This window comes from Acinetobacter pittii ANC 4050, from assembly GCF_000399685.1.
Lineage (GTDB): Bacteria > Pseudomonadota > Gammaproteobacteria > Pseudomonadales > Moraxellaceae > Acinetobacter > Acinetobacter pittii_E.
In genome coordinates, this window is record NZ_KB976987.1 from 992,016 (window position 1) to 1,049,686 (window position 57,671).

At 36.9% G+C, this 57,671-nt stretch carries 47 protein-coding genes and 1 pseudogene (2 of these 48 cut by a window edge); 30 read left to right on the plus strand and 18 right to left on the minus strand.

The annotated features are described in order from the left end of the window. The 6 genes from F931_RS08535 to F931_RS08560 form a co-directional block, all read left to right on the plus strand. Window positions 1-672 carry the 3' portion of an HlyD family secretion protein gene (locus F931_RS08535; RefSeq protein ID WP_016140978.1) on the plus strand. Its footprint begins 390 nt before the window's first position, so 672 of the gene's 1,062 nt are visible here — the last part of the coding sequence; the start codon falls outside the window, past its left edge; the stop codon is at window positions 670-672. Window positions 673-696: 24 nt separating this feature from the next. Further along, entirely contained in the window at window positions 697-2,244 is a 1,548-nt protein-coding gene (gene emrY / locus F931_RS08540; RefSeq protein WP_016140979.1) for a DHA2 family efflux MFS transporter permease subunit, read from the plus strand. Between the two features lie 187 nt (window positions 2,245-2,431). Then, complete coding sequence (locus tag F931_RS08545) at window positions 2,432-3,220, plus strand: hypothetical protein (RefSeq protein WP_171067938.1); 789 nt, start codon at window positions 2,432-2,434, stop codon at window positions 3,218-3,220. After that, a complete protein-coding gene (locus tag F931_RS08550) occupies window positions 3,217-4,803 on the plus strand; it encodes a GH3 family acyl-acid amido synthetase (RefSeq protein ID WP_016140981.1) in 1,587 nt (528 codons plus the stop codon). Before F931_RS08545 ends, F931_RS08550 begins: the two co-directional genes overlap by 4 nt. Continuing rightward, window positions 4,800-6,128: a TolC family protein gene (locus F931_RS08555; protein ID WP_016140982.1), complete on the plus strand. Its 1,329-nt coding sequence runs from the start codon at window positions 4,800-4,802 to the stop codon at window positions 6,126-6,128. Before F931_RS08550 ends, F931_RS08555 begins: the two co-directional genes overlap by 4 nt. Next, on the plus strand, window positions 6,121-7,284 hold the full coding sequence (locus F931_RS08560; RefSeq protein WP_016140983.1) for a hypothetical protein: 1,164 nt from the start codon (window positions 6,121-6,123) through the stop codon (window positions 7,282-7,284). Before F931_RS08555 ends, F931_RS08560 begins: the two co-directional genes overlap by 8 nt. Before the next feature lie 80 nt (window positions 7,285-7,364). Here F931_RS08560 and F931_RS08565 read toward each other — a convergent pair whose 3' ends face one another. Continuing rightward, entirely contained in the window at window positions 7,365-7,799 is a 435-nt protein-coding gene (locus F931_RS08565) for an HD domain-containing protein (protein ID WP_016140984.1), read from the minus strand. 814 nt (window positions 7,800-8,613) lie between these two features. Here F931_RS08565 and F931_RS08570 point away from each other — a divergent pair. The 4 genes from F931_RS08570 to F931_RS22465 all read left to right on the plus strand — a co-directional run bounded on the left by F931_RS08570 (window position 8,614) and on the right by F931_RS22465 (window position 10,442). After that, entirely contained in the window at window positions 8,614-9,162 is a 549-nt protein-coding gene (locus F931_RS08570; RefSeq protein ID WP_016140985.1) for a TetR/AcrR family transcriptional regulator, read from the plus strand. Between the two features lie 141 nt (window positions 9,163-9,303). Continuing rightward, window positions 9,304-9,897 (plus strand): DUF6338 family protein, encoded by a 594-nt coding sequence (locus tag F931_RS08575; protein ID WP_016140986.1) that lies wholly within the window; start codon window positions 9,304-9,306, stop codon window positions 9,895-9,897. Window positions 9,898-10,100: 203 nt separating this feature from the next. Continuing rightward, window positions 10,101-10,259, plus strand: a complete 159-nt coding sequence (locus F931_RS22460) for a hypothetical protein (protein WP_016140987.1) — start codon at window positions 10,101-10,103, stop codon at window positions 10,257-10,259. A gap of 15 nt (window positions 10,260-10,274) precedes the next feature. Next, window positions 10,275-10,442, plus strand: coding sequence for a hypothetical protein (locus F931_RS22465; protein WP_016140988.1), 168 nt, complete (start codon window positions 10,275-10,277; stop codon window positions 10,440-10,442). A 73-nt stretch (window positions 10,443-10,515) separates the two neighbouring features. Here the strand turns inward: F931_RS22465 and F931_RS08580 are convergent, their stop codons facing one another. From F931_RS08580 to F931_RS08585, 3 genes and pseudogenes are all read right to left on the minus strand, one after another. After that, a complete protein-coding gene (locus tag F931_RS08580) occupies window positions 10,516-11,025 on the minus strand; it encodes a YfbU family protein (protein ID WP_016140989.1) in 510 nt (169 codons plus the stop codon). Between the two features lie 145 nt (window positions 11,026-11,170). Then, window positions 11,171-12,054: pseudogene (locus F931_RS22375) on the minus strand (alpha/beta hydrolase family protein). 155 nt (window positions 12,055-12,209) lie between these two features. Continuing rightward, window positions 12,210-13,133: an alpha/beta hydrolase gene (locus tag F931_RS08585; RefSeq protein WP_016140992.1), complete on the minus strand. Its 924-nt coding sequence runs from the start codon at window positions 13,131-13,133 to the stop codon at window positions 12,210-12,212. Window positions 13,134-13,243: 110 nt separating this feature from the next. Here F931_RS08585 and F931_RS08590 point away from each other — a divergent pair, with 110 nt between their 5' ends. Together F931_RS08590 and F931_RS08595 are read left to right on the plus strand one after the other, a co-directional pair. Continuing rightward, entirely contained in the window at window positions 13,244-14,143 is a 900-nt protein-coding gene (locus tag F931_RS08590; protein WP_016140993.1) for a LysR family transcriptional regulator, read from the plus strand. A gap of 332 nt (window positions 14,144-14,475) precedes the next feature. Further along, complete coding sequence (locus F931_RS08595; RefSeq protein ID WP_016140994.1) at window positions 14,476-15,780, plus strand: MFS transporter; 1,305 nt, start codon at window positions 14,476-14,478, stop codon at window positions 15,778-15,780. Between the two features lie 124 nt (window positions 15,781-15,904). On the opposite strand, the gene F931_RS08600 is transcribed toward F931_RS08595, so the two are convergent. The 3 genes from F931_RS08600 to F931_RS08610 form a co-directional block, all read right to left on the minus strand. Then, window positions 15,905-18,166 carry an ATP-binding cassette domain-containing protein gene (locus F931_RS08600; protein ID WP_016140995.1) on the minus strand — a complete coding sequence of 754 codons (2,262 nt, stop codon included), beginning with the start codon at window positions 18,164-18,166 and terminating at the stop codon, window positions 15,905-15,907. 258 nt (window positions 18,167-18,424) lie between these two features. Beyond that, window positions 18,425-19,792: an NAD(P)/FAD-dependent oxidoreductase gene (locus F931_RS08605; protein ID WP_016140996.1), complete on the minus strand. Its 1,368-nt coding sequence runs from the start codon at window positions 19,790-19,792 to the stop codon at window positions 18,425-18,427. A 76-nt stretch (window positions 19,793-19,868) separates the two neighbouring features. Then, a complete protein-coding gene (locus F931_RS08610; RefSeq protein WP_016140997.1) occupies window positions 19,869-20,624 on the minus strand; it encodes a hypothetical protein in 756 nt (251 codons plus the stop codon). 81 nt (window positions 20,625-20,705) lie between these two features. Here F931_RS08610 and F931_RS08615 point away from each other — a divergent pair, with 81 nt between their 5' ends. Together F931_RS08615 and F931_RS08620 are read left to right on the plus strand one after the other, a co-directional pair. Beyond that, window positions 20,706-21,302 (plus strand): TetR/AcrR family transcriptional regulator, encoded by a 597-nt coding sequence (locus F931_RS08615; protein ID WP_016140998.1) that lies wholly within the window; start codon window positions 20,706-20,708, stop codon window positions 21,300-21,302. A 146-nt stretch (window positions 21,303-21,448) separates the two neighbouring features. Next, window positions 21,449-21,856: a hypothetical protein gene (locus F931_RS08620; protein ID WP_016140999.1), complete on the plus strand. Its 408-nt coding sequence runs from the start codon at window positions 21,449-21,451 to the stop codon at window positions 21,854-21,856. Between the two features lie 40 nt (window positions 21,857-21,896). On the opposite strand, the gene F931_RS08625 is transcribed toward F931_RS08620, so the two are convergent. From F931_RS08625 to F931_RS08640, 4 genes are all read right to left on the minus strand, one after another. Beyond that, complete coding sequence (locus F931_RS08625) at window positions 21,897-23,897, minus strand: esterase/lipase family protein (protein WP_416376699.1); 2,001 nt, start codon at window positions 23,895-23,897, stop codon at window positions 21,897-21,899. A gap of 162 nt (window positions 23,898-24,059) precedes the next feature. Then, window positions 24,060-25,454 carry an AdeC/AdeK/OprM family multidrug efflux complex outer membrane factor gene (gene adeC / locus F931_RS08630; protein ID WP_016141001.1) on the minus strand — a complete coding sequence of 465 codons (1,395 nt, stop codon included), beginning with the start codon at window positions 25,452-25,454 and terminating at the stop codon, window positions 24,060-24,062. 79 nt (window positions 25,455-25,533) lie between these two features. Next, a complete protein-coding gene (locus F931_RS08635) occupies window positions 25,534-28,644 on the minus strand; it encodes an efflux RND transporter permease subunit (protein ID WP_016141002.1) in 3,111 nt (1,036 codons plus the stop codon). Then, window positions 28,644-29,789: an efflux RND transporter periplasmic adaptor subunit gene (locus F931_RS08640; protein ID WP_016141003.1), complete on the minus strand. Its 1,146-nt coding sequence runs from the start codon at window positions 29,787-29,789 to the stop codon at window positions 28,644-28,646. Before F931_RS08640 ends, F931_RS08635 begins: the two co-directional genes overlap by 1 nt. Before the next feature lie 146 nt (window positions 29,790-29,935). Between F931_RS08640 and adeR the strand changes: the two genes are divergently transcribed. Together adeR and adeS are read left to right on the plus strand one after the other, a co-directional pair. Then, entirely contained in the window at window positions 29,936-30,664 is a 729-nt protein-coding gene (gene adeR, locus F931_RS08645) for an efflux system response regulator transcription factor AdeR (protein WP_016141004.1), read from the plus strand. Window positions 30,665-30,712: 48 nt separating this feature from the next. Further along, a complete protein-coding gene (gene adeS, locus F931_RS08650) occupies window positions 30,713-31,783 on the plus strand; it encodes a two-component sensor histidine kinase AdeS (RefSeq protein WP_016141005.1) in 1,071 nt (356 codons plus the stop codon). 84 nt (window positions 31,784-31,867) lie between these two features. On the opposite strand, the gene F931_RS08655 is transcribed toward adeS, so the two are convergent. From F931_RS08655 to F931_RS08665, 3 genes are all read right to left on the minus strand, one after another. Beyond that, entirely contained in the window at window positions 31,868-32,743 is an 876-nt protein-coding gene (locus tag F931_RS08655) for a phytanoyl-CoA dioxygenase family protein (RefSeq protein WP_016141006.1), read from the minus strand. A gap of 46 nt (window positions 32,744-32,789) precedes the next feature. After that, the gene (locus tag F931_RS08660; RefSeq protein WP_025470299.1) at window positions 32,790-33,713 is read right to left on the minus strand and encodes an alpha/beta hydrolase; all 924 of its coding nucleotides are present in this window, start codon (window positions 33,711-33,713) and stop codon (window positions 32,790-32,792) included. 71 nt (window positions 33,714-33,784) lie between these two features. After that, complete coding sequence (locus tag F931_RS08665) at window positions 33,785-35,320, minus strand: flavin-containing monooxygenase (protein WP_025470300.1); 1,536 nt, start codon at window positions 35,318-35,320, stop codon at window positions 33,785-33,787. 418 nt (window positions 35,321-35,738) lie between these two features. Here F931_RS08665 and F931_RS08670 point away from each other — a divergent pair, with 418 nt between their 5' ends. The 11 genes from F931_RS08670 (at window position 35,739) to actP (ending at window position 47,781) form a co-directional block, all read left to right on the plus strand. Further along, complete coding sequence (locus F931_RS08670) at window positions 35,739-36,344, plus strand: TetR/AcrR family transcriptional regulator (protein WP_016141009.1); 606 nt, start codon at window positions 35,739-35,741, stop codon at window positions 36,342-36,344. Between the two features lie 243 nt (window positions 36,345-36,587). Beyond that, complete coding sequence (locus F931_RS08675) at window positions 36,588-37,937, plus strand: OmpP1/FadL family transporter (protein ID WP_016141010.1); 1,350 nt, start codon at window positions 36,588-36,590, stop codon at window positions 37,935-37,937. A 179-nt stretch (window positions 37,938-38,116) separates the two neighbouring features. Then, window positions 38,117-39,106 (plus strand): phosphotransferase family protein, encoded by a 990-nt coding sequence (locus F931_RS08680; protein ID WP_016141011.1) that lies wholly within the window; start codon window positions 38,117-38,119, stop codon window positions 39,104-39,106. Continuing rightward, on the plus strand, window positions 39,103-39,447 hold the full coding sequence (locus F931_RS08685; protein ID WP_016141012.1) for a hypothetical protein: 345 nt from the start codon (window positions 39,103-39,105) through the stop codon (window positions 39,445-39,447). The genes F931_RS08680 and F931_RS08685 overlap by 4 nt, the downstream gene beginning before the upstream one ends. Further along, entirely contained in the window at window positions 39,440-40,168 is a 729-nt protein-coding gene (locus F931_RS08690; protein ID WP_016141013.1) for a histidine phosphatase family protein, read from the plus strand. The genes F931_RS08685 and F931_RS08690 overlap by 8 nt, the downstream gene beginning before the upstream one ends. Further along, window positions 40,165-41,325, plus strand: coding sequence for an acyl-CoA dehydrogenase family protein (locus tag F931_RS08695; protein WP_016141014.1), 1,161 nt, complete (start codon window positions 40,165-40,167; stop codon window positions 41,323-41,325). Before F931_RS08690 ends, F931_RS08695 begins: the two co-directional genes overlap by 4 nt. A gap of 18 nt (window positions 41,326-41,343) precedes the next feature. Continuing rightward, a complete protein-coding gene (locus tag F931_RS08700) occupies window positions 41,344-42,111 on the plus strand; it encodes an SDR family NAD(P)-dependent oxidoreductase (protein ID WP_016141015.1) in 768 nt (255 codons plus the stop codon). A 23-nt stretch (window positions 42,112-42,134) separates the two neighbouring features. Next, window positions 42,135-44,018: a sigma 54-interacting transcriptional regulator gene (locus F931_RS08705; protein WP_016141016.1), complete on the plus strand. Its 1,884-nt coding sequence runs from the start codon at window positions 42,135-42,137 to the stop codon at window positions 44,016-44,018. Between the two features lie 144 nt (window positions 44,019-44,162). Continuing rightward, window positions 44,163-45,797 (plus strand): long-chain-fatty-acid--CoA ligase, encoded by a 1,635-nt coding sequence (locus tag F931_RS08710; protein ID WP_016141017.1) that lies wholly within the window; start codon window positions 44,163-44,165, stop codon window positions 45,795-45,797. Between the two features lie 27 nt (window positions 45,798-45,824). Next, window positions 45,825-46,136, plus strand: coding sequence for a DUF485 domain-containing protein (locus F931_RS08715; protein ID WP_016141018.1), 312 nt, complete (start codon window positions 45,825-45,827; stop codon window positions 46,134-46,136). Further along, window positions 46,129-47,781, plus strand: coding sequence for a cation/acetate symporter ActP (gene actP, locus F931_RS08720; RefSeq protein WP_016141019.1), 1,653 nt, complete (start codon window positions 46,129-46,131; stop codon window positions 47,779-47,781). Before F931_RS08715 ends, actP begins: the two co-directional genes overlap by 8 nt. Window positions 47,782-48,316: 535 nt before the next feature. Here actP and F931_RS08725 read toward each other — a convergent pair. After that, the gene (locus tag F931_RS08725) at window positions 48,317-48,553 is read right to left on the minus strand and encodes a VF530 family protein (protein WP_016141020.1); all 237 of its coding nucleotides are present in this window, start codon (window positions 48,551-48,553) and stop codon (window positions 48,317-48,319) included. 302 nt (window positions 48,554-48,855) lie between these two features. Between F931_RS08725 and F931_RS08730 the strand changes: the two genes are divergently transcribed. The 3 genes from F931_RS08730 (at window position 48,856) to F931_RS08740 (ending at window position 54,767) form a co-directional block, all read left to right on the plus strand. Then, on the plus strand, window positions 48,856-49,665 hold the full coding sequence (locus F931_RS08730) for a deaminase (protein ID WP_016141021.1): 810 nt from the start codon (window positions 48,856-48,858) through the stop codon (window positions 49,663-49,665). A 310-nt stretch (window positions 49,666-49,975) separates the two neighbouring features. Then, entirely contained in the window at window positions 49,976-53,053 is a 3,078-nt protein-coding gene (locus F931_RS08735; RefSeq protein ID WP_016141022.1) for a DEAD/DEAH box helicase, read from the plus strand. A 70-nt stretch (window positions 53,054-53,123) separates the two neighbouring features. Then, window positions 53,124-54,767, plus strand: coding sequence for a hypothetical protein (locus F931_RS08740; protein ID WP_155237653.1), 1,644 nt, complete (start codon window positions 53,124-53,126; stop codon window positions 54,765-54,767). 25 nt (window positions 54,768-54,792) lie between these two features. On the opposite strand, the gene F931_RS08745 is transcribed toward F931_RS08740, so the two are convergent. The 3 genes in view from F931_RS08745 to F931_RS08755 are tightly spaced (at most 1 nt apart) and all read right to left on the minus strand, a layout consistent with a single transcriptional unit that may run on beyond the window. Beyond that, a complete protein-coding gene (locus tag F931_RS08745) occupies window positions 54,793-55,230 on the minus strand; it encodes a hypothetical protein (RefSeq protein WP_016141024.1) in 438 nt (145 codons plus the stop codon). A 1-nt stretch (window position 55,231) separates the two neighbouring features. Then, window positions 55,232-57,556 (minus strand): hypothetical protein, encoded by a 2,325-nt coding sequence (locus F931_RS08750; RefSeq protein ID WP_016141025.1) that lies wholly within the window; start codon window positions 57,554-57,556, stop codon window positions 55,232-55,234. Then, on the minus strand, window positions 57,546-57,671 hold the final stretch of the coding sequence (locus F931_RS08755) for a site-specific integrase (protein WP_016141026.1). The gene runs 1,470 nt beyond the window's last position; the window shows 126 of its 1,596 coding nt (coding positions 1,471-1,596); the start codon falls outside the window, past its right edge — the gene reads right to left on this strand; the stop codon is at window positions 57,546-57,548. The genes F931_RS08750 and F931_RS08755 overlap by 11 nt, the downstream gene beginning before the upstream one ends.

Genomic DNA, 57,671 nt, shown 5'->3' on the forward strand with positions numbered 1-57,671 from the left:
GGTGTAGTGGCAGCGCAAGCAGATTTATCCCGCCTAAAAAAAGATTTTGAACGTTATCAAGATTTATTAAAAGATGGGGTGATTACTCGCCAAAATTTTGAAGGCATTCAATCTCAATATTTAACAGCTCAAGCGCAACTCAGCAAGGCACAAGCCGCCGTCAATGCAGCAGAAGCTCAGTTGGGGAGCTTACAGGCTAGTCGAGCGCAGCTTTTAGCAGATATTCAAAGTGCCAATGCAAACTTAAATCTTTATCAGGTCGATCTGGCTTCGTCAAAAGTGGTCAGTCCAGTAGACGGCAAAATCGGTAGTCTTGCAATCCAGAAAGGTTCGCGTGTTTCTCCGCAAACGCGCTTAATGGCGATCATTCCTGAAAATAGTTTGTATGTACAAGCGAACTTCAAAGAAACCCAAATTGAAAAAATGCATATTGGTCAGAAAGTTGAATTAAAACTTGATGCTTACCCAAGCCTGACCTATAGCGGAAAAATTGAGAGTTTTTCACCAGCTTCTGGCGCAACTTTTTCACTCATGCCACCTGACAATGCCACTGGTAACTTTAACAAAGTTGTACAACGCATTCCTGTGCGTATTGCCATAGATTCAAGCCCGCATATTGATTTGATAAAACCTGGAATGTCGGTGAGCGCTACCGTTGACCTAAGAACTTAATAATAAAATTTTAGGTAATAACAAATGAATAAGCACCTTGAAGCCGAGTGGATGTTTCCCGCAAAGACGGCATGGGCAATTTTTGCGGCCATGATTTTGGGCAACTTCATGGCGATTCTCGATATTCAGATTGTGGCGAGTTCTTTAAACGAAGTTCAAGCGGGGATGAGTGCAAGTCGTTACGAAGTGACTTGGGTGCAAACGGTTTATTTAATTGCCGAGATTATTGCAATTCCAATGTCGAGTATTGTCTCTCGGGTGCTGTCGACACGGGTCTATTACACCATCTGTGCAATTGGTTTTACGGTGAGTTCTTTACTGTGTGCGTTGGCATGGAACTTAGAAAGTCTATTGGTATTCCGTGGCATTCAAGGTTTTATGGGCGGCGGTATGATTCCGACTTCCATGACCGCGTTGTACTTACTTTTCCCTGAAGCAAAACGTTCATTGCCTTTGGTGATGTTTGGAATGATCAGTACTTTGGGTCCGGCCATCGGCCCAACCATTGGCGGCTGGCTCACCAATAACTTCTCATGGCACTGGATGTTTCTGATCAATATTATTCCGGGCATTATCATTGCGACCGTCATTTACTCAGGTCCAAATATCGACCGTGCAAACTATTCACTCATCAAAAGTATGGACTGGTTTAGCCTCGTTGGTATGGTGATGTTTTTGGGTGGACTTGAATACTTTCTTGATGAAGGTGCACGACATGACTGGCTTGCAGACACAGGCGTTCGTATTGCTTTCATGATCTGCATTGTGGGCGGCATGATTTTCTTCTCTAGAAGCTTCACCCAGCCTAAGCCTTTGCTCGATTTATCCGTATTTAAAAATAAAAACTTTACCTTAAGTGCCATCACCACTTTTGTGATTGGTATGGCGCTCTATGGCTTGGGTTACATGATTCCCGTGTTTCTTGGGCAAGTCCGTGAAATGAACAGTAGCCAAATTGGTCATGTCATGATGGTGACAGGCATTGTTATGTTCTGCTTTGCGCCGTTTCTTGCATGGCTGATTCCCAACTTTGATACCCGTAAAACCGTATTTGTCGGAATGATTCTGGCGGGTTTTGGTGTATGGCTCAATTCGCACCTCAGCATTCACAGCGATTACGACTTTATGTTTTGGCCGCAAATTTACCGTGGTATTGGCCTCATGATCTGCCTGATTGTAGTTTCACATTTAGCCATGAGCACTTTACCGCTCAGCAAAGTAGCCGATGCCAGCGGTATTTATAACCTGATGCGCAATATCGGCGGCGCGGTTGGGCTGGCACTGATTAACTCATCATTAGATTGGCTCACTGCACTACATGTCACGCAGATTAATCAGTCGATGACACCGCAGAACTGGATCTTTATGGAAAGGCTGGATCAGCTCACGGCGCAATATCAGGAAGTTGGCTCAAATGCACAGCAAATCGCGCTTAGTGTGATTTATCGAGACATTCATTTTCAGGCTCTGACATCGAGTTTTAATGACTTATTACGCATGCTCGCAATCATCATGTTTGTGACCGCCTTTTTAACCATCTTTATGGATCGGGGGAAGAAAATGAATATGTAGCGATTTAGAAATAAAGAGCAGCTTTCAAAGAATGAAAAACAACAGGGCATATCAAAACATATCCCTTCATAGAAAAAGAACATTGAGATGAGTTTTCTAAAATCGGTGATGAGGTCGGGGAACTCGCAAATTAGAGGTGGAAGGTTAAAGGATTATGATTAATACAACGTATAAACTGATTTCAAAATTGAACCTGAAAAATAGTACCTATGGGCAATATTTTGAAAAGGAACAAATCGATACAGAGCGATTAAAAGTGATGTATTCCATTTACGAGCAGTATTATGAAAATACGAGATTTTCTATTTTCGTAGATGATTTCCAAAATAAAAGTGGCGCGATCTTAATTTTTGACTCAGAAACAGATGAAATTGTCGGTTTCTCTACTGTTGTTGTGCAGCATTTCTACTTAAACGGTAAGGACTACACCGTGTTATTTAGCGGTGATACGGTCATTTTGAAAAAGTTTTGGGGCACGCGTAGTCTGCAAAGTACCATGCTCAAACTGATGATTAAGCTTCGAATCAAATATCCATTTAACGAACTCTATTGGCTCTTGATCTCTAAAGGCTATAAGACTTACCTATTACTCGCCAATAACTACTATGTCTATTACCCAAATATTAAAGATGAAAACCAGCATCTCTCGGAAGTTGTCGAGCACTACTGCGAGAAATTTTTTGGGGAATATTATGACCGTGAAGCGGGCCTTTTAAATTTTGGTGATGACTATCAGCCATTAAAAGGCGAAGTTGCACCAATTACTGCCGAAATGAGAGAGAAAAACCCAAATATTCATTTCTTTGAGCAGATGAATCCAACCTGGAAAGCAGGTACAGAACTACCGTGTATTGGTCGATTAGGCTGGAAAGACATTGCTCGTTTTCCAGTGAAGCTAATGACCAAACCTACAAGTAAGGGAAGATTTGAAGCTTGCGTAACACATAAAACAAAACGTAGAGAGGCCATCCAATGAAATCTAATGAATGGCTCACTTTAGGTTCACATCTGATTTTAAAAAAATGGTGTGATGCAACTGACCGTAATTTTCAAAAACAGTTTAATGCTTTAGAAACAACGCAACGTCAAATTCTGCATTCAATTTTACAAACCTCGACCTTTGCTAAAGATAAAAAAGTTCAAAACTATGAGCAGTTTGTAAAATCATTTCCTGCAACACGTTACGGCGCATGGCGAGAAGAAATTCAACGTTACCGTGAACAAAAGCTTTCACTGTCTAGCAGTAAACTGGTGCGTTTCCAGCCGACCAGTGGTTCGAGTGAACAAATTAAGTTTATTCCATACACCAAGCTATTTTTAGATGAACTTGACCATGCGATTGCGCCGTGGATGGCAAGTTTATACCGTAAGTGTCCAGAGCTGAGGTCGGGCACGCATTACTGGTCGGTGTCATGGTTGCCTGAAAGCCAGCGTGAAGTTTTAAAAGATAAAAACTTAAATGATGATAGTGCTCTACTCGGTGTAGGTAAGCGAATTTTATCTAAGTTTACTCAAGCGGTTCCAAGTAATGTTGCCTTTGCAGCCAATGCCGATGATGCACTGTTTGCCACCATTTGTTATTTGGTCGCAAACCGTAACCTAGCCATGATTTCGGTGTGGAGTCCAACATTTGCGCTGCAATTGCTGGAACGTTTGGAGCTACTGCAAAAAGACGTGATTGAGGTTTTACAAAGTGGTTCATGGGGCAGCCGTCAGGCTTCATTAAAAGAAGTCACCGCACCGCACAGCTCTAAAAGTGCTCAAGCATTAATAGCGAGTTCAAACGGCGAGCAGATCGACTTTAAAAAGCTCTGGCCAAAGTTAAGTCTGGTGTCGAGCTGGGATACCGCAGGTTCAAAAGCTTGGGCTGAAAAATTAAAAGAGAAATTGCCCAGTGTTCAGTTTGAAGGCAAAGGGTTATGGGCGACCGAAGGGGTAGTGACCATTCCCTATAACGACCAATACCCGCTGGCATATCAAAGTCACTTCTACGAATTTGAATATCTAGAAGGTGACAAACAAGGGCAAATCATCCCCTCATGGCAGCTCAAACAAGGCGATGTGGTCAGCCCACTCATTACTTCGGGTAATGGTTTGCTGCGTTACTGTCTGGATGATTGCTTACGGGTAACAGGCTTTATAAAGCAAATTCCGTGTTTTGAGTTCCAAGGCCGCCGTTTTGGTGTAGATCTGGTCGGTGAGAAACTCGCCCCTGAAACCGCTCAGCAGTTGTTATCTCAGTTAAATGAAACCGAATCAAAAGCGATTTCTTTACTTGCGATTGATACCCAGCAACAGGTCAAACCATTTTATTGTGTGCTTTTTGAAGGTGAAATTCATCACAGCATTAGCAACGAATATATCGACAGTATTTTGCGTCAAAACTTCCACTATGAACTTGCGCGAAACTTAGGACAGCTCGACCAACCTCAAATTCGCCAAGCCAATAATGGCTGGAATGCCTACAAAAAACTGGTCATGTTTGATGGCATTATCGAAGGCAATATCAAACCTGAGCCACTCAAAAAAGTCACCCTCAATAGTTTGGAACAACTATGAAAGGGATGAAGCCATTTAACAATCGGTTTTTAACACTTCGACATGCCTTATATGTTGGCGTGTTGGTGGTGTCGAATACACATGCCATGACTTTAGACGAGGCTTTATCTGCCAGTTTAAGGCACGAAACTCAGCTTGAGGTCAGCCGTTTAAGCGTGAACCAGTCTACCGCTATGCTTGAACAGGCCAAGCAGCGTGACGGCCTCAAAGTCAATTTAGTCGGCCAACTGGACTATGAAAGAATAGATACGCCTTCACACGTCTTGTTTCCAACCGAAGGAAATCGTAAAGGCCGAAGTTTGCAATTACAGGCAGATTATCCAATCTATACCTCTGGACGACACCGTTTAGGAATTGATGTTGCCGAAAATCAGCTTTCTGCACAAAACCAAGGTTTGTCAGACCAGAGATCGGAAACCATCTTAAATACCGTGATGGTCTATACCGACGTATTAAAAAAGAAAGCGATTTTAGAACTCAGACAAAAGACTATGGCAAACCTGCAACGGTCTTTATATGAGTCAAAGCGCCGTTTTGACGTGGGCATGATTACCCGTGCGGATTTGGCTCAGGTTTTGGCGCAAGTCGCACAAGGCCAAGCCGATATTACACAGGCTCAATCTAACCTGACTGTAAGTGAAGCACAGTTTTACCAAGTAACGGGCGTAACGCCTGACAACCTTGTTGCGATTAAACAACTACCCGCTATTCCGGCTAACTTAGATGAAATTTTGGCTCAAACCAAAAACCATCCGGCTTTAATGCGTAGCAAATATGAAAAGCAGGCTGCCGAGAAACAATACGCTTTAACCAAACGCGAACTTTGGCCAACAGTGATGCTCACCAGCCGTGCTGGAAAGCAAGATGAAGCGAGTTATATAGGCTCTGAAAGTAATAACTATATGGTTGGGGTGCAGCTTAATGTACCTCTCTATGATGATGGCTTAAATCGGGCCAATGTCAAAAAAGCGCAGGCCGATATCGATTTGGCTAACCAAAAAACGCGAAGTCTTGAACTAGATTTGAATAAGCGAACACGTACCACCTATGCGCAGCTTCAAACCATTCGACAAAATAAAGAAGCACTGGCAAATGCCATAGAGGCTGCGTCTATTGCCTTTGTCTACACACGTAAAGAGTTTGATGTGGGCACCAAAACCACGTTTGACTTACTTAATACCGAGCAGAAATTACTCGATGTCCAAACCCAAAAAACAGTCAATGACCAAGACGAAGTGGTGTTTGTCTATCAGTTACTCGACCAAATGGGGCGTTTAAATAACTTGGTTCCCGTACAAACCGCACAACAGGTGAATAATGAATAAAACAAATACACCGCTTACTGATAATACGCTTATTACCCGTGAAGCGACTTTGGCAGATGATCAGGCTTTACGAGAGTTAATTGCCGTACCGATGACCACCAAAGGCATACAAATTAGCTTTCAGCGTGAACCGAGTTATTTTAGGGCATCCGACATTGTCTATCGGCATAAACTGCACGTCGTGATTGAAGACACCGAGAGTCAAAAGAAGGTGGCTTGTTATAGCAACGGTTACCGTCCGTGTTATATCGATCGAACCGTTCAAAATTTAAGATATGCGGGAGATTTACGGGTAGACCATAGCTATCGTGGTAAATCACTGGTAAAGGTTTTAGGCAAGCATGTAAAAGATACGATGCACGCACCTAACTTTAGCCAAATGATTATTTTTGATGATAACCATGCCGCGCGCGCTGCCATCCAAACGGGCAAAACGGGAATGCCTGATTATTATGACGAAGGACTCATTGAGACACTCAGTCTAACTGACTTAGGTACAAAACGAAAAATCACGGCTTTTTTAAAGCAGACTTCTCAGCAGAGTGACATTCAAGAAGTCCGTAACTGTGTTGCCGAAGCCAAACATGTACCCGCAATGAATCAGTTTATTAGCGACATGGCAGAGTTTTATAACTTTATTCCAGCTTATAACTTTGAAGAACTGGCGCAAGGACATCAGTATTTTTCAGGCATAAAACTCTCAGACTTTTCACTTTATTTTAAAGGTGAAAAACTGGTGGGCATGTTTGGTTTGTGGGATCAGCATAGTATTAAGCAAACCAAAATTTTGCATTACAGCTCAGCCATTGGCGTGCTTAGACCCATTTACAACTTGTTGACTCCAATCACCAAAGGTATGCGTTTGCCTAAACTCGGCGACTCTATCCAGTACCATGTGCTACATACCCTCATGTGCCATCCCGAAGATTTAGCTTTGCATCACAAAATGCTTGAAGATGCCTATAGCAAGTCAAAACAGCAGGGCGTTGGTGTGGTGAGTTTTACGCTTTCCCATAAAGACCCGCGTTATCAGTTAAACCAGTTTTATAAAGGTGAGCGCCTAACAGGGATGCATGGTTTTATTAGCTATGAGGGCGACCCAAGGCCAAATTTTGATAAAAACTTGATTCCATACTTAGAGGTTGGGCGTATTTAATCTTAAGAGAGGTTCGCCGTAGGTTATTAATGCGCAAAAATTTACGGATGTTATCCATAACCTTGCTCTTGCATAGATCTTTATTTCTTTTGGGCCGTTGAAACAATTAACATGGTTTGAAGGTAATAATCTACACGTGAGTGATTATTGTCCTTATGTGAGTTATGCGCATTAAAGGCGGCGTCATGAAGTTTTACGACTCGAGCGATCGGATTCGAACTACAACGAATTAAATATTCCTCGCGTGTTTCACTTTCCCGTTTTGTTAATGCATCAACGGCATCGCGGACTTCTTTTCCAAATAAGCTTTCGATTTTGTCTAGCGTAAGAGGCGTGTCTTCAACGCTATCGTGTAGAAGGGCTGTAATAATATAAACTTCTGAAAATTGATGCTCAATTAATGAATTGACCACGCCTTTAATATGGTACTCAAAGTAATCATGAGGACCATACTTTTGACCTTGATGAGATTCTTTTGACAATTTCTCTGCGAGTTCAACTTTATTTTGAGTCATTTTTTGCTCTTGTTACTTTAAGTATATGGCACGGTCTAATTTGTGAGATGGGTCGTTTAAATCACAAGTTTATACTGAATAGTGACTCATAAAAACACCGCTTAATAACAGTAATCACTCATTTTTATTTATTCACTCTTTGTTGATGTGAGCCAAATCAGACCTTAAGTTTTCAAAATTTTAAACTTTAACTTAATGATATAAAAGATGATTGTAAATATTACTTAAGAGTTTCCTTAATTATCTAATTAAATGAAAAATAATAACTATTTAAATAATTTCTAGCCAATTTCACATTGACACCTCAAATATTGGAGATTACCATTTGCGGGCTGGCCTACATTGCCAGTCGGTTGTCGCAGACCGTTTTAAGACCGCATCAGGATTATTTCTTCTGAGGAATAGTTTTGTGTGAGCATCTCCTCGTTCCCTCCCGTTGCGGTAGGACGGGAGAGGGACACCCTCGGGTGTGCTGGAGTCTTAACCAGTCTGCGAACCCTCTTTCGTTCTGCCACCATAATTCTAATGTTTTGGCAGAACTCCATATATAAGGAGTTGGCTTTGCATATTCATCATTTCTTGGCAGCTATTGCCAAAAGCTATAACAACACAGCTTAAAAATTTAAAGCAGCTTGATTGCCGTAAGGCTTTTTAGGCTTTAGCTCGTTATTACTTAAAACTTTCATCAACAACTAAAACTTGAGATGTGCTGGGCACAGTCTTTACGGCTTTGCTATGCCTTTTTTTCTCCCTAAAGGCGGCAGTTTTTATATCTCATTTATATACAACAATAATTTTTTATAACGGTAAAAATATGCAGCATTTAGTTCTCCCAACACGTGCATTAAAAGTCGTAAATAAATCAATTGAGCTATTTCATCACAACGGATTTCATCTGGTCGGCATCGACAGAATTGTTAAAGAGTCTGAAATTCCAAAAGCGACTTTTTATAACTACTTTCACTCTAAAGAACGCTTTATTGAAATCTGTCTGATTGTGCAAAAAGAACGATTAAAAGAAAAAGTGGTTTCAGTGGTTGAATACGCCCATGACACAAGCGCAATCGATAAACTCAAAAAGCTCTATCTTTTACACGCAGACTTAGATGGGCTGTATTACTTATTATTTAAAGCCATTTTTGAAATAAAACTCACTCATCCAAAAGCCTATCAAACCGCCGTGAGATATAGAACATGGCTCATCAACGAAATATATAGCCAGCTTAGAGCACTTAATGCCGATGTTTCCTTCAACGATGCCAAGCTATTTTTATATCTAATCGAAGGCGCGATTATTCAGGGCTTAAGTTTGGGTGAGCTTGATGAGAGAGTGGTTGAGGTGTTTTTGAGGGGGATGGGATGAGATACTTTCAATTGTAAGATTAATAGGTAAGTCGAATATAAATTTGATTTTTTAAAAAAGCTCATATTACTAAAATAATTAATAATATGTATTATAATTCCACATATTTAAAATGAACTATTAAAGAAGTGATAAGAATTTATGGAAATTTTTGAAGCTAATAAACTATTTCTTTTTATTGTTTTTGCTATACCGGGGTTTATTGCAATAAAAACTTACTCTTTACTTTGCCCTAATCAAGAAAAAGAAAGTACAAAGTTAATAATCGATGCAATTACCTATAGTTGTTTAAATTATGCAATTTTAGGGCCTTTTATTTACATGATGTTATTTAGTAAAAAGTGGGAATTTATTTGCTCATTCTTTACTATCTCATTTTATTCTTTCGTAATGCTTGTTTTTCCAGCATTACTTGCTTGGTTCTGGTTAAAACTTCGAAATATGAAGTTTTTTCAAAAAAATGCACCTCATCCAACTCCACGAGCATGGGATTATGTTTTTGCTCAAAAAAAACCATATTTTATATTGGTAACTTTGGCAGATGGTAAACAATTAGCTGGAGAATATTCTGATGCATCTTTTACATCTAGTTATCCAGAAGAGGCTCAAATATTTTTAGAGAAAGCATGGGTCATCAATTCTGATGGGGGGTTTGATAGAGAAAGGAATCAATCAGCAGGAATTTTAATATTGGCTAAAGATATACAAAGTATTGAGTTTTTTAATCATTCGTAATAAGTTGAAGCTAACAGAATTTTTTTATATTTGGGTAGAAATATGTCAAAGAACTTACCTGCAATGGATGGGTATCAACCCATGATAAAAATTCCACAAGATTTACAAACTAGGGGATATCAACCTCAACAACAAGTATCAAATAGCACTAGTACGCCAAAGAAAAACCCTCCGAAGAAACCATAATTTAGTAGAGAAAATTAATGAGTGATAAAAATAATCGTTTCCCAATTGGTGACGGATACAGCCCTTCATCAGGTAAACCTAATAATCCCCAACCAGGTGCTGGATACCAACCAGAGAAATCAAAAGGAACTAATCCGAGCAATCCTCAACCAGCTTCACCACCCAAAAAGCCTTAATTAAGAGTGATAAAAATGCCAGATAAAAATAAGTTGGTTGATTTAAATGAGGGGTATCAACCTAATATTGTACCCAGACCATCTGAAGGTAATGTTAATTTAGGATATCAACCTGCTAAATCAACAGGAACTAATCCTACAAATCTTCCACCGAAAACATCTTCACCTCCAAAGAAACCTTAGTAAAAAGAGTCCATTTCCTCTAAAAGGTGGACTCTAGTTTTAATTATTTGGATTTATATTTTATAGAGTAATTTTAATCTCTGATAATTTGTAAAATTTGTTCTTCTGATAATTCATACTTTTGCTCTAATTGTTCCCATTTAGTTAACATTTTTTGATATGTTGACGTCATAGGAAAATGTGAGTTTAATTCTCCATTTTCAATAACCTCACTAAATCGTCCAGCATCGCCAAGAGCTTCAGCGAAATACATGAGTTCACCTTCATTATTTCCATCAAAGCCTTTAAATGTAATCTCTGATTTTTTTAATTGTTTTTTTGTCTTTAATTGTTCATAACTGTTGAGTAAAGCTCTATATAATGAAAGGACATTTATAACAAAATTAGCACTCTCATCATCTAAATTTTCTCCAATAGAATCAAAAATTTGTTCATACAACCATTTGTGACCATCTTTAAGTTGTTTTGAAATTCTAAGAAAATATTCTGTTTCATATTCATTTTCAGCTAATTTGCTAAGAAGTTCATATTGATTAGCAAGAATTAAGCGTTCTGTATCAGTTAAATTTTTTAAATTAGACATTATTTTACCATTTTAAGTTGTAAGTAATGGTTATATTGGTATGTAATTCAGTGAATACAAGTTTTTAATTAAAAATGCTCAAAATAATCGTAAACAGATTTTGGTATACTATTTAATATTACCCCCCCAAAATAAAGTTCATCTATCAATTAATTTTTAAACTCAAAGTCTTTTCCAAAAACTTGTCGCTTTTAGATTTCCAGATATTAGTAGGTACTGGATGTTTAGCATCTTGTATAAGTTCTAAGGTGTTTGGAATACCTTTATTGTCGAGTAATTGATGTAGTTGAATACTTCGCTTTGGGTCAACAATTGGGTCTTTGGTGCTAACCAATATAAGAGTAGGTGGATACTGAGGCGAAATCGGTAATGATGATCTAGTTGCGGACGCAGTTTCTATATTTTTTTCAGCAGTGATTGATTCATTTATTTCTTTCATTACATTTGCTGGTAATGTTCTAGTGTTAGAACTCCACTGAGCATACATACCTTTAAAATCATAAAACCCCGATACCAGAACCAATGCGTTTATCTTTCCAGTGTTAGCCGCAACATTTACTATAGATGCACCACAACTAATTCCCATCACTACAACTTTGTTTTGGTCAACATGGGGCTGTGATCGAGCAAAATTAATAGCTTCCACAAGATTTTTTTGTGAGGCTTTACCACAAAAATCTGATTTTCCAGATGACTTACCATATCCACTCATAGATACAGCAAAACTGAAAAAGTTCTTTTAGCATATTCATTTAGCAAGCCAGAGCGTACAAAGGCTTTAGCACCTTGTTTGTCTTTTTGAATGCCATGTAAAAAGACAATTGCTGGATACTTTTTATCGGCAAAGAGATCTGGTTCTTTCCAGTAAATTTCAGTTGTTTGATTGTTTGCTGTTAAAAGTTGATGCTGTGCTTGCTTGATATAAATATAAGGAAGAATAGATACACGAAAAAAGGCATAGAAGCCCATAACTAAAATTAAAGGAAAGATGTAGTAAAGGGCTATATTCTTTTTCTGCTTAGAAAGCATATAGAACTCTATTGTAGTTATTTATGATGGGGAGTGATTCTCTAACTATTGAAATTGGAAATCAATATATAAATTTATTAATTGTTTTGCAAACTTGAATACTCAATACAAGGTTTGGAAGGTTTCTCCGATTGAGAAACTTTCCAATATAAAAATTAAAGATGCTTTTGAAAGAATGGAATAATTTTTTCTAAAGCTTGAGCAACAGGCTCAGGTTGATCATATAAGTCATAATGGCTTGCATCTTTCACCACAAAAAGATTTTTATCTTTAGAAGCAGCTTTGCTAAATAGCTCATAACCATCACGATAAGAACCGAACCCGCCCGGAATTTCACCAATCACAATTTGTAAGGGTTGGGTGAGTAGGTGTTCTGCCAAATGAAATGCATCGAACCCAACAGCAGCAGCTAAACTTGAAAAGCGAAGTTTATTTGGTGAACCTTCTGCCTGACCACGCGGGGTTTTGTAGTAATCAATCGCTTCTTTAATATCAATATCATTGATTCCAGCTTGTTCACGCGCTTGTTGTGAGTTTGGTATGTACTGGGTAATAAAGGGTTCAGCACCACGCGCTTCGGCAGTTCGCTGTGCAGCAATGGCTTCTAAAGTTTTAATGGCTGCATCAGGTGTTTGATCGCCTTCACGCATGAGACGACCATAATTTGCGCCTACAACAGTCGCCACCGCTTTAAAACGGCGTTCAGTCATAGCCGCATTAACCGCATAACCACCGCCACCACATACACCTAATACACCAATGCGGTTTTCATCGACATAGCTTAAGGTTGTGAGGTAGTCGGCCGCGCAGCGGAAATCTTCAACACGTGTTGCAGGGTCTTCAAGAAAGCGCGGTTCACCACCGCTAGCACCTTGATACGATGCATCAAACGCTAAAGTTATAAAACCAGCTTCAGTCAGTTTTTCACCATAGATGCTGCCGGCAGTCTGTTCTTTACAACTACTAATGGGGTGAGCACATACAATGGCTGCGTATTTTTTGTTTTTATCAAAATATTTTGGAAAACAAATAGTTGCAGAAACATCAATGTTTTTATTTTTGAAGGTTACAGTTTTCATCATCTTATCTCCGAAAGAGAAACTAGGTCGATGAAATCAATATACCCGTAGTGATTTATTATGATAATCCACTATAATTAGATAGCACTTATATTGAATACTTATAAATAATGAAAGAAAATTTAAACGATTTGCATACTTTTATGGTCGTTGCTCAAGAACGGAGCTTTACCCGTGCAGCCGCAAAACTGAGAACGTCACAGTCAGCCATTAGCCAAACCCTCCGCAATTTAGAAGACCGAATTGGCATAAAACTCTTATCACGAAACACAAGAAGCGTAGCGCCTACAGAAGCGGGGGAATATCTACTCAATTTGCTTCAACCTGCAATACAAGAAATAGAACATGGCATAAATCAAATTAGTGCTTTAAAAAATGATCCAACAGGAACATTGCGTATCAGTGCAGATGAATATGGAATCCAAAGTGTTATATGGCCAGCAGTTGAAAAAGTCATCCAACAATTTCCTAAAGTTTCAGTAGAAATCATCTCTGACTATGGTCTAGTCGATATTGTAGAAGGGCGTTTTGATGCAGGACTTCGAAGAGGCGGTTTGGTTTCTAAAGATATGATCGCTTTACAAGTGAGTGAGCCAATACAAATGCTAACGGTTGCCACCAAAGAATATTTGGATCGTTATGGTCACCCTAAGCAACCAAAAGATTTAGTTGAACATCAGTGTATTAATTTAAGATTACCCACGCATGGTGAACTCTATCGTTGGCAATTTACTAAACAAGGTAAAACTCAGACAGTTACCGTTAACGCTAAAGTTATTTTTACAACCTTATCTCCAGTGCTTCAAGCAGCAAGAAGTGGTGTAGGAATCGCTTATTTACCTATTGATATGGTTCAACCTTATATTGAAAGTGGTGAGTTAGAAGAAACACTAAAGGACTGGCGACATAGCTATGAACCTTATCACCTGTATTATCCTCATAGACGTGAGCAAGCACCTTTATTAAATATCTTAATCAATGCGTTAAAGGAAAATTTTAATAAGAGATAATTCTAAGTAAAGGTACTGTTAAAAATAATAATTCTGATATTGATATTTCTAAGTCAGGAGTTGAGAGATGCAATTTCTAAGTTCCAATAACTCGGAAGAAAGAGATGTCATGCTAGAGCAGATTTTCAAACCAAGTAGCTGAATTAAAATAATAATTTAAAAATATAGTGTGATAAGTAAACCATAAGCGCTGTGTGATCAACCGAAAAAGTTAATGTTTTGACTTTTGGGGGAGAATATTGTTATTTTATTTTACGTTATTCATAAATTGATTATGAATAACGTAATTAGAATGAAAATAATTGAAAGCGCAACATGGAGAAAGGATGACCATGAGAGAAGTTGCATTAAGTGATTTGATCAATCAGCAGAAAGTTGGACGTTATCAGAAATTTATTTTATTCACCTGTTTATTACTGATGATTATGGATGGGTATGACATTCAGTCCATGGCTTACGCAGCCCCAATGATTATAGAAGAATGGGGCGTACATAAAACCATGTTAGGCGTTGTGTTTAGCGCCAGCTTATTTGGTTTGTTTGTCGGATCATTTTTATTAAGTTCTCTTTCTGACCGTTTTGGCCGCCGTCCAATACTACTGATCTCAACCTTTATGTTCTCCATATTGATGCTGGTAACACCACATGTCGGCAGTATTGAGCAATTGACTGCAATCCGCTTTGTTACAGGAATTTTTTTAGGAGGTATCATGCCAAATATCATGGCTTATAGCTCCGAAATTGTTCCATATAAATCTCGTATTTTCACCATGATGGTCATTTCTTGTGGCTATACGGTCGGGGCAATGTTGGGAGGAGGCATATCGGCCTTACTAGTTCCTTGGGGAGGATGGCAGGCGATTTTCTATTTTGGCGGTATTGTTCCTTTAATTATTTTCTTTATCACGTTCTTTAAGTTGCCAGAGTCTTTATATTTTTTAAGTGAAAATAGCAAAAATACTCCCAAAATTTTGTTTTGGTTAAAGAAATTTTATCCTGCGTTAACATTCAACTCAGAGATGAAAATCATTAATACTACTGAAGTTCAGGTTAAAAAATCACCGCTTGAGTTATTTAAAAATAAGCGCGCGTTTTTTACCTATTCCATCTGGATCATTAGTATTTTAAATATGATCAGTCTCTATTTTCTGGCGAACTGGCTACCGACTTTAGCCAAAGAGTCTGGACTCTCATTAAATCAGGCATTGATGATCGGCTCCACTCTACAATTAGGCGGTACGATTGGTAGTGTGGTGATGGGTCTTAAAATCGATAAAACTGGATTTTATAAAGTATTAATTCCTGTTTTTTTGGTTGCAGTGATGAGTGTTGCTTTAATTGGCTATGCTGTTAGCCATATCGTTTTATTATTTATCATTATTTTCATTGCTGGCTTTGCCATTGTTGGTGGGCAACCTGCCATTAATGCGCTGTCTGCGAGTTATTATCCAGTTTCGCTTCGTACCACTGGGGTGGGCTGGAGTATTGGAATTGCCCGTTTAGGTTCGGTCATCGGTCCGTTGTTTGGTGGCTATCTTTCTCAATTTCTGGTCATTACTCATTTATTTGTGATTGCTGCAATACCTTCGTTGTTCGTTATTATCATGCTGATGATTCAGGCCAAGTACCGATCATAATGTTACCTACAAGTGAATGAGCGTGAATAGTTGGTTGAGTATTTTTTACTATAATTAGGGATATGAGAGTCTAAAAGACTCTCACATTTAAAACTTGATTGTGCCAAGCTGGTCAATCAAATTACTACAGCTCTAGATATTTTTTCAAATAGTGGCCAGTTAAAGATTTTTCTGCTGAAAGCAAACCCTTAACAGTTCCTGAGAACACCAGTTCACCACCTTTGTCACCCGCCAATGGACCAATATCAATAATCCAGTCGGCTTGACTCATGATGTCTAAGTTATGTTCAATCACAATGACTGTGTTGCCTTTATCAACTAGGTTATTTAATAAACTAATCAATTTTTCAGTATCAGAAGGATGTAGGCCCGTACTCGGTTCATCTAATACAAAAATATTATCTGTTTCATTGATTTGTTTGGTGAGTTTTAATCTTTGACGCTCACCACCCGAAAATGTATTTAAGCGTTGGCCGATTGCAATATAATCTAGCCCCAAGCTGACCAGAGCATTAAATTGCTGCTGTAAAGTTTGATCTTCAAAAAATTGACTTGCTTCTGCAACCGTCATTTTCAAAATTTCAGCAATATTTTTACCTTTATAAAGATACTTTAATACTTCAGGCGCATATCCTGAGCCATGACAAACATCACATGTCATTTCAACATCATCTAAAAATGCCAGTTCAATTCTTTCGATACCTGCGCCTTTACATTGAGGGCACGCACCTTCGCTATTAAAACTAAACAGCTTGGCACTTACTTTATTGGCTTTTGCAAATAGCTGACGAATCGGATCAAGAAGGTCGAGATAGGTCAGTAAATTGGACCGAATGCTGGCAGTAATTGCAGATTGATTAATGACTTTTGTTTCAGGATATTGTTGGGGTAATACTTTACTGATCAATGTGCTTTTTCCTGAACCAGCCACTCCTGTAATCACGGTTAAACAGTTCTTAGGAATATCGACATCAATATTTTTTAAATTGAATAAATGAGCATTTTTAATTGAAATCCATTCTTTGCCTATACGTGGTGTTTTCTTATAGGTATTTGGTCGTCTAAAAAACTTACCTGTTAAACCTGATGAATTTTTTAATTCTTCGAAAGTTCCTTGGTAAATAATTTCACCGCCGTTGGTGCCAGAAAGAGGCCCCATATCAATGACATGATCCGCTGTTCTAATCAGATCAGGGTCATGTTCAACCAGTAAAACGCTATTTCCTTTATCTCTAATCTTTTGAATAATTTTAATAATATTATCTAAATCTTTGGGGTGAAGGCCGATGCTTGGTTCATCAAAAATATAGAGTAAGTCAACCAGACTATTGCCCAAATGTTTAACCATTTTGATTCGTTGTGATTCACCTCCCGACAACGTATTGCTCACACGGTTAAGGTTTAGATAGCTAAGTCCAACGAGATTTAAGTTAGTCAGTTTATTGATGATTTCATGCAAAACGGTTTCAAATTTTTCACTTTTTATCGATTCGATAAACTCTAAAAGCATTGAAACAGATAGGGCCGTACATTCCGCAATATTTTTACCGTTAATCTTACAGGATAAAGATTTTTGATTAAGCCGTTGTCCCTTACATAGGGAGCATTCTTTGGTGGTAATAATTTGCTCAAGTTTATTTCGATAGCGATTTCTTTCCTGCGCTTCGCCTTTTAAAAAGTTACGTTCAAAGCGGGTCACTAATCCTTCATATAGTGCCGTTTTTCTCCATTTACTTGTTGGGTTTAAAGGCTTGTGCTGAGGAGCATATAAAAATAATTCCCATTCTTTTTCACTATAATCTTTTAATTTTTTATCTAAATCGAAATAACCTGAATCTGCATATCGTGTCCAACGCCATGCGGTAGGTTGATAAGTCGGGAAGTTTATAGCACCTTCTTCATTCAAGGATTTATCTAAATCTAATATTTTATAGATATCAATTGTTTGCTCTAGCCCAATACCTTCGCATTGCGGGCACATGCCATTGGGATGATTAAAAGAAAAAACGTTTGAATATCCAACAAAAGGTTCACCCATACGTGAAAATAATAAGCGAAGATTGGCGTAGATATCTGTAATTGTTGCCACTGTTGAGCGGATGTTACCCGTTAAAGGCTTTTGATTAATAATGACAGGTACATTTAAATTCTCAATTTTATCGACATCAGCGACCCCAAAATGCTGTAAACGATTACGCACAAAACTGTCTTGAGTTTCGTTGATTTGTCTTTGTGCCTCCGCGCCAATGGTTTCAAAAACTAAAGAAGACTTCCCTGAACCTGAAACTCCGGTAAAGGCGACAATTTGGTGTTTAGGAATTTTTAATGAAATATTTTTAAGATTATTTTGTCTTGCTCCATAAATATTTATTGTTCTTTTTGTCATGTGTAATCACTTGAAGTTAAAGATTTAGGCTAAAGGTAAAACAAAATTTGTGAAAAGGATGTATATGTTTATTAAGTAAATAGTTTAAATATTAAACTTATATGTCTTTTCTTTGCCTAGCCTAAATCTCTGGTGGTGACATGTTGGTATGTACCATATGGGCTAATGCAGCAAAGAGATATAGAAATGGTCCGAGTTTAAAATGGACTACAACCATGTAGTCCATTGATTATTTACAGCACTAAAACATGCTTAGCTCTATGAATCCTTTTTAGCTGCAAGCGCTTTGCGGTCAGTTAAACGATCATAGAATGCCGCTGCCTTGAAACCTGTTTTAAATACGCACCACTGGAGTGGTTCAGGTAGCGTAGAAGGGGTCTTGTGGTATAAGTTTTTCAGAATAGGATTTTCTACTCCTTTAATTTTCTCTGCAAGAAGCTGCCCCATGAGCGACTGAGTCGCAAGCCCATGTCCTGTACAGCCAGCTGCATAGATAATATTTTGATGTGGCCCAGTTGATCCAACCACAGGCAAAAAGTCATAAGCCACGCTAACGTAACCACTCCAGCAGTGCTTAATACCAAGACCTTTCAATGTAGGGTGACGCTCACGTAAGATCTGTGCGAGTGCTGCATAGGCTTCGTGATCTGGTACGTTCGGAGTTTTTGAACCGTAAACATAATTCAACTTCTTAACTGTCAACACCATTGTGTTGTGTGCAGTCAGTCGATGGCTTTCCATCATGAGATGCGGTGTAATAATACCTTCTCGGCCCGGCCAACCCAGAGACTCCAACTGCTTTTGAGTTAATTGTTGAGTTTCAATTGCCGACACCCGTATCGGAGCAACTTTATCACGCAGCAATCCCAACTGAGGTGTGAAAGCATTTGTGGTTAACACCATGATGGGTGCGCTGGCACTACCGCGAGCGGTTTTGCAGGTAATGATTGATCCTTCGCTATAAGAGAGCAATGGTGTTTTTTCATAAATTTTAACGCCTGCCTGAATGGCTGCACGGCGTAAACCACTCACGTATTTACCGGGGTTTAGCGTACCGCCTCGCTGTTCGCTACCAAACAGAAAAGCTGGTGGAATTCCACGAGCACGCATTTCGGCTTGATCTACAAAGCGAGTATGGGATCCTAATTCTTCACCAACTCTCATACTGCGGCGTAGCCATTTTTCCTGCGAAGGATCTATAACAGCACGTATAATGCCGGAAGGGTTGTAATCACAATCGATGCCTAACTCGGCCAGACGTTTTTCAACATAGGTCACGCCCTCATCGTAGAAATTGACAAACTGCTTTGCACGTTCAACGCCGAGGCGCTTGGCGAACACTTCGAATTCAATTCCCATACTACCAAGCAGATAACCCGCATTACGGCCGCTGGCACCGAAACCACCGAACTCTTGCTCAAGTACGATGACCTTTGCACCTCGTGCAGTGAGTTCAAGAGCTGTAGACAACCCGGCAAAACCAGCACCAACCACAATGACATCTGTGTTGACCGAACCCACCAACTCAGGTTGAAGGTCGCTAGGCTGTTCTATCCAACCACCTAAAAGACGAAATGGCATAGATTCAGGGTGGCCACTCATCACTTGTTCATTTGAATAATTCATTCGCTATCCTTCTGTATTATTTTACAGTTCTAGACATCGTCTTTAATCTTTTTAAAAACAATGCTCTTAGTACACTTTACTGGCGGGCTGGAATAAAAGATTGATTGGAAACGTTCTGTGCGCGTTCTAGGGCTTCATAGGCGTAATACAACTGAATGATGGCATAGCCCCACGTCACGAAAGCCCAAGTCATGAAAATCATATGAGTATCGTCGCCTGGGATCGGGAAAAAGTCATATACGATGGCTACTGCCAAACTCACTACAGCGGTTATTGTGGTGGCCAATGCATGAAAAGCCTCTCCAGCGCGTACCAAGCAAATAATGAAATAGAACAGATACATCACAAGAATGCTCCACGTGGTGACGTAAAAATACGGACGTATTTCTTGAAAAAAATCTGCTAGAAAAACCACGAAAGTGCCGGCGAATGCCAATACGAACAGCATGACTTCCTTAAAAGCGGACGGTTTGTAATTATGAGTCAATGCCATCAAACCAATTACAGCAATAACTGGCATACCAAAACTACGCGAGAATGAATCGAGAAACATGGTAATTGAAAAATTAACGTTCGAAGCTGTCAGCATGTAAGAGACAAAATTCGTCGCCGAAAATGCAACAATCCACCACTCTAAACCAAGTAGATAATTCTTTTTCTTAAGAAATTTTGCACCGTAGATCCAGCCGGAAAGCGCTAGAACAATACAAGCGACCAACCCAAAGATATTTATAAGTTCCAAAATGGCAGCATGTGTCATTTCACTGTGCGTTAAGATTTTTGAGGTAGTAGCTTCCGTTTGGCTACCCGCATCAAGGCCAAGAATTTTCATAATATGACTTCCTTGTAATTAATTGACTGTCATGTCAGTAAAATAATATGCTATGATGAATTAGTAAACAATTTTTTATTTATGACGATGATGGAAAACAAAATAGGGCGCCCAAGTAAAGCTCAAGAAAGGTCTTATGAAATTCTTCAAGCTGCTGTTTCAGTTGTGGCGAAAGAAGGGTTAGAAGGAATTACTTTTGCCAAAGTAGCGGAAGCTTCAGGCATGCAACGTACTTTGGTACATCATTATTTTTCGTCACGTTCAGATTTAATGAACGCTTTCATTGAACATTACATTTCAAAAATGGGCACTGAGATTATTCATCGTTTTAGTGGAAAACCATTGAGCGAGCGAATCATCATGATGTTCACACCTGAAGTGTATCGGACTCAAGATGATTTAATAGTTTGGTTCGAGTTGGTAGCTCAAAGTGCGAGAAATCCATTTATTCAGCAAATGCTCCATACACTTTGGACAAAGCACTGGCTTCCGGATTTTGAAAATCAATTGGCACAAGAATATCCAAAAGCGACCCCAGAGGCGATTAGCTCAGCGACCTATGTCATTGTTTGTTTATTTGAAGCTTATTGGGCGTTTAGTATTCAAGGCGTCACTGATCAACAGAGACAAAAGCAAATGGAGCAAACGGTATTAATGATTTTAAATGGGTTAAGCTAAATTTAAATAATTTAATACTTAATAAAAATGTGTAGATAGGGGGTGTTAAAGTTCTCTAGAAATGACTACATCTTCTAAGGAGTGGTTGCGTAGTGAACAACAATAGGTAAGATGAAAGAATAGAAATTTTATAAAGTACGGTATCTATGAAGAAAAATTCAAAACTTGATCAAGATACACTTTTTATTAAATTACTATTTAAGTCATCTGCCAAAGTGACAGAAGATGAAATCGAGTATTACCGAAAATATCCTGACCAAATTGACCAAGTCACAGCACCTATTAATATCCATAAAATATTCTTATGGACTGGAGCATTATTAGGAATCGTAATTGTAGCAATTGCTAAACTCCTTAAGTTTTCAGGAAGCTTAGATTTTCTGTCAGAAGGCATTTTAGAATTTGTTATTGATATTATTTATGAAAGTGGAATTGCTTTAATTGGTGCAGCAGTGACCGCTTATATGCTCGGTGTTCTGCTGAATAAACAACAAGAAAACGCCGTAAAATGGCGAGAAGAAATTCGTAAACGTATAGAAGAAAATGAACAATAGAGAAAAAAGCTAAAGTGATTTCACTTTAGCTTTCTTATTTTTAGTTCTTTAAATTATATAAACCATGATCGATTAAATGTTGACTTAAGATCCGACGAAGTTCTAAAACTGATTCGGGCTTTAATTGAATTGAATGTCCACCTTTAATGACTTTTTCTGAAATGGCACCATCCAAATGAGCACTTTTATAGGGAACAATACCGTCTGTAATGGTGTTTGGATCATCGCTTTTTGTGATATTGCCCATAATAGAGTGGAAAACTAATCCTTCTTTAGGCGTTATGCTTGAGGTGAGCTCCATAAACTCAGATTTATTACTCAGATCACTCGGTCCATTTTGGAGTTGATTATTAATTGTTCTTACAAAGTCTTTAAGGTCGTCATCATAACTCGTCAATGTATCGGTTAATGTTTTTAAAAAAGTCGAAGGTAATCGAATAATTTTTCGTGCTGTTACAGTAAACCAGCGATCTGCATAACTTGTTCCACGATGAGGAGCAGCAAGGAAAATGACGCGATCAAAGTTTGGAATGGCCTGCATTCTTAAACGTTCACCAATGACTGGATGTTTTCTCATACGTGCTTGTGCATGTTGACTCATCATAGGCAAAGCTTCTTTTGAAATGTCGGCATTACTCACTAATAGTCGGCTAATAATTCCTCCCATGCTGTGACCAATTAAAACGGCATTAGTGGCAGCGGGGTCTTCTGGATTAAGAGATCCAAATGCTTGCTTGAGTAATGCGTAAATTTGAAAACGACTTTCTAAAATAGGCATATTGGTTGAGTAAAATATTTGCCAAACTTGATAATGCTCACGTAAGGTTTTATCTCCCATAATTTCGTTGGTTACCGCAATCCATGCCTCAGGACTACTGGCAAGTCCGTGAACTAATACAATTACTTTTTTATTGGGATTATAGGGTTCAAGCATATATAAATGCGGCATGTTTAAACGTTGATTACGGTCAATCAAGGTTAAATATGCGGCTGCACCTAGATTATTTTCGGCTAACCATAAACCATACGGTGCAGAGAAATTTGCTGCCAGTGAGTATTCTTTGCCCGCAACATTAATTTTTTCAACATTGTAAGGATCATAGATTTTTATTTTGAAATCTGGACTATTTAATATGTCGCTCTGGGATGCTACCTCATTTTGTGGTTGGGCCACCAGTGTAGAAGCAAGGTAATGGGCTTTATGAATATTCGGATTGATGCCATTTGGATAATTGTAAGCTAGAGGATCAAGAATATATGGATTTTCTTTTTGGTTTGGGTCTTCATTAGAGTGTAAAACCGCAACAAAATCTGAGCCAAAACCATCACGACGGTTAATGCTTCTTAAACCGGAAAAATTCATGTTGTAACTTGAGGTGAATTTCTCAAGTTTTTTGTCTTGTAATTTTTGATAGGCTTCAATATCAATCGTATATGTACTTTTACCAATTTTTATTTCGGAGGGAATTGTTGCAGAAGCTTTTTTTTCACTATAGGCATTCACTAATTGGTTAAGTGCTTGATTATAAAAATCTCGAATTTGTACCTGTCGGTTATCAAAAATACGATCTTGAGGTTCGCGAGAAGACTTAAATAAATAAGCATAGCTATAGCGAATACTTTTATCTAAAGCTTGAAGTTCTTGTTCCAAACAATTGCCCTTGTTTGCTTCTTCAGTTTTAGTATTTACATTATTGTTGGTTTTGCAATCATAAGACTCCGAAAGAGCCAAAGCTTTTGAGAGGTAGAGTTCACTGGCGGTAGATAATAATTGCTCTCCCTGTATTTGAGGAATCTTCTCTAAATCAGAAATACATGTTTCTGGAGTTTGCATGCAAATTTTTGCATCCATACCAGACATATATAAGACATTTAGACTGGCTTCACTTAATTTTTTTTGGGTAAGAATACTATTACGTTCGTTAGAAATAGTGGTGTGAAGTGTTTGTTTCTTCAAACTCACTAACTGACAGCCACTTGTAATTAAAATGCTAAATAGGCTGAGGATACACAGGGGTTGGCGTGGTGGAAATACTAGCATGTTCATAAATAGACCTCGTAAGCAAGGCAGCGCAAAATTCAAATCAACTGAATTAAAGATGCGAAATAACGAATTTCTAATCGTCCTTTTTTAGAAAAAACATGAAATTTAAAGGCTAATGATGGGTGCAAATTAGCCTTTAAAAGATTTATGAAAAATGGGTTATTTATTTAACCCGCCACCCAAGGCTTTATAGAGTTCAATTTGATTATTTAATTTGGTTTGTTCGAGAACCAATAAACCTTGTTGAGCCGCATATGCAGAACGCTGGGCATCCAAAACAGTCAAATAACTATCAATTCCGGCTCTAAAGCGGGCTGTAGAGAGTTTATAAGTGGTATCGGTTGCAGACACTAAACGGCGCTGGGCATTTAAACGTTCTTCAATATGAGCATGGGCCGCCAAGGCATCGTTGACTTCACGGAAAGAAGCCTGAATCGCTTTTTCATATTCAGAAAGCGCAATTTTTTGGTCAATTTCTGAAACCTTAATATTGGCTTTACGCGTTCCCCAATCAAAAATAGGCAGGTCTATGCTAGGGCCAACTGACCATGCAAAACCGCCAGATTTAAATAAATCTTTGAGTTCCGTCGATGCATATCCAGCTGAACCCGTAAGTGTGATGGTCGGAAACATGCGGGCTTTTGCCGCACCAATGTTGGCACCCGCTGCACGAAGTTGATATTCAGCGACTTTCAGGTCTGGACGGTTTTGTAGTAAATCGCTACTTAAACCCGTTGAAAAATTCTTCTCTTGAGTAATTGTTTTAACCGACTGAGTTGGAAGCAGGTTTGATGGAACCGCTTGTCCAGCCAAAAGATTTAACAAGTTCTGTGCTTGTGAAACTTGAGTTTTGTAGTTTGCGACATCATTACGTGCTGTTTCGACCGAAATTTGGGCTTGGCGTAAAGGTATTTCGCTATCAATCCCGACATTAAAACGCTTTTGATTCAGATTGTACGAATCAAGTTGAGCTTTTAAAGTTTGCTGCGCAAGATTTAAGTTTGCTGTAGCAAAAGAATAATTTAACCACGCTTGTGCAACTTGGCTCACCAAACTAATTTGGGTGGAGTCTTTAGCACTCTGAGTTGCTAGGTAATTATTTAATGCTGCATCTTTAAGACTTTTAACACGTCCCCAAAAATCCAGTTCATACGCCGTTACACCTAACCCTACCTGAAATGTAGAGTAAGGATTATTAGGATCTACAGAAGGGTTAACTTGCCTAATGGCATTTGCTGTTGCCCCAATGGTCGGGAGTTGGTCGTATTTACTAATTTGGTATTGCTGCTGGGCACGTTCAATATTTAACGCTGCTGTACGTAAGTCGCGATTATTATTCAAGCTTATTTCAATAACTTCCAATAAACGAGGATCGGCAAAGAAAGTTTTATATCCTTGGTTAGCAATTGAAGGACCAGCATAGGTTTCAGCAAAATTTTGCGGAATATTAGACTTAACAGCGGGTTGAGGCGATTGCATGCTTATACATGCAGTTAAAGTAAGTGAGAGTGTGGAAATCATAAATCCACGAGATAAAACAGCCGACTTAGACATGCTTTTCTCCAAATAATAGAATAAATTTAGGCATAAGAGGAGCAAGGGAAATAGGTTAATTTCCCTTGCTTTATTTCATTTAAGATTTAATTTTCTGTTTGGAAGAAAACAGTTTTTCGGCTGCACCTAGTACAAAGATGAAGAATACCGGTACAAAGAAAATTGCTAGAATGGTTGCTGAAATCATACCGCCAAACACACCAGTTCCAAGCGCATGTTGTGTTTCAGAACTAGCGCCTGTCGCAATCACTAAAGGCACCACCCCACAAGTAAAGGCAAGAGAAGTCATTAGAATAGGGCGTAAGCGGAGTTTGGCTGCGGCAACAGTAGCTTCAACTAAACTCATTCCTTCTTCTTTAAGCATCTTGGCGAATTCAACAATCAAAATCGCATTCTTGGCGGAAAGACCAATGATGGTAATCAGACCAATTTTGAAAAACACATCGTTCATCAGCCCTTTGGTCATAATGGCAATGATTGCTCCAAAAATACCTAATGGCACAACCAGCATAACCGATAGCGGAATTGACCAGCTTTCATAAAGAGCTGCGAGTACGAGGAATACCACTAACATCGACAAACCAAGTAAGAAAGCCATTTGTGATTCTGATTGTTTCTCTTGAAGAGAAATACCAGTCCATTCATAACCAATCCCTTTTGGTAATTTTGCGATGAGTTGTTCCATTTCACGCATTGCATCACCAGATGAAGTATCGAAGTTAGGAATACCCGCAATACTCAAAGATGGACGTCCGTTGTAGCGGTTGTATTGTTGTGGCGCTTTGTTCCATTGAGGTGTCACAACTTCCGATAAAGAAACTAACTGACCACTTGCACCCATCACTTTAAGATTCAAAATATCTTGCAATTTCATACGTGATTTTGCTTCAACTTGCACAATCACTTGCTGCATACGACCTTGGTTTGGAAAGTCATTGATATACATTGAACCCATTGACGTTGAGATGATGTCTGACACGTCGGCAAATTTAACGCCGAGTGCATTTAATTTATCTCGGTCAATTTTTAAAGAAATATTGTCTCCTTGAGGTAAACCCTCATTCCAAACCATATAAAACTTCTTATTTTTGGCTGCCATTGCCATTAATTGATCTTGGGCAGCAAGTAATGCAGGCATACCTAAGTTCGCCCGATCTTGTAATCGAAGACTAAAGCCAGAGAACGTGCCTAACTCATCAATGGCTGGAGGTAGAACGGCCATAGATGAACCTTCTTTACTATGTGCCATTGTTTCATTAATTGAGTTGGTCATCTCAGATGCTGACGATTTTCTTTCTTTGAAATCTTTTAGTGTTGTAAAGGCAACGGCAACATTCTGACCTGAACCACCGAAACCCCAACCTAAAATTGATGTATTACTTTTAACATCTGGATTGTCTTGTATGCTTGCTTCAAACTCTTTCACCACACTTTTAGTTCGTTCAGTAGAAGCATCAGATGGAAGTTGGAAGGTTGTTAAAAACCAACCTTGATCTTCTTCGGGCATGAATGCGGTTGGCCAAAATTTCATTCCGGCAAAAGTCGCAACTGTAATAATGATAAATAGCACCATCATTGGAATGGTATGTTTGATGACCTTAAAAAGAATGATTTCATACTTTTTAGTAAGGTTATCAAAGGTACGGTCAAACCATGCAAAGAACCCTTTTTTCTGATGGTGTTCATCAATTGGTTTAAGAATTGTCGCGCAGAGTGCAGGGGTTAAAATCAATGCCAATAATGCCGAGAACAAGATTGACACCGACATGGTGAGCGTAAATTGCTTGTAAATGATTCCGACTGAGCCACTTGCAAACGCCATTGGTAAAAATACGGCTGCAAGTACCAAGGTAATCCCAATAATTGGACTGGTGATTTCCTTCATTGCTTTAGATGTCGCTTCTTTAGGTGGTAAGCCTTCAGTCGCCATAATCCTTTCGACATTCTCTACGACCACAATGGCATCATCGACGATAATACCGATGGCGAGCACCATACCAAACATGGTGAGCACGTTAATCGAGAACCCTGCAAGCAACATCACAGAGAATGTTCCTAGCAATGCAATAGGGGCAACGATTGCTGGAATAAGCGTATAACGGACATTATGAAGAAACAGATACATTACAATGAAAACCAAAACCATGGCTTCAATTAACGTGTGAATTACTTTTTCAATAGAAATTTTAACAAATGGAGCAGTATCATAAGGAATACTAAATTGCATACCTTCCGGTAAATTGACTTTTAACTCTTCAATTTTGGCTCTGACACCTTCAGCCGTTTTTACAGCATTTGCGCCAGGGCTAAGCTGGATTGCTGCCGCCGTTGCCGGTTTACCATTTTCTAAAATAGCGAAGTTATATGCTTGTGAACCAATTTCAACATTAGCTACATCAGAAAGTCTAATGACACTACCGTTGATCTTACTTTTTAAGCTGATATTTCTGAATTGTTCAACGTCATTTAATTGTCCTTGCGCAGACAAAGGAACTGTAATGAGCTGTCCTTTCTCAGCAGGTAAGTCACCTAAACGGCCGGGAGCGATTTCGACATTATTTTCACGAATTGCCGCATTTACGTCACTGATTGAAAGACCATATGAAACTAACTTATTTGGATCTACCCAAATACGCATGGCCTTTTCGGCGCCAAATGATTGGACTTTACCTACGCCTTCAACACGTTTTAGTTCTTCGACGACGTTACGGACTAAATAATCGCTCAGATCAACTTCAGAATATTGATTGTTAGGTGAATTAATACCCACCAACATCAAGAAACCTGAAGACGAAGCCTCAACTTGTAAACCTTGCTGACGAACAATTTGAGGAAGACGAGCTTCAACGGCTTTAATTTTATTTTGCACATCAACTTGAGCCATATCGACATCTGTACCCGGTTTAAAGGTCGCCGATATTTGAGCCATACCCGAGGTGTCTGTCGTTGCGCTGTAATAAAGTAAATTTTTAACGCCGGATAGTTCTCTTTCAATCAGAGTAACGACACTATCGTTAATCGTTTTGGGTGTCGCACCTGGGTAGACAGCACTAATGGTGACTTGTGGAGGCGCAACACTAGGGAAGCGTGCTATAGGAAGTTTGGGAATACTGAGTAATCCAAACAAAATAATGAAAATCGCAATCACCCATGCAAATACGGGGCGACGAATGAAAAATTGTGACATCATCATTGAGCTCCTTGAGTAATGGGTGCTTCCCACTTACTTATTTCAAGCTTTTGATTCGGTTGAATACGATCAATTCCTTCAACGATGACTTTGTCACCTACTTTGAGTCCTTTATTCACTAAGTAGAACTGTTCATATTGTTGTCCAAGCTCGATCGGACGAACCTCTGCTAAACCTTTAGCATTAATGACATAAACCTGTGGGTCACCATTGTTATTACGCTGGATTGCTTGGGCAGGTACAAGGAGGGCTTGAGGTACGGATGCTCGGTCAATATTGACACGTACATACATTCCAGGAAGCAATTTACGTTCAGGGTTGTTCACTACGATACGAATGGTGACATCACCTGTTTCTGGATCTACATTAATATCTTCAAACAGCATTTTTGCGCTGACGTTGTAGAACTGACCATAGCTATTAGAAATACGAACAGTTTTATCGCTATTAGCAGATAATTCGCCGTTTTGTAATGCCGTTTGTAAGCGCTCGTATTCACCAATAGATTGCTTTACATCAACATACACTTTGTCAATCTGTTGTATGGTCGCCAAAGTATTGGTATCACCTTGGCTGACTAAAGCACCTTCGGTCACAAATGATTGCCCAATGCGACCAGAGATTGGTGCGCGTACTGTTGCATATTGCAAATTAAGGTTTTGGCGTGCCAATAAAGCTTTCATTTGTGCAACATCAGCTAAAGCTTGGCGATATTCAGCCTGAGCATTGCTGACTTCCTGTTTACTAATCGCATTACTTGGTAAAAGTTGTTCATAGCGTTCCAACTGGACCTTTAAACGTGCGACTTCAGCTTCGGCTTTATTGAGTGAAGCTTTGTTGCTGTTTACATCAGCCTGAAAAGTTTCAGCGTTAATTTTGTATAAGGCTTGTCCAGCTTTAACTTCACTACCTTGAGTAAATAATACCTTTTCGATAATACCGCCGACTTGCGGACGAATTTCAGCAGTACGGAAGGCTTGAACGCGAGCTGGAAGGTTCTCGCTAAAATTAACGGATTGTGGCTGGAGACTTAATACACTGACTTTTGCGGGTGGGACTTCTGGTTGTTTAGCCTCTTCGGAACTACAACCTTGGATGATTAGCCCAATAGATAAAAATAATGGAAGTAAGAGCTGCTTTTGCATGCTGTCTAAACCTTGGGAGTTTTTGATGCTGCTATTATTTTTGTGCTCTGTGTAACGACCATCACTGAAGTGTGGAAAAAGTGTGGAGATCTGCAGATAAATTAGCGTATCATTTAAAATGATTGTAATTATTCGATGATTAATTCATGTTCGAAGCTTCATTTTCTTTTGATTGCCGTGATAAACAAATTCTTGTTGTAGAAGATGAATACGATATTGGGGACATTATTGAACAATATTTAAAACGTGAAGGCATGCGAGTTATTCGGGCAATGAATGGTAAGCAGGCAATCGAAATTCATGCATCACAACCCATTGATTTGATTTTACTTGATATTAAATTACCTGAACTCAATGGTTGGGAAGTGCTTAGTAAAATTCGTCAAAAAGCACAAACGCCTGTCATTATGCTGACTGCATTAGATCAGGATATTGATAAGGTGATGGCCTTACGAATCGGTGCAGATGATTTTGTAGTCAAGCCTTTTAACCCGAATGAAGTGGTTGCGCGTGTTCAGGCTGTTTTAAGAAGAACCCATCAAAACAAACAGACGGCGAACAAAAATCTGCATTATAAAAATATTGAAATCAATACCGAGATTCATAGTGTCTATATCAATCAGATAGACAGGAAAATCTTACTCAACCTGACGTTAACTGAATATAAAATACTACTCTTAATGATTAATCAGCCGCACAGAGTATTTACTCGAGGTGAGTTAATGAATCAATGCTTGCCCGATAGTGATGCTTTAGAAAGAACGGTTGATAGCCATGTCAGTAAGTTAAGAAAAAAACTAGAAGAGTACGGGCTTGAACACATGCTTATTAATGTCCGCGGTGTCGGATATAGATTAGATCATCCCCAACAATAATAGGATTAGATAGAAGAAATCCAACATGCTACAAGTTGAGAAAAGACAATGAAAAATAAATTAGGGATTAATAAGCAATTTTTTATTGCTTTTAGTATGGTGAATTTAAGTATCACTTTATTGTCTGTATTTGTAGGCTATGTTGTTTATAACTATGCAATTGATCATGGATGGCTTTCATTAAGTTCCTTGCAAGGAGACTTTACAGATTTTCATCTTGTTGACTGGATTTGGCTAGGTATAGTCATTTTATGTGGTTCAATTATTTCTTTAATTATTGGAATGCAGTTAGCAAAAAGATTTATTGTGCCCATCAATTCATTGGCAGATGCCGCGAATAAAATTAGTGAGGGTGATTTATCTGCTCGAGCAAATGATCAAAAAGTTCACTCCACAGAGATTTATACATTAATTTTAAATTTTAATGATATGGCTCAAAAGCTTGAAAGTTCTGTACACAATGCACAAGTATGGAATGCAGCTATTGCTCATGAATTAAGAACACCCATCACAATTTTACAAGGTAGATTACAAGGCATCGTAGATGGAGTTTTTAAAGCTGAGCCTGAACTCATCCGAAGTTTGTTGAACCAAGTAGAGGGGCTGTCCTACCTAGTAGAAGACCTGAGAACATTGAGTTTATTTGAAAATAAACAGCTTAAGTTAAATATTGAGTCAGTTGACTTTTTGAGATGTGTTGAAAAAGTAATACGGATGTTTGATGAAAAACTTAGACAATCAAATTTCACTATAAATTACGACATTTCTAATGATCTTGTATCTTGCGATGCAAGGCGTATGGAGCAAGTTTTAATCGCATTGATTGATAATGCAATTAGATACTCTAATCCTGGAAATTTAAACATTAAGTCTTCAGTTGAACAAGGACAATGGATTTTAGAAATAGTCGATGAAGGACCGGGAATCCCCGTTGAATATCAAAAAGAATTATTTAATCCTTTTTATAGAGTGGAGCAGTCCAGAAATAAAGCTTTAGGAGGAACAGGGTTAGGTTTGGCAGTTGTGCAAGCCATTGTTTTAGCTCACTCGGGCACCATTCGATATGAAAATCGCAGTCCAAATAGTGCTTTTATTATTCAAATAAAAACAATTATTTAATCTAAAATATTTATCACTTTTAATAAAAAAGAGAAATCTCAATTCATGCAGATTTCTCTTTTTTGATATTTAGCGTGGTAAGAATTAAATTATTCCAGACGTTTTAAAGTTTTGAACATTTAACATATCTATTGGATTCATCATTTTACCGTCGTGTTCAACAAATCCAACAAATGTCGTGCTCATATTCCAGCCTAGCAAGCCTTTTAGCTCATCTGGAAAGTTTTTAACTGTGTCAGACGATAGAGATAAATAATGGTTTTCTTCCTGTCGTAGAAAGCCAAGATCATAAGACATGGTCAATCCTATACGAGGCGCATGGCTTACATTAGCTCCGCCGCCATGATAGGTAGAGCCAATCCATATTAAAGCATCTCCAGCTTTCATTTCAGCCGCGATCGTTTCGTCTTCTTTAGGTACTCTTTGATCATCCCACAAATGGCTGGAAGGGATGACGCGTGTAGCACCATTTTCTTCAGTAAAATCAGTGACGGCAAACATGATTTGTACCCTAGCTTCACGTCCATAAACTGGATGTCGCCACATCCATACAGTATCGTCACGATGTAAAGGTTGAGCTTTTTGACCGGGCCAAATTTGAATTGCTTGTGTCACACCCACTTGGATGTCTGGACACAATTCAATTTTATTTTCACCACTCCAAGCATGTAGAGGAGTTTGAAGAATAGCTTTTGCAGTGTCTAAAAATACTGGGTTCATAGCAACTAACGGCATTTGCGGCAAGCGGGCAAATAAACGACTCATTCGGCGGGTCTTAGTACCTGCAAAATAATCATCTTCTCCGTCAGGAATTAATTCTAATTGCTTTGAGAGTGCCTCATAAATATCTTTGGTAATTTCATCATTTAAAAAACTTTCAATGATGACCCCACCATCTCTTTTAATAATCGAAACGATCTCATCGATTTGTGTATCTTTGCTTAATTTAACGAGTGACATAAGATTTCCTTATCCTTTATGATTAAGAATATTTCAAATAAATTTATTAGCTTTTAGGCCTATTTGTTTTAGGGGCAAATAACTGCTTTAAAAATTCAATTTGGTCATTTAGTATCTTGCCGTGCCAAGATTCTGTATAGAAATCAAAATGATCAATAGGGTATTCCAATAGTTTAGAAGGCCCTTGAATTAGGCCTGCCGTTTTTCGAGCTGGGTTAGGTGGTGCAATTTGGTCATTAGAGCCGACTTGTATCAAAGTAGGACACTTAACATTTTTTGCAAAAGTAACTGGTCGGTTGTATGAGACTTCCAGAGCTGCACGAGCACAGACTTCATTACGCCAAGTTGGACCTGCCATTGCGGTATAACTTTCTTCAGCACCCGGTGTACTAATCATGGCAGCAGTACCAGGTTGTCCAACAATTGGTATGAGATGTGGAGGACGTTGAGCTATGGCATGAATCAAATCTTTGATGCCATGGCCTATAGCCGTCGAGATCTGTTTTATTCCACCATATTGGAAAACTTGTTTTAACGCTGCTAAACCATCTGTAGCAGGGTTCATGGAGATGACGGCTGATATTTTTGGATCTTGTGCAGCAACCACTACCACATGACCACCAGAATACGAAGTACCCCATAGCACAATGCGATTTCGATCAACGAGTGGCAAACTTCGTGCAGCTGCAATCGCTGCATGGTAATCCTCACGTTGGTTAATATAGGATACATGTTGTCTAGGTAATCCTGCTGACTCGCCAAATCCACGGTAGTCAAATATAAAAGTATCAAAGCCTGCTTGGCTGAACGGCTCGGCAAAATCTAATAATCCTGTATCTTTTGTACCACCAAAGCCTGTTGCCATAACAATGCAAGGTCGTCCTCGAGATGTCATAAACTCTTCTGACGTTGCAGGGATATACCATGCAGAACAGGTAATTCCTTTACTTGTAAATTTAATATTTTCCATCATATTTTCCCTAATTGATTTTTGTCTTTGCTTTTCAGTTTAGAAACAAAGATGCATATTTAATCGTGATATTAAGCTTGGATTTTGATCTGTTCGGGCATCGTTTCTGCAGTAACGACGCTGGGTTTTTTCTTAGGCTTAATATTTGTAAAACATAGTTCTTTATCAAACACTGGACCTTTACGAAGTCGTTCAACATCGAATTTATAATCTTGTTTTACAATCCATGGACCTTCTGTACCTGCCATTGGAAATTGTGCAATGCTTCGTTGAATGTAGCCTGAGTTCAAATCCACAAATGGAACACGTTTCATGTTTTTATTACTAATTACAGGTGTGAATGTTCCATACTTATTTTCATCCATGTAATCTAGTAATCTACAAAAGTGTTTCCATACCAAATCAACTTTTAAGGTCCATGCAAGATTGGTGTATCCGAATGCGAAAGCAAAATTGGGAATATTGGATAACATCATCGATTTGAAAATCGTGGTATCTGGATAATCTATTTTTTTACCATCAACAGCTAATAAGGTTTTGCTAAATACAACTGCATTTAGACCTGTTGCGGTCACAATAATATCGGCTTCTAATGTTTTACCCGATTTAAGTAAAATGCCATCTTTGGTAAAACGCTCAATATGATCGGTTACTACAGAAGCTTTCCCTGCAGAAATGGCTTTGAACATATCTCCATCAGGTACAACACATAAACGTTCATCCCATGGATTGTATTTCGGTGAAAAGTGAGTGGCGACATCAAAGTCTTTTGGTAGGTTTCGTTGTACATCTGAGATTAAAAAGCGACGCATGAGCTTCGGAAAGCGACGACTTAAATTGTAGACTCCTCGAGTCAAAGCAATATTTTTACGGCGGATAAGATCGAAAGCACGTTGTGGTGAGAGGACGCGATTGAGTGTATTTGCGATTGCATCTGTACTTGGCGCTGCCATGACATAACTTGGTGATCTCTGAAGCATGGTAATATGCGCCACCTTTTGAGCCATCGCCGGAATTAAGGTAACGGCTGTAGCGCCACTACCTATGACCACGACTTTTTTGCCAGAATAATCTAGGTTCTCTGGCCAATGTTGAGGATGAAGGAGGAGCCCTTGAAATTCCTCGGTTCCCTTAAACTCAGGTGTATATCCGTTATCATAGTCATAATAACCTGTACTCATCAGTAAGAAGCGGGAGCGGAAAGTGGATAAAGTTTTTTGATCTTTACGCTTCACCTTAACTGTCCAAAGACCTTCAGTAGATGAGAACTCCGCACTTGTCATATAATGGCCAAATCGAATATGAGATTCAATTTCGTTCTCAGTGATCGTTTCTTTTAAATAATTACAGATCATTTGAGCACTGCCAAAAACCCTTTTATTGGTCCAAGGTTTAAAGCCAAATGCAAAAGATTGCATGTCTGAATCTGAGCGAATGCCTGGATAACGGAACAGGCTCCAAGTGCCTCCGATTTCGTCACGGCCTTCTAGCATAGTGAATGTTGTATTCGGTCTATATTTTTTTAAATGGTATGCTGCACTAATACCTGAGATCCCTGCACCGATAATTAAAACATCAGTAATAGCAATTTGATCTGATGTACTCATATCTTTTTCCTCTTCACACAATTTTAATAAATTGAGCATCAGTTAGATTCTCTAAGATGATGATTTTTATAATCTTCATCTTCCCTGATGAACAAAGTCCTTGAGCCAATCCACTTTCACTTCGATTTAAATCTAAGTGAGGTTTAGGTATGTGTGAATATTATTAAGCCAATAATTACACACTGTCAATGACTATGTGTAATTATTGCTTGCAACATAGATAGCTTAATTATTACAGTCATGTGGAGGATGATATTTTTAATTTAAGATTATGATTTTTATAAATTATATTTTATTTTTAATTAAGTGGTTTCTTCTTGTATTACGTCATTAGCATATGTGATAAGAGGGGATAAAGACTTGTCGAAAGATTTTTTAATACCTACAATGACGCCATGCTAAAAGGAAATAGGACAATATGACAACCTCTCGCCGTAGACCTAAACATGATCCAAAAGAATCTGAGCGAGAAATATTAGAAGCTGCTGAACAGTTTTTAAATGAACATCATTTTCGTGACCTCAATATTGATGAGGTCATGCGACGTACAGGTTTAAAACGTCCGGCTTTTTATGTCCATTTCCGTGATAAACACGATCTTACGCTTCGTCTTGTTGAGAATATCGCTAGAGAATTGTTCAATATCACAGAACGGTGGTTGGCAGGAAATAATCTTCAAGACGATCTAGAGCGTGCCTTAGTCGACTCTATAAATGTCTATATAAAACATGGTCGTTTATTAAGGGCCTTTGTTGAAGCAGCAAGTGGAGATGAACGTGTTGATAGCGTCTATCGAACTATAATTCAAGACTTTATCAAGGCCGCTGCTCAACATATAAGAGCAGAACAGCAAGCAGGAAATATTAAACAAAATTTAGATGTCGACGAAACAGCGAAAGCACTGATCTGGTTGGAAGAGCGTTATCTTTCAGAAGCATTCGGGCGCTCATCTCCTGTAGAACCTGAAGTCGTTATCCGCGTACTTCGAAATATTTGGACTTCGACACTTTACGTGAACAAATAAGAATTCCACCTATACGTTTAATCGATTTTAGATTTAAAAATATTTTACTTATTAGCTGATTATATTGAACATTATAAACAAAGATAACAGATTTTCCTATTAATTACACAGAGTCATTGACATTGTGTCATTAATTTTATAGCTTGTATTTTGTTCACTATGATTACTGCACATAACTTTAGTGAACAAATAAATTGCTAGGTACTTAGCGATTTAACAAAAATTATAATTTAAGGATGAATAATGGAAAAATCTCTAAGCAAGGATTGTGCTGACTTAAGATCACACTTAAAAAGAGTGAAAGATACTTTTGTAACTAATCCAAAGAAATATTTCTTAAGCAGCAGACTTCAGTTGAAATCTGGCCCAATTATATTGAGCGTAATTGGTGTTGTTTTTAGTAGTTATAGTCAGGCTTCTGCACTTGAACAGTCGGGCCAATCGATCTTACCTTTTTTAGAAGCTGGTAATTATGCAGAAGCAAATGCCTTCGCTGTTGATCCTTCTGTTTCTGGCGTAGTTCATGATCGTCCAGATCTTGGTAAACCTAATCAAAGCCGAGATACAGGAAATATTGGGCAAGATAATCAATTTTATACTGCCGCCTTAAAGCTACAACTCACAGACCAATTCAGCTTTGGGTTACTTTACGATCAGCCTTTTGCTGCAAAAACAGCTTATCCACTTCTTCCTAATAATAGTTATTCTGATGATGCCAGCCATGAAGGTACATCTGTAAATGTAAAAAGCCAAAATTTAAGTTTTATTTTAGGTTATTCACCTATTAAAAACTTTCAAGTGTATGGTGGACCTGTCTATCAAACGGTAGAAGGTGATGTCTCTTTCAGGGGAATGGCATATACCGAAGCTTTTAATGGATACAATGCTAAATTTAAAGAGAAGGGAGAGCTAGGTTGGCTATTAGGAGGAAGTTATCAAATTCCGGAAATTGCGCTTAAAGCCGCTATAACTTACCGTTCAAAAATTAAATATGATTTTCAGGTAGATGAAAATATATTTGGTGAGCCACTACAATACACTGCGCCTGCAAAGACAAAAGTCGAAACACCTCAATCAGTAAATATAGATTTTCAAACAGGTATTGCTGAAAAGACGCTTGCTTATATGAGCCTTAGATGGGTGAATTGGAAAAAATTTAATATTCGTCCGGCGCAATACGATGCTCTTACAGCAATGTATATGGATGCATTAACGGAAGGGGCATATAAACAAGGTATTGATTTGGATTCTTACCAAAAAGATCAATATAGTGTAACGCTTGGGTTGGGACATCAGTTAACTGACCGTTGGAGTATTGCATCTGATATTGGCTGGGATTCTGGCTCGGGTAGTCCAGCTTCAACGCTTGGACCAGTGAAAGGATACTGGTCTTTTGGACTTGGTGCTCAATTTAATCCATCGCCTAATTATTTTATTGCTGCTGGCGTAAAATATTTCTGGTTAGGAGATACTAAAGCTGAAGGTGGTGGCTACTATTTACCAATCGAAGGTATTAAAGAATTTTCAGAGCAAGCTGAGTTTAAAAATAATCGTGCAATTGCATATGCGTTAAAGTTTGGATATCGCTTTTAGAAGAGTTATGAATAACTATTTAGTGGGATAGAGTTTTATAAATTTCTTTTTATTTATCATTTCAAATATGAAATTAATTTCATATTTGAAATGATTTTTGTTTTTTAAATGTTTGAATTTTAATACAAAAATAGTGGCATGCAATTTGCTCCAATGCATATAGTTACAAGGAGTGAATAATGAATGCTAACCATATACTGCAATTGAGCGGCCTGTTGCAGGAAAATTTGGGGTTAATTCCTCATGAGATTCAGTTAAAAAAGATGAGTGGTGGGGCTATTCAAGAAAATTGGCTCGTTCAAACTCAAGATTTTGCTTTAGTTCTGCGAAAAAATGCTGAGTCGAGCGTAGAAGCCAGTTCAGATCGGGAACAAGAGTATTTACTTTTAGATCGCCTATATCATTTTGGAATTAAAGTGCCACAGCCGCTTTATTTTGAAAAATCACCTAACTTTTTAAATAGTGATTTCTTCATTATGAAAAAAATTGATGGTGTAACAGAAGGCCATAAATTAGTTCGAATTGCTGAAGAAGAAAAACGAAAAAAAATTACTCAAGAAATTGGTAAACAACTGGCTTTAATACATGCCATTCAATCAGATGAAATATTAGAAAAATTACTTCCTAAACCGAATAAAGATCAATATCTAGAGAAAAAACTTAAAAGTTTTATAGAGCAGCTAGATAGCTTGAAAAGACATCGTCCAATTCTTGAGTATGCCATTCAATGGATGTTCAACAATATTCCAAAAGTAGATGATCTGGTGTTAGTCCATGGTGATTACCGCATAGGCAACATCATGATTAATGATGATCAGATTTCTGGAATTTTAGATTGGGAGTTTACTCAGTGGGGCGACCGTAGAGAAGACATAGGTTGGTTTACCTCTAAATGCTGGCGTTTTGGTCAAGATGAAAATATAGCAGGGGGAATAGGTTCATATAAGGACTTTGCCAAAGCCTATGCGGAAATTTCCGATATTTATATTCCTGAATTTGAAATGAAGTTCTGGCATTTGCTGTCTCATGTTCGATGGGCAATTATTGCCTTGCAACAGTCTGACCGAAACAATGAAATGACTACTCCATCACTTGAACTAGCCCTAACGGAATTTTTAGTTCCCCGCCTTGAAAAGAATATCTTGGAAATATTGGGAGAAAAAGAATGAAAGAGCAAAAAATGATTGACCTGATCAAAGCGAGTCAAGCCGTGATCAAGAATGAGCTTTTACCGCAATCGGACAGTCAGAAATATAACTTGTTAATGCTGATGCGAAGCTTTGAAATTTTGCAGGCTTATATTTTGCAAAAGGAAACTTGTTCATTACATAACTCAGGAATTTTGCAAGATTATTTTTCTTTTCCGATCAAAGATGTTGATGAGGCTATTCAATTGTTTATTGCCGATATACGTGAGGGTAAACAATCTGAGCGTACATTTGAAATATTAAAAGCTCTTAATTCTGAAGATCTAAAAATTACTGAACCCAAGGTGGCTCATCATGGATAAGTATCGGCTACGTATTTATTTAGTTCGGCATGGGCACGTTTCATATTTTGATGCAGATAAGAACCCGATTAATCCTAAGTTTGCACAGTTATCTCAACGTGGAATAGAACAAATACAAGGTTTAGCGCATCAATTACGCGATATTAATTTTGAAAAAATTTATTCGTCTACTATGCCTCGTTCAATACAAACCGCAGAGATTTTGAATAGCTATCAAAACGAGCCTAAAGACATTATGTCATTTGATGATATTCGAGAAATTAAAGCAGGGCGTTTAAGGGAAATTTCTTCTGATCGCGCTGAACTGGAAATCAAAAAGGCCTATCAATTCTATAAAAACAATCTTGAATTGTTTGTACAAGGTGAAAGCTGGTCTCTCTTTATTAATCGTGTATTGGCATGGTTTGAAAAGTTAATTTTAACGGCGAACAAAGACCAGAATATTCTGATTTCTTCGCACGATATTGTGAACAGAATACTCATTAATTGGGTATATGGGCATGACTGCAAAGATGTCTATTCGCAGGAGCAGGATTATGGCTGTTTAAATATTCTTGATTTAAAGATTGAAAATCAAATTGTCATAAGTAAACGAATCAAACTCCAGAACTTCACTGCATATAATCTGATTAAAAATGACCTATTTAATAGCGCTATGGATGATGTGTATGAAACTTATATCGCGACCCAAGGTTTTAAATTAAAGGAGCTCAGCTCATGATTACGCTATCTAATGAATTATTAGAATTACAAAAGAAAGTAAGAGAATTTATCCAACAAGAGGTGATCCCATTAGAAAATGATCCTCGTCAAGATAGCCATGGGCCTAGTGAAGCTTTGCGCAGTGAATTAGTGAGTCGTGCACGCCGTTGGGGACTACTTACCCCTCATGCAAGTCAGGAAATGGGCGGACTTGGATGGTCGCACTTACAAAAGGCTGTGGCTTTCGAAGAAGCGGGTTATTCTGCTTTAGGTCCTATTGCTTTAAATATTCATGCGCCTGATGAAGGAAATATTCATCTATTAGATGCTGTTGCAAATGATGTACAAAAAGAAAGATGGTTAAGAAAACTGGTAGCTGGAGAAATTAGATCTTGCTTTGCTATGACGGAACCTGCACCGGGTGCTGGCTCAGATCCATCTATGCTTCAAACAACCGCAATTGCTGATGGCGATGATTACGTTATTAATGGGCGTAAATGGTTAATTACAGGAGCAGAAGGAGCAAGTGTCGCTATTATTATGGCAAAGATGGAAGACGGCACTGCTTCTATGTTTTTAACAGATACGGATGTTGAAGGATTTATATTGGAAAAAAGTATGAATGCTATGGATTCATGTTTTTCGGGAGGACATGGCATTTTACGCTTTGAGAACTTACGAATACCTAAAGAAAATGTCTTGGGTGAAATTGGTAAAGGCTTTAAATATGCTCAAGTTCGCCTCGCCCCAGCTCGTTTAACCCATTGCATGAGATGGTTAGGACAAGCCAAGAGAGCACATGATATTGCTACTCAATATGCACGAGAACGGCAATCTTTTGGCAAGAGATTAGGAGACCACCAAGGCGTTGGTTTTATGCTTGCTGACAATGAAATGGATATTTTAACGACTCGATTAGCCGTTCATTATTGTGCACAGGTTTTAGATTTGGGCGAGAAAGGAAATTATGAGTCGAGCCTAGTTAAAGTGATCAGCTCTGAAGGTATATGGCGTGTGGTGGATCGGTCAGTTCAGATTTTAGGTGGACAGGCCATGACGGATGAATCAGTAGTCTGCAAGATTTTTAAAGATGCACGCGGTTTCAGAATCTATGATGGAGCAAATGAAGTTCATCGCATGAGCATTGCTAAAAAGCTATTAGGGAAGCAGGCATAATAAAGCAGGGATAAGAGAATGAATATTTTTGATGTAAAAGATAAATATATTTTAATTACGGGTGCTTCGAGTGGTTTGGGTCATCATATGGCTGAATTGTTTGCTAAGGAAGGCGCTCATATTGTCATTTGTGCCAGACGGCTAGAACGATTGAAAGAGTTAGAGAGCTATATCAAAAATGAATATGGCGTACAAGTTCATACTTTTTCATTAGATATAAATGACCGTTTAGCTGTAAAAGATATGCTTAATAATCTAGAAGCAGAAGGAATCACAATAGATGTGTTAATTAATAATGCTGGTGTGAGTGATACCAAGCGTTTCTTAGATTATAACGATGAAGACTGGGATAAGATTGTAGATACTAACCTCAAAGCCCCTTGGCAATGTACACAAGAAGTTGTGCAGCATATGATTAAGGTTGGACAACAAGGATCAATCATCAACATTACGTCAATTTTATCTCAGTCTACAAATCTTGGTGTTAGCCCGTACTGTGCGTCAAAAGCTGGATTACGCCATTTAACAGAAGTAATGGCAGTAGAGTTAGCTAGGTTTGGTATAAATGTAAATGCCATCGCTCCAGGTTATATGATTACTGAAATTAATGAAGAATATTTAACCAGTGAGGCAGGGCAACAGCTTTTAAAAAAGATTCCTACAAGGAAGTTTGTAGAATTTGATGATTTAAATGGGCCTTTACTATTACTTGCTTCGCAAGCTGGTCAAGGCATCACAGGCATCGAAATTAAAGTCGACGGCGGTCATAGTTCTGCCCCTATATAAAACGTTTTTTAATGGAGTAAAAAATGCTAAATCGAAAACCAATTAATATTTTGGTCACCTATATTAAAAAACCTAATATTAATGGTTTTCGTTCTTTGGTTGAGCAAGCTATAAAAGAAGTAGATTCTGATGAAATTGATTTGGTGGAATGCCATATTTCTGATGTACAAGATGTTGCTCAAACCTTAGTAGAAAATGGCTGTCAGATTCTTCTTTGTACGGGAGCCACAGCAAGTTTTCTACAAAAGAAATTAAATATTGATATACAGGTTATTCGAACCGGAACTTTTGATGTTATTCAGGCTATATCAAATTTAAAACAATATAAGCGCATCGCTTTGGTTGGGAATACGTCTACTGTCGATCTTGAAAATTATTCGGATATTTTTGCTTTAGACATACAACAATTTAACTATGACTCATATTTAGATGCCAAGAAAACCATTCATTTAATTAAGAAGCAAGGCTTTGACGCCATTATTGGTTCGCCTGTTGCAGTAGAGCTGGCACTGAATGAAAATCTAGTCGGGCACTTAGCCATTAGTGTGCCATCTTTAAAAGACTTGCTGCAAAATGCCTTACGTACCCTTGAAAAGATTCGCAGAGAACAGTATTCAACTTTGCGTTTAACCGAGATCTTTAACCATTTAAATGAAGGCATTTGTTTTATCACAAAACAAAAAAAGATTTCTTTAATTAATAACTCCATGAGTGCTTTACTCGAAAAAGATCCTTCAGATGTTTTGAACAAATCTGCTTTAGAAATTTTTGAAGGATTAAACTTTGATATCGACCAAGAAAACAGTCATCAACTCGTTCAATTTAAAAATTTAAAACTTGCTGTATATATTTCCAAATTAAAAAATGACTACATAGATGGCTATATCTTAAGAGTGCAGGAACTAAACGCATTAGAGCAGTCTAATAGTCAGTTTAGAAAGGTTTCATCAAAGAATTTTAATACAAGATATACCTTTGACCAGATCTTGACGCAAAATCCCAATTTTCAACAAATCATTAAGTTATCAAAAGCATATGCAAAAACTGATAGTACCATTCTCATTACAGGTGAAAGTGGTACAGGTAAAGAGGTTTTAGCACAAAGTATTCATAACCATAGCAGTCGTTATAAAGCACCATTTGTTGCAATCAACTGTGCATCTTTTCCAGAAAGCTTGTTAGAAAGCGAGTTATTTGGTTATGAAGAAGGTGCCTTTACTGGAGCGAAGAAAAATGGGCGTATTGGCCTCATTGAAGCGGCTCATACGGGTACGCTTTTTTTAGATGAAATTGGAGATATGCCATTACATCTACAAACTAGATTTTTACGAGTCTTACAAGAAAGACAAATTAACCGCTTAGGCTCAGTGGTGAGTCATCATTTAGATATACGTGTGATTGCTGCAACTCATGCGAACTTAGAAGAGTTAGTACGAAATGGAACCTTTCGGGCAGATCTCTACTATCGTTTAAATATTTTAAGAGTGTATACGCCGTCTTTAAAAGAACGAAAAGAAGATATCTTGTATTTAGCAAATTCCTTTCTAGAGAAATATAGAAAATCATTAGATGATTTGCCAAATATTTTACAGAAGGCTTTTTTATACTATTCTTGGCCGGGCAATATCCGTGAACTTGAAAATATTGTTGAAAGAATCAATGTGCTGTTACAGCTTGATCAGGAAATTTTAACTCCAGAATTTTTAAAGCAACAATTACCAGAGCTATTTCAGCCGCAAATAAATCAAACTGCACAACCTTTATTAAAAGAAGTAAAGGTAAATCAGGAATTGAGTCTAATTGAACAAATACTTGCCGAAGTAGATGGCGATTTAGACCTTGCTGCACAAAAACTTGGAATTAGCCGGACTACATTGTGGCGTAGAATGAAGTTAATAAATAATTAATTTCAAAATTGAAATTTTTTCAAAAAAGAAAAATAATAACTTGTAATAAGTTTTTGAAAATAATAATAAAAATATTTGGCACCATAGTTGCATTGACTCATATAAGCATCTGAATCAGTTGCTAAATTGTGTGAGGAAATAAGAATGACGAATGGATTAATGATGCATTGTAATTTAAATATTACTTCAATAATGCAGCATGCTTTGACAGTTTATGCAGATCAAGAAATTGTATCCTTAAAGGCAGATGGGGTCACTAAGCATCGATATACATATAAAGATGCTTTCGGGCGAGTTGCTCAGTTTGCCAATGTATTAAATCGATTAGGTGTAAGTCCTGATGCTAAAGTCGGAACAATGGCATGGAACTCATATCAGCACTTTGAATTACATTATGCCATCCCATGTACGGGAAGAATTTATCATACAATTAATCCTAAATTGGCAGCTGAACAATTAATTCAAATTATCAATTCTGCTCAAGATGAAGTACTTATTATTGAGCCTGATTGTTTAGCATTGCTTGATTCTATTTATGAAAATATAAAGCCAGTCATAAAGCATTTTATCGTGCTAGGCGATCCTAATAGAGATCTACAAGCAAAATTTGATTTTATGTTTTATGAAGAGATCATTGCTTCAGAACAGCCTGAATATGATTGGCCAGATATTCCGGAACAACGTGCAAGTGGACTTTGCTATACATCTGGTACAACAGGTGATCCCAAGGGTGTTCTTTATTCACATCGTAGTACGGTATTACATGCGTTAATACTCGCTATGCCAAATGCGATTGGCTTAACGCATGACAGCTGTATTATGCCATTGGTGCCTCTTTATCATATTAGTGCATGGGGAATGCCATTTAACGCCGTTTTATCTGGGGCAAAAATTGTTTGGCCTCATTCATTTGCCGGTCAGACTGAGAAAATTTTCAATTTGATCCAATCAGAGCACGTCGATATTTCTATGGCTGTTCCTACCATCTGGAATTCTTTTAAAAATTATCTTGAAGATCACCATATTTCATCAGTCAGTTTAAAACGTGCGATTTCTGGTGGCTCCGCTGCACCATATTCGCTAATTGAGTCCTTGAGCCAATATGGCGTTGCTGTTGAAAATGCTTGGGGAATGACTGAAACCAGTTCAATGGGAACTTGTAATCGATTAGATCAAATCAAAAACAATATTGAAACTCAATCGATTAAGTGCGGTAAACCTATCTTTGGCCTTCAAATGAGATTACGTGATGAGAATCATAAACTACTTCCTCACGATGGTGTTCATGAAGGCATTTTAGAAGTAAGAGGACATACGATTGCTGAGCAATATATTAATCAGCCTAAAACCTTAGATGAAAATAATACATGGTTTGATACAGGAGATATCGCGTGCATAGATGAATATGGATATATGCATATTACAGACCGTGCCAAAGATATGATTAAGTCAGGAGGAGAGTGGGTAAGTAGTGTTGAAGTCGAAAATGCAGCAATGGGGTATGAAAAAGTTGCTGAAGCCGCTGTTATTGCTGCCAATCATCCAAAATGGGGTGAACGCCCACTTTTAATATTAGTGCCAAAATCTCCACAACAAATTATTGAACATGAGGAAATTGTAGTTTTCCTATCCTCTAAATTACATAAATGGGCCATTCCTTCGGCAACGATATTAGTAGAAGAAATACCTCATACACCGACTGGAAAAATCAGTAAAAAGATATTGAGAGAACGGTATCACGACTATTTCATCAATAGTGCTTTTGCTGAATGTAAATAATGATCTACATAAAAAAGGATTTTTTATATGAAGTATTCTCAGGAAGCAAACATCGTCTTAGATACTAAATTTAAAAAGATGGTGAAGCAAAGAAACCGATTCGCTGTTTTTTTAAGTTTAATCGTACTTAGCATTTATTTTATTTTTATGGGAACAGCCACATTTCGACCTGAGTTGCTTGCAATGCCATTAGAAGCAAGCAAGGTCACAGTTGGTTTGCCTATCGCTGCAATTGTTATTGTATCAAGCTGGCTAATAACCGGCTTATATATCTTCATTACAAATCAATATTTTGACAAACAAAAAGAAAAATTAAGAAAGGAATACCGTTATGAATAAATATATAGCTTTTACCATGCTCGCTTTACTTAGCTCGGGTGCTTGGGCGGCTCCAAGTGAGCCAAGAAACTGGACTGCAATCATCATGTTTGCATGCGTAGTTGGTATTTCATTGCTTATTACCTTTAAAGCTGCCAAGAAAACCGTATCAAAAGAAGATTTTTATACGGCTGGTAATGCAATTTCTGCTAAACAAAATGGTCTGGCAATTGCTGGAGACTACATGTCGGCATCAACCTTACTTGGTATTTCAAGTATGGTTTTCTTCAAAGGTTATGATGGCTTTATCTATGTGACTGGCTTTTTTGTTTGCTGGCCCATTTTAACTTTCTTGATGGCTGAGAGACTGAGAAACCTTGGAAAATATACTTTTGCCGATATTGTCTCGTACAGACTAGATCCGCAAAGAACGCGTATTTTAGCAACTTGTGGCTCGCTCATCGTGGTGTGTTGCTACTTAATTTTGCAAATGGTGGGAGCAGGCCAGCTTATTAAATTACTGTTTGGATTAGATTATAAAATTGCTGTCATTCTTGTTGGCTGTTTAATGCTGGTATATGTCATTTTTGGAGGAATGCTTGCTACAACGTGGATACAGATTGTTAAAGCAATTCTTTTACTCTTTGGTGGAACAGTTTTAGTATTTCTGGCATTTAAAGCATTTGGTTTCAGTCTAAATAATATGGCTACGTCAGCCGTTAATGCACATAAACTTGGACAAAAAGTCTTAGAACCAGGACCAATGCTATCAAACCCAATTAATACGTTATCTATGTCTATCGGTTTAATTTTTGGTTTAGCAGGTTTACCACATATTCTTATGCGCTTTTTTACAGTACCAAATGCTGCTGAAGCACGCCGTTCAGTATTTTACGCTTCTGGCTATATTGGATATTTCTTTATTGTAGTCTGTATTTTAGGTTTGGCTTCAATCGCTATAGTAGGCACTAATCCACACTATTTTGTAGATGGACAATTAGGTGGTGACCTCATTGGTGGTAGTAATATGGTTGCGATGCATCTAGCAAAGGCGCTTGGTGGAAATTTATTACTTGGCTTTTTATCTGCTGTAGCATTTGCAACAATCTTGGCGGTTGTTGCTGGTTTGGCATTGGCTGGAGCTTCAGCAATTTCTCATGATTTATTTCAAAAAGTCATTAAGAAAGGCAAAGCAACTGAAAAACAAGAAATGATTGTATCTCGTCTTTCTGTCGTAGTTTTAGGTGTGATCGCAATAGCATGTGGAATCTTATTTGAAAAAATGAATATTGCTTTCTTAATGGGTCTCACGTTCGGTATTGCTGCTTCAGCTAACTTTCCTGTACTTATTCTTTCTATGTATTGGAAAGATTTGACCACTCGAGGAGCTATATATGGTGGTTTTACAGGGATTATTTCTGCAATTATTTTCGTAGTTTTATCTCCGACAGTTTGGGTTGGAGTATTAGGGCATGAAAAAGCCATATTTCCATTTGATAATCCTGCATTATTTTCAATGCCATTAGCATTTTTGGTCAGTATATTCTTTTCATTAACCGATAAAAGCGCTAGAGCTGTGCTGGATAGACAAGGATTTGAATTACAGGTTGTACGTTCTGAGCTAGGAGCGCAGCAAAGTATAGTAGATAAAATTCCTTTACATTAAACAGAAAAGCCCACGAAAGTGGGTTTTTTATGGCAACTCATAAAGATAGTGAGTGGCATAGCTCACTAGGGTAAATTAAGAATTAATGACAATTTTAGAGAAAGCTTCCTAGAGAATTATTCTGGTTAAGATTAGAAATAGGGTTAACCCAATTTAAATGGTTAACAGTGTCACAGCTTGGTAAGTTGCTTGAGCAACAGATACAGTTGTGAGTAAGCTCAGAATTCAGTGCAGTAAAGAATAAAACAGCGTAGCAGCAACATAGAGAGTGAAGCCTTATATATGGTAGGTTTCCAAATATCTTATTTAACTTATGTTCACCTAGAATCTAATTCACAATTAAATTTATGTTTAATAAACAATAAATTTAATTACTTAGGGCATTAAAATTATAACTTATAAAATATTTAGTTCATGAACCTAGCTATGAATACATATTTTCCTACTAAAAAGGTCTTAAGAATAGACTAAATTTGTCTAGGAGAGTGGTGGCAGTCCACCACTAATTAAAATGCTGAGGCTAGGGTTTTGATGGCTACGATTTCTGTTTGGCTTTTTGGCGTAAGACATACAAATATAAGTTTTCTACTTTTTCACGTGCCCATGGTGTGGTACGTAAGAATCGCAATGATGATTTAACACTTGGATCTATACAAAAACATCTAATTTCAATTTTACGACTTAAGCCCTCAAAGCCACCGTAGTAATCCAATAACTCATCCAAAATGTCAGCAAGTTTTTTGCCATGTAAAGGGTCATTGGAGGTGTTCATAATAGATCAACCATATTTTGGGAGACCATCATTATAACCTGAGCGAGTTGAAATAGGTCAGCATCACAAGGCTTATGCATCAAAGCCATGATTGCATAAGCCTTTCGAGTAGCGATCTGATTTCTGCATAACTTATATCATGTTACTTGGAATACTCAGCAACGTGAATTATGATCGTAGAGATTCAGGTTGCTGAGCTGTGGCAACAAACAGTGTTGTGTAGGCTACAGTCTTAGATATTCTATTTAACATAAAATGAAGTTATGCGACACAATGACTTTTATTGATACATTAAGGTTGCTATGCAAAAAAAATATTCAAGATCAGATTTTATGAGATTAGCAATAGAAGAGCACCTTAAATGTAAACAGTTTCCTAGAGTGGGAGTTGTGGTTTCAAAAGATGGTATTTTATTAGCCACAGGTTATCGAGGAGAGACTAGCAATGTTCATGCTGAAAGAGTCGCTCTAAGAAAATTACAGTCAGAGGACATACAAGGAGCTACAGTTTATACAACCTTAGAACCTTGTGTTGCATTGCATGATGAACAACAAATAGAGTCCTGTGCTGATTTATTAATAAATTCTGGTGTAAAAGAAGTTGTGATAGGGGTGTTAGATCCAAATGGTACGATATATTCGCAAGGTTTTAGAAAGTTATTGGAAAACAATATAAATGTTAGTTTTTTCAATAGAAGACTCAGGCAGGCAGTAGAAGAAGAGACTTTTGAATTTGGAGATATTGGAAAAATTATTGGCTGCGGAAAAAGAAGAATACCTGTTGTTGGTAGTGGAATTGAGCTTAAGGTTCAGTTTAGCGAACAAGATACTAGAACAATTAATATTCGGTGGAATACTTTGCAATTTCGCTCAGGTTGTGTAGATCTTCTAAGTGACGATAATGGCGGTGTAAGATATGCCTCTGGCGCTAGAGCTTTTAGTGATATTACTGATCCTATGGTTTTTAGATTCGAAAGCCACGTTGCGAGAATGCGAAAGGGTATGATTGCCATTGTTAAACCAAAAAACTCAACATTTTATGTTCTCATAGAACTTATTGAAATTTTTGAAAATGATATCCTTTTTAAATGGGAAGTCCGTAATGATAGATAAAAAGTTCTAAAGTCTTAATAAAAAAGAATCCACGCTATCTAATGGTGGACTCTAGTCCGGTACTAAGCTGTAGCACCAACAGCGTTGTTTAGGCTACAGTTTTAGATATTCTATTTTACTTATGTTTACCTAAAAAATTAGTTTATAATTCTAAGTTTTTAAATTTCAACAATTTATCTAATTTTTTAAGATTTGTGTTAATAATATTCATAAATATAACTTATTACTTTAGTAAAGAAGCATGTATTGTATACTATACGTAAACATAATTTTATGATAAAAATATAATAAAACAGCTACTTAAAAAATTATGATTACAGAAATTAACCATTTGATAAATGAAAAGCTTAGAGCATGTCAACGAATCAGCATAGATACAATAAAACTGTATTTGCAATCAGACTCAGAGAAATCTTGTCTTATTAGTCTTCCGACAGGGGCCGGAAAAAGTGGTGTTATTTGTACAGTTGGCCATTTTAGTACTTTTGAAAAAATTTTAGTTGTTACTCATAGAAGGGCTGTATGTGATCAATTGTATAAGCAATTGAAAGGTAAATTTTTTGAAAAAATATTATTTGAAGAAGAAAATCATAAGCAATTTCTCACTAAAAAGATTTTTAACCAAATCAATGAAGTTGAAGAGAATGGAATTTATTGTACCACCTTTCAAAAAATTATAAGTTTAAATGAAGACGAGTTAGCAGCCCTAGAAACTACATTTAACCTCATACTAATTGATGAAGGGCATGCAGAACCATCCCCTAAATGGGGAACTGCAATCAGAGCATTAAAAGCAAAAAAAGTAATAATTACAGCAACACCATATCGAAATGACCTATTTAGCTTTGATATAGATGCTGAACATAGCTATATTTACACCTATAAACAGGCGATAGATAATCAAGTAATTGTTTCACCTAAATTTGAGACTATTTCTATATCTCAATCCAATGAGAATATTAATGAAGATACTGATTTTTCTCAAATTTATAATAAATTAAATACTATTAAAGAATTACAGCCCGATGCTGTCTGCATTATTAAATGTAAGGAATTTAGTGATATTGAAAAATATTTCTTAAAATTTAATCAATCTTTTAAGACGGTTGCAATTCACGAGCAATTCAAAGATAAAGATATTGATAATACGTTTAGTTATGTACCAGCAGACCTTGCTGAACTAGGTTATGAAGTTCTAATTCACCAACGGAAATTGGATGAGGGGATTGATATACCTGAAGCTAAAGTTTTAATTTTGACTTATCCTGTTGGTAGTGGAAAAGAGCTTGTACAAACTGTTGGCAGAGTAGTAAGAATATATCAAAATTATCAGCCAACAGTTTTAGAAATATCCACTGAAAGCAATAATCATTTATGGAAAAATTATCTTGAATTTGATGATTATATTTCCAATGCAGAATCAGCAAAACGTTTTTTAAATACATTAGATACTGCTCTTTTGGTAGATAATTATCTCGAAGTTTTTCCTGAACATAGTTATTTTGATTCTTGTTATCGGAAAAAATTTAATTTTAAGGATTTTGATCCTCTTACTTCTTTAGAAATTCCTCTTGCATCAGTCTGTTTTTATTATAAATTGAACAATTTTAGTTTGAATGATTGCATTGATAAGCTTTATTGGGAGTTTAGTAGGGAAGGTGCTTTAACTAAGTATGATGTTGAATCAGGTGTTATTACATCTGTTTGTTTTAATAATTCTAAATTTCTTAAAGATAGCTTGTTTTTTGAACCATCTTTAGAAATTATGATAATAAAAGAAATAGGAGACATTATTTCTATTTTTGATAGCAGAGGTAGAAAGTTCAATCACAGAGATGATCTAAAAATTGGTAGAACTATTGATTTAGAAAAATTATTTAGTGTAATAGCTGAAACAGAGAAGACTAGAACAAAACAAGCTAATACAAGAGCACTTCAACTTAGCCAAAATCGGCCTGAAGGTATATTACTTAAAAGCTCTGATCTAGAGGCAATTAATCATTCTCAAGCTAATTCGGCATATGCAGTTACAACTGCAGTAGTATCAAATATTAATGAAAGCGATAAGGTTACCTCTTCTTATTATTTGGGTGTCGGGTCTGGACGAATATGTGATCAAAAAAAGAGTAAATTTACTTATGAAAGATTTATTGAGTGGCTGGATCAAATAAACATAGCTTTTATGAAAAACCAACCAACCAAAAGTCGTTTTCTAAACTCTTTTGCGCAAGCTATAGATGAAGCACCTGAAGAAGAACCTATATCTTGTATATTGGATTTTTCAGAAATTATAGGCACCATAGAAGTGCACTATAATAATTGTATACAGCAAATAGATAATACTTTTATCTATAAAAAATATACAAAAGGAATTTCTTTTTTTAATTTTTATTTTATTTCTAATGATAAATATAATGTTTATTTACCTACTAATAATTTAAATGGTCTTATAACATTTACTTTTGATGAAAAAAAGGGGCTAATAGCACATGGTGTTGGTGATATAGCTTTCTTTATTGATGGTATTGAAATAAATATTAATGAAATTTTTAATAACAAAACTGTGAAATTATTATTTAAAGATGGAACAACTTTTTTATACGGCTCATTTTACAAACACAAACTTCCTGTCGAAAGAAGCCAACTAAATCATAATATCATAAACAACATAATTCCATTAGATTGTTTGTTAGCTAAAGATATGACGGAAAAAGATGAGGATAATTTATCAATTAATTCCTTTGGAAATAAGTCAATTTTCTATTTAATAGATCAAATGTCCAATGTTAGAAATCCACATGTTAGTCTAAATAGTTTAGGTCAATTTTTTCAATATCTACCGAATATAGATCTAATGTTATGTACAGATATGGGGACTGAACCAGCAGATTTTATTTTATCTTCAAAAGATAAGGTTATCTTCGTTCATGTCAAATGTGGAGATAGTTCAATATCTCCACAATCTTCAGCTGGTGCTCTTTGTTTAGTTGGTGGTCAAGCTCTAAAAAATCTACACTTCTTATTGAATAGTAGCCCTTCAAGATACGGCAATATTACAAATATTCGTGGAGCATGGCCTGCACCAAGCGGTAATAAGCATAAAATTTGCCTTAATAGTCGTATTCGATTGTTCAATAAAACATTTGATCTTACCCATTCCTTAGATGATGTAATCGAAACAATTGACAAGCGTAGACAAGATCCATTAGTACGTAAAGAAATATGGTTAGTAATCGGCAATGCTTTTTCACATAAGCATTTTATGTCTCAACTTAATAGTCCAAGTACAGCTAATTCTGAAACAGTTCAAGCATATCAGTTACTAGACACTTGGTTCAGCCAAACATCTAGTCATGATGTGGATATGAAAATATTTGTATCTAATTAATTTATTAGAGATATTGTATATGCTTAATATATGTGAAATTGATAAATTTTTAATTAAAAGAGAAGTGGTTATGCCTTTTAAAGCTAACTATTTCTTCTATGAAAATAAAATTCTTTGCACAAACTCACTTATTGACATGTGTCTACAAATTAAGGATATTACTAATACGGATGATGATTGCAATCAATCTTCTGAATTTTTATTTGCTAACACTATTTTAGCATTTGTAGATAAAGATTATAGTCTGCAACGTGAGAATTCAATTAGGTTGCTATTCAAGAAAGATGAATATATTCCTGTTTCTCTATTAAATGCAATTAATTGTTCCACTGTTTTTTTTGAAAAAAAAGACAATTCAGGTTTGATATTTGATCGGCTTGAAGGTGTTGAGTTAAATGAAGCTCACCCTTATTTTAAGTTTATTTATTATTTATTAGGTGTTGATTCCAATAAAAAAATAGAACCGTATATTAATGCTCTTAAAAAAATGTATGATGGTGATATCGTAGATCAAGAAATTTTGATATATTTTTATGAATATTTTCATGATATTATTAAATCAAAATTAAAAGTTTTGGAAGTATTTACACAGTTTGTTTTTAATAATATTCATAAAGATAAAGTAACTCAAACAATTTGGTTCTTTCTATCCTACTTTAATTTATCAAAAGATGATTCCAAAGCTATAGAGTATGCTAATAATTTTATGGGATCTGCTAATTTAGCTCATACATATTCTTATAATAAAGCACTCTATACAAACACCTTGAGAGCTGCAATTAGAGTTTCAGCGTGGGATGATTTTTTTTATTTTAAATCTCAAGTCGATGGTAAACCAATAGGAAATAGTCAAGAGTTTTTGGAAATTTTTGAGGCTGGTGAGAAAAAATACCTGAAGGAACGAGAGAGATTAGATCATCCTTTACATCCACAAAATATAAAAAAAATTAATCTAGAGAGTATAAATACAGATAATCTTATTTTCCTCGCATGTGTTATATTGAATAGTGGAGAGGATTGGGGAGTCCTATTAAATGAAAATAGATTTAAGTATATTTTTCCATCTAAAGAAATTGTTTATCGGATTCTAAAAAAATTAATATTAACTCATTACTTAAAAATATCTTTGAAGGATTTCAATAATATTGATGATGATGAATTGTATGATTTTAATAAATTAATAAACAATAATAGGTTTCATTTGAATATTGATGGTATCATTGATAGTAAGGAAATTTCCTTATCTTTGATTAAAGAAGAGATAATAAATAGAAGAGATATTAAAGATTCTATTTTGTCAGTATGGAAAATTATTAACATAGGATATTTTTATAGTACTTATGAGTTTTATTTAGATAAAATCACAGACAATTGGGTAGATGATTTTGAACTCAATCAGAATACTATTGAACGAATAGAAACGATACAATCGACAGCAAAAAGATTTTCTTTTACCGCTTATAGTGCTGTGAGTGCAACTGTTTCATTTCATGAACTACGGAGTACAGGGAATAAACACACACAAAATACTCTACTTTACAATATAAATAAATATTTAGATTTTATAGAGAAAGGGGAGGCTGACTATTCTAAACCTCGCTTTCATAAGGCTCCAGTTTTAACCATTGAAATGTTATTTGATGAACTTTTTAATTTATCTCCAGAAACTATATACAATGAAAATATTTCAGTTGATCAATTATCTTTAGAGTGAAAATTTATACAATATTTAAGGAATGCTATTCACGTGAAAGATACTTTTTAAGAAGGTGGGGAGCTAGTAGATGATCTATTTTCAAGTTAGTTCTTAACTTTACCTCTTCTATAATATCTATAAGTGTTTCTGTATTCTGGTGAAGTTGTGACTCCAAATCATCAATTTGTGTGCGTAGATTTTTATTGGTATCCGTAAGTGCCTGTCTTGTCTTTTTATTCACATAAAGTTGCTGCTCTTTGGTTTTTAGATGTAGTGGAGAAATTTGCTCTGATACATATAGAGATATTAGCTTCTTCCGTTCAGCAGAACTCAAAGTACTTAGCCCACCGGATATATAGCCCTTAGCTGCTAGACGGGTATGAAGTGCTTTGTGCGAAATAGGAGATTTTTCAAAACCTTCAACCAACATCATTTGCAATTCTTGTTCGATGACTTCATCTAATTGTTTACCACGTAACATATCATGCTTCCTTAGACTCAATTTTTTGTTGTTCAATGGCGAACAGTTCACTCAATGTAGTTGGCAATTTACTAATCGTATTTTCATAAGGAAAAACAGGGATAGGCGTTAAATTCTTTTGTCTATCAAGTGCTTTAGCTTTTAAATCACTTAAATAAAGAATCTTTTGATGTAAATTTTCCAGCATTTCTCCATAAGAAAAATCATGGGCTAGGATTTTTTCTATATGTTGAAATTGATTCAATAGTTTATTCAAAGTATGTTGAAGGGTTTCTAATTCACCTTTACGACCTGTTAAGGCAAAGTTTCCACATTGATCACCTGACTGGCATGCAAGACGTTTAGGGCAATCATGGACTGCTATTTCACGCATACAGCCGCCAAAAGGTAAGGGGTGTAAATTTGCATGACGCTGCACTAACTCATCTGCATCTTTTTCATTATTCTTCGTTAATTCATTGAACGATTGAGTGATGTCTTCAAAGTATTCATCAAAGAATGATTTTTTAATGTAACTCGCAACTTCATTCTTTGAATCAAAAGATTGTAGGTTCATCTTTAGATTACTTTCTAAATCTAGTTGGGTTGAAAAATACATTAATCCATCATTTTTTACAGAATCAATTGGATACTTCACAGGCTCTTGTTCTGTAGGGAACTCAGAAACAACCAATTCATGCTTTTCAAGAATACTAGCTGCTACTCGATGTTGCTTTAAAGCTAAGTGTTGGTAGTGCTGATTCTGTTTAATATCAACACGACCCATGAGCATTGCTTGTAGATGTTCAGCTAAGCCACTGAGAGCAAGAAAAGTGTTGATATTGTGCCTTGGAATGTGGCTAGTAAGCTTTGAATGCTCAGTCTCATTTTCTAGTAAACTGTACTTTTGGAAAGCAGAAACATTGTTGCTACTTCCCAAAAAACTATTAATGATATTAGCACTTAATGGAATGATATTGGTTTTGTTATAAAAAGCGCGTTGAAGTGTTGCAGATCTATATTCATGGATGAAAAGTATATCTTCGTAAGGTATGTTCTCGATTTTACCTTCATAATTAAAAACATGATTAAGAGGTTGATCTGAATCATAATTAGCGAAAGATCTTATAAAAGTGTCTAAATCTTTTTTTAAATAATATTTTTTAACTTTTGATCCAATTGTTATTTCTTTATAGATAGGTACTTTACTGAGTGTCTTGATTACAACCTCACGACGACCAGCATGTCCTCTGTAATTATCCTTAACTGCAAAGACTGTATCTATCAAATCATCAATCTCTATAAAATCTTCCGAAATTCTATCAATTGATTCCGGTAGAAAGTCCTTACAGTCTTTTGATCTGAGATATAAGATGCGTTCTCTAAACTCTTTTGTAAGTTCTAGGACTGAGGCAAAAATTGTCTCAACTAGGTTCGCTGCTAATGGTTCTACCCAATGTATTCTAAATCCAGCACCTTTGGCGCCATGATATTGGATACCTAGTGTATATTGTTTAACACCATCAATACTTAGATGCTCTTTGGTGACAGGGTCTAAGATAGGTTGTTTGATTAGCGCATCTGTCTTTAGAAGTATGGCTTCGGTAGAACGGAGTCCTGTAATAATAAGTAATAACAATAGATTGAGAACAATCTTTTCGCCATTGGTTTGACATAAACTAATCAATGAAATGATATTAATGAACGTCCGAATAGAAATTAGTTTATCTGTATTGAGATCATCTTCATCCAGGTCAAGTTGGTCAATTAATGCTTTTGTACGTTTTGCATTTGGTGTTCTATTCTGCCTATTGATATATAGATATTTTTGAGAAAACTCTAAGTTTTTCTCAGTAAAACAATAATGATTCAAGAGTTCTTGTAATCTTAAGTATGTGCCTGCATGGTCAGGTAAGTTAGTTTTACTGGCGTTTTCCTTCAAAATTTCAAAAGACTGGTTCAGAGTGGAAGTGGATAGCGTACAAGGGTGGCATGTATTGGGATTCTCATTATATAAAGAGTTATACCAGCGTTTAAGAACTAGAATTTCTGCATATAATTTTTGTGGTGAGGCTTTTGAGTTTGATTTTCTATAACTCAGAACCATTACTGCTTTCATGAACTCTTGATATGTAGGATCTACAAAAAGGCTCTTAACTCCCTTTAACTTTTTGATTGAATTAAATAAAAAGTGGACTCTACCACTTCTAGAAAGCAACCAACCTGAGCCGATAGTTCCCCCATACCAAGCTGAATCATCCCATCTTAATTTGAAAGTTGGTTGGATATTATTCTCAAAAAATTCTCGCTGTTCATTTATAAATACATGGTATTTTTCAAGATTCATGAATACCATCCTTATGCATGTGGCAACGATTTATTACTGATTCTATTTCAAATTTTGTAGATTCATGGACTCTAATCAATGGATTTCTAGAAACACCTATACCATCAGACAGCCT

What these genes read in the sequence shown, in the direction of transcription:
- emrY (WP_016140979.1), top strand. Translation starts at nt 697, where the DNA reads ATGAATAAGCACCTTGAAGCCGAGTGGATGTTTCCCGCAAAGACGGCA.
- F931_RS08550 (WP_016140981.1), top strand. Translation starts at nt 3,217, where the DNA reads ATGAAATCTAATGAATGGCTCACTTTAGGTTCACATCTGATTTTAAAA.
- F931_RS08555 (WP_016140982.1), top strand. Translation starts at nt 4,800, where the DNA reads ATGAAAGGGATGAAGCCATTTAACAATCGGTTTTTAACACTTCGACAT.
- F931_RS08560 (WP_016140983.1), top strand. Translation starts at nt 6,121, where the DNA reads ATGAATAAAACAAATACACCGCTTACTGATAATACGCTTATTACCCGT.
- F931_RS08565 (WP_016140984.1), bottom strand. Translation starts at nt 7,799, where the DNA reads ATGACTCAAAATAAAGTTGAACTCGCAGAGAAATTGTCAAAAGAATCT.
- F931_RS08570 (WP_016140985.1), top strand. Translation starts at nt 8,614, where the DNA reads ATGCAGCATTTAGTTCTCCCAACACGTGCATTAAAAGTCGTAAATAAA.
- F931_RS08575 (WP_016140986.1), top strand. Translation starts at nt 9,304, where the DNA reads ATGGAAATTTTTGAAGCTAATAAACTATTTCTTTTTATTGTTTTTGCT.
- F931_RS22460 (WP_016140987.1), top strand. Translation starts at nt 10,101, where the DNA reads ATGAGTGATAAAAATAATCGTTTCCCAATTGGTGACGGATACAGCCCT.
- F931_RS22465 (WP_016140988.1), top strand. Translation starts at nt 10,275, where the DNA reads ATGCCAGATAAAAATAAGTTGGTTGATTTAAATGAGGGGTATCAACCT.
- F931_RS08580 (WP_016140989.1), bottom strand. Translation starts at nt 11,025, where the DNA reads ATGTCTAATTTAAAAAATTTAACTGATACAGAACGCTTAATTCTTGCT.
- F931_RS08585 (WP_016140992.1), bottom strand. Translation starts at nt 13,133, where the DNA reads ATGAAAACTGTAACCTTCAAAAATAAAAACATTGATGTTTCTGCAACT.
- F931_RS08590 (WP_016140993.1), top strand. Translation starts at nt 13,244, where the DNA reads ATGAAAGAAAATTTAAACGATTTGCATACTTTTATGGTCGTTGCTCAA.
- F931_RS08595 (WP_016140994.1), top strand. Translation starts at nt 14,476, where the DNA reads ATGAGAGAAGTTGCATTAAGTGATTTGATCAATCAGCAGAAAGTTGGA.
- F931_RS08600 (WP_016140995.1), bottom strand. Translation starts at nt 18,166, where the DNA reads ATGACAAAAAGAACAATAAATATTTATGGAGCAAGACAAAATAATCTT.
- F931_RS08605 (WP_016140996.1), bottom strand. Translation starts at nt 19,792, where the DNA reads ATGAATTATTCAAATGAACAAGTGATGAGTGGCCACCCTGAATCTATG.
- F931_RS08610 (WP_016140997.1), bottom strand. Translation starts at nt 20,624, where the DNA reads ATGAAAATTCTTGGCCTTGATGCGGGTAGCCAAACGGAAGCTACTACC.
- F931_RS08615 (WP_016140998.1), top strand. Translation starts at nt 20,706, where the DNA reads ATGACGATGATGGAAAACAAAATAGGGCGCCCAAGTAAAGCTCAAGAA.
- F931_RS08620 (WP_016140999.1), top strand. Translation starts at nt 21,449, where the DNA reads ATGAAGAAAAATTCAAAACTTGATCAAGATACACTTTTTATTAAATTA.
- F931_RS08625 (WP_416376699.1), bottom strand. Translation starts at nt 23,897, where the DNA reads ATGCTAGTATTTCCACCACGCCAACCCCTGTGTATCCTCAGCCTATTT.
- adeC (WP_016141001.1), bottom strand. Translation starts at nt 25,454, where the DNA reads ATGTCTAAGTCGGCTGTTTTATCTCGTGGATTTATGATTTCCACACTC.
- F931_RS08635 (WP_016141002.1), bottom strand. Translation starts at nt 28,644, where the DNA reads ATGATGTCACAATTTTTCATTCGTCGCCCCGTATTTGCATGGGTGATT.
- F931_RS08640 (WP_016141003.1), bottom strand. Translation starts at nt 29,789, where the DNA reads ATGCAAAAGCAGCTCTTACTTCCATTATTTTTATCTATTGGGCTAATC.
- adeR (WP_016141004.1), top strand. Translation starts at nt 29,936, where the DNA reads ATGTTCGAAGCTTCATTTTCTTTTGATTGCCGTGATAAACAAATTCTT.
- adeS (WP_016141005.1), top strand. Translation starts at nt 30,713, where the DNA reads ATGAAAAATAAATTAGGGATTAATAAGCAATTTTTTATTGCTTTTAGT.
- F931_RS08655 (WP_016141006.1), bottom strand. Translation starts at nt 32,743, where the DNA reads ATGTCACTCGTTAAATTAAGCAAAGATACACAAATCGATGAGATCGTT.
- F931_RS08660 (WP_025470299.1), bottom strand. Translation starts at nt 33,713, where the DNA reads ATGGAAAATATTAAATTTACAAGTAAAGGAATTACCTGTTCTGCATGG.
- F931_RS08665 (WP_025470300.1), bottom strand. Translation starts at nt 35,320, where the DNA reads ATGAGTACATCAGATCAAATTGCTATTACTGATGTTTTAATTATCGGT.
- F931_RS08670 (WP_016141009.1), top strand. Translation starts at nt 35,739, where the DNA reads ATGACAACCTCTCGCCGTAGACCTAAACATGATCCAAAAGAATCTGAG.
- F931_RS08675 (WP_016141010.1), top strand. Translation starts at nt 36,588, where the DNA reads ATGGAAAAATCTCTAAGCAAGGATTGTGCTGACTTAAGATCACACTTA.
- F931_RS08680 (WP_016141011.1), top strand. Translation starts at nt 38,117, where the DNA reads ATGAATGCTAACCATATACTGCAATTGAGCGGCCTGTTGCAGGAAAAT.
- F931_RS08685 (WP_016141012.1), top strand. Translation starts at nt 39,103, where the DNA reads ATGAAAGAGCAAAAAATGATTGACCTGATCAAAGCGAGTCAAGCCGTG.
- F931_RS08690 (WP_016141013.1), top strand. Translation starts at nt 39,440, where the DNA reads ATGGATAAGTATCGGCTACGTATTTATTTAGTTCGGCATGGGCACGTT.
- F931_RS08695 (WP_016141014.1), top strand. Translation starts at nt 40,165, where the DNA reads ATGATTACGCTATCTAATGAATTATTAGAATTACAAAAGAAAGTAAGA.
- F931_RS08700 (WP_016141015.1), top strand. Translation starts at nt 41,344, where the DNA reads ATGAATATTTTTGATGTAAAAGATAAATATATTTTAATTACGGGTGCT.
- F931_RS08705 (WP_016141016.1), top strand. Translation starts at nt 42,135, where the DNA reads ATGCTAAATCGAAAACCAATTAATATTTTGGTCACCTATATTAAAAAA.
- F931_RS08710 (WP_016141017.1), top strand. Translation starts at nt 44,163, where the DNA reads ATGACGAATGGATTAATGATGCATTGTAATTTAAATATTACTTCAATA.
- F931_RS08715 (WP_016141018.1), top strand. Translation starts at nt 45,825, where the DNA reads ATGAAGTATTCTCAGGAAGCAAACATCGTCTTAGATACTAAATTTAAA.
- actP (WP_016141019.1), top strand. Translation starts at nt 46,129, where the DNA reads ATGAATAAATATATAGCTTTTACCATGCTCGCTTTACTTAGCTCGGGT.
- F931_RS08725 (WP_016141020.1), bottom strand. Translation starts at nt 48,553, where the DNA reads ATGAACACCTCCAATGACCCTTTACATGGCAAAAAACTTGCTGACATT.
- F931_RS08730 (WP_016141021.1), top strand. Translation starts at nt 48,856, where the DNA reads ATGCAAAAAAAATATTCAAGATCAGATTTTATGAGATTAGCAATAGAA.
- F931_RS08735 (WP_016141022.1), top strand. Translation starts at nt 49,976, where the DNA reads ATGATTACAGAAATTAACCATTTGATAAATGAAAAGCTTAGAGCATGT.
- F931_RS08740 (WP_155237653.1), top strand. Translation starts at nt 53,124, where the DNA reads ATGCCTTTTAAAGCTAACTATTTCTTCTATGAAAATAAAATTCTTTGC.
- F931_RS08745 (WP_016141024.1), bottom strand. Translation starts at nt 55,230, where the DNA reads ATGTTACGTGGTAAACAATTAGATGAAGTCATCGAACAAGAATTGCAA.
- F931_RS08750 (WP_016141025.1), bottom strand. Translation starts at nt 57,556, where the DNA reads ATGAATCTTGAAAAATACCATGTATTTATAAATGAACAGCGAGAATTT.